Below are 56,887 nucleotides of genomic sequence, written 5' to 3' on the forward strand. Positions count from 1 at the left end.
CCACCCTCGAAGGCCCCGGCAGGACCCGCACCCTGGGTGCCGGTGACACCGTGCACTACACCTTCGACAGCGCGACCCAGCAGTACCTCGCGCGCTGAAAGCACCCGCCACGCGCGGGTTCCCTGTTGACCGACATGTTCTTGACTCACGGATGAGTCCGGTTGGCGATTCGCGGCATGCGCCGCTCCATCAACCCCGAGGAAAAACGTCATGGCACAGCATGACTACAGCAGAAAGGAAGTCCTGGACATCGTCGAGCAGGTCGCCAGGCAGAAGAGCATTCCGGTCGACGACTTCATGCGCTTCGCGTACATCGAGACCGGTGGCACGTTCAACGAGCGCGCCCACAACGCGTCATCCGGCGCCAAGGGCCTGTTCCAGTTCGTGCCCGGGTCCGCACGCCAGTACCACCTGACCGGCCACGAGTTCGACCCCACCCGCAACACCGAAGCGGCCGCGCAGATGTACCAGGACAACCTGGACTCGATGGCACGCCGCAACGAGCGCACCGGCCACCCGTACCTGTCCGGCGGCAGTACGCCGACCGGGCTGGACCTGTACCTGGCCCACCAGCAGGGCAGTGCCGGCTATGGCTCGGTGCAGACCGCCATTGCCACCGGCACCTTCGGCGTGGTCCGCAACAGCCACGGCGACGAGATCAACATGCGCCGCAACGTGCTGAACCAGATCGGGTCGGACGCGAAGGCGCTGACCGGCCACAGCCTGGCCGAAATGCGCGGCATGAACGATGGCGACCTGGCACGGGCCTTCTCCAGCTACTACATCCACAAGTACGCAGCGATCAGCATCCCGGAAAAGAACATCGAACCGCAGGCGGTGGCACAGGGCCAGGGCCAGGGCCAGGCCCCGGCCGCGCCTGCACAGGCCAGCGCAGCCGTGGCGGCCGGTGCTGCCACGCTGGCGGCAACCGCAACAGCCGCTGCCGCGCCGAAACCGGGCATCGAACTGCAGGCCGCCTACGAGGCCGGCGTGAAGTACGACGATGTGAAGTACGCCATCAACATTCCGNGACCTCGTGAGTGGCGTTTCGGATCAGAACCCGAAACGCCACTCACGACCACCTGGACCGAAGCCTCAGTCCGCGCCGACTTCCGATTCGTCACCGGCGCCCGTCACGGCCTGCGAGAGGCCGCTGGAGGCGGCATCCGCCTCGAGGTGCGCGGCGATCAGGTCCAGCAGCTTGTCCGTGTCGACCGGCTTGGTCACGTAGTCGTCCGCGCCCGAAGCGAGCGTCCGCGCCTTGTCCTCCGCGGTCGCCTTCGCCGTGACAGCGATCACGGGCAGGTCTTCGTGCGCGGCCTCGGCGCGGATCGCGGTGATCGTGGCGTTGCCGTCCAGCTCGGGCATCATCACGTCCATCAGGACGAGCGCGGTGTCCTCGTGCCGTTCCAGCGCCCGGATGCCCGCGACGCCGGTCTCGGCGTAGATGACCTCCAGGCCGTTGCGCTCCAGCACGGCGGCCAGCGCGAACACGTTGCGCAGGTCGTCGTCGACGATCAGGATCTTCTCGCCGTGGAACCGCTGTGACGGCGCGGAGGGGGCCACCTGTGGCACGGCCATGATCAGCGGGACACCGTCGGCCGCGGCGGTGGTCGGGACCACCAGGTTCGCCGCGCTCACCGGCAGGTACAGGGTGAACGTGCTGCCCTTGCCGGGTTCGCTGCGGACCCGCAGTTCGCCGCCGAGCAGTTCCGTCAGCTGCTGGCTGATCGACAGCCCCAGCCCGGTGCCGCCGTATTTGCGGCTGGTGGTGCCGTCGGCCTGGCGGAACGCGTCGAAGATGATCGCGAGCTTGTCCGGCGCGATACCGATCCCGGTGTCCTCGACGGCGAACGCGAGGACGCCGGGGGCGTTGCGGAGCGAGTCGGCTTCGACCTCGCCCGGATCGGCCATCCGGATGTGCAGGCGCACCCCGCCCTCGTCGGTGAACTTCGCCGCGTTGGACAGCAGGTTCCGCAGCACCTGCTGCAGGCGGTGTTCGTCGGTGTGGATCGACGACGGCACCGGCGGGTCGATCAGGACGGCGAACTCCAGGCCCTTGTCCGAAGTGAGCGGACGGCAGATCGATTCGACGTACTCGACCAGTTCGGGCAGCGTGACGTCGGACATCTGCAGGTCCAGGTGACCGGCCTCGACCTTGGCCATGTCGAGGATGTCGTTGATCAGCTGTTGCAGGTCGCTGCCCGCCGAGTAGATCGTCCGCGCGAACTGGACCTGCTTTTCCGACAGGTTCCCGTCCGGGTTCTCCGAAAGGAGTTTCGCGAGGATCAGCGCGCTGTTGAGCGGGGTCCGCAGTTCGTGCGACATGTTCGCCATGAACTCGGACTTGTACTGCGACGCCATGGTCAGCTGCCCGGCACGCTCTTCGAGCTCCTGCCGCGCCTGTTCGATCTCGCTGTTCTTGACCTCGATGTCGCGGTTCTGCTGCGCCAGCAGCGCCGCCTTCTCCGCCAGATCCGTGTTGGACCGCCGCAGTTCCCGTTGCTGCGCCTGCAACTGCTCGGACCGGGCGCGCAGTTCCTGTGCCAGGCGCTGGGATTCGGTCAGCAGTGCCTCGGTGCGCGAGTTCGACTGGATGGTGCTGACGTTGACCGCGATGGTCTCCTTCAGCTGCTCCAGCAGGTCGATGTGGACTGTGCTGAAGGCGTTGATGGTCGCCAGTTCCAGCACCCCGAGCACCTCGCCCTGGAACAGCACCGGCAGCACGATCACGTTGACCGGCGCGGCCGAGCCGAGCCCGGAGGAGATGAGCGCGTACTCCGGCGGGGCTTCGTGGACCAGTATCGTGCGCCGGTCGACGGCGGCCTGCCCGATGAGCGATTCGCCGGGGGAGAACCGCAGCCCGTTCTGGGATTTCGCCAGCCCGTAGGTGGCGATGCTCTCCAGGACCACCTCCTCCTGCTCGTCTTCGCGGGCGAGGAAGAACGCGCCCTGCTGCGCGGACACCAGCGGCGTCAGCTCGGACAGGATCAGCGACGCCACGGACGCGAGATCCCGGTGCCCCTGCATGAGCGCGGACAGCCTGGCCAGGTTGGTCTTGAGCCAGTCCTGCTCGCGGTTCGCCCGGGTGGTCTCCTTCAGGTTCGCGATCATCTGGTTGATGTTGTCCTTGAGTTCGGCCACCTCCCCGGACGCGTCGACGGTGATGTGCCGGGTCAGATCGCCGGCGGTCACCGCGGTGGCCACCTGCGCGATCGCCCGCACCTGCGTGGTCAGGTTCCCGGCCAGCTGGTTCACGCTTTCGGTCAGCCGCGACCACGTGCCCGCGACACCGGGCACTTCAGCCTGACCGCCGAGCGTGCCGTCCGTGCCGACCTCGCGGGCGACACGGGTGACTTCGGAGGCGAAGGCCGAGAGCTGGTCGACCATCGTGTTGATGGTGGTCTTGAGTTCGAGGATCTCGCCGCGCGCGTCGATGTCGATCTTCTTCGACAGATCGCCCTGCGCCACCGCGGTGGTCACCGTCGCGATGCTGCGGACCTGGCCGGTCAGGTTGTCGGCCATGACGTTCACGTTGTCCGTCAACGCCTTCCACGTGCCCGCCACGTTCGGCACGCGGGCTTGGCCGCCGAGGATGCCTTCCGTACCCACCTCGCGGGCGACGCGGGTGACCTCGTCGGCGAAGGCGCGCAGCGTCTCGACCATGCTGTTGATCGTCTCGGCGAGGACCGCGACCTCGCCCTGCGCGTCGATCGAGATCTTCTTCGACAGGTCGCCGTTCGCCACCGCCGTCGTCACCGTCGCGATGCTCCGCACCTGGTCGGTGAGGTTGGTGGCCATGACGTTGACGTTGTCGGTGAGGTCCTTCCATGTCCCGGCGACACCGCGCACCTGGGCCTGGCCGCCGAGCTTGCCCTCGGTGCCGACCTCGCGGGACACCCGGGTGACTTCGTCGGCGAACGCCGACAGCTGGTCGACCATGATGTTGACGGTGTTCTTGAGCTCCAGGATCTCGCCGCGCGCGTCGACGATGATCTTCTGCGTCAGGTCGCCCTTCGCGACGGCGGTGGTGACCTGGGCGATGTTCCGGACCTGGTCGGTCAGGTTCTTCGCCATGAAGTTGACGTTGTCGGTGAGGTCCTTCCACGTCCCGGCCACGCCGGGCACCTGTGCCTGACCGCCGAGCCGCCCGTCGCTGCCGACCTCGCGGGCGACCCGGGTGACCTCGTCCGCGAACGCCGACAGCTGATCCACCATGGTGTTCAGCGTGTTCTTGAGTTCGAGGATCTCGCCCTTGGCGTCGACGGCGATCTTCTGCGACAGGTCGCCCTTCGCCACCGCCGTCGCCACCTGGGCGATGTTCCGGACCTGCGCGGTGAGGTTGTTCGCCATGAAGTTGACCGACCCGGTGAGGTCGCGCCAGGTCCCGGCGACCCCGGGCACCTGCGCCTGGCCGCCGAGCTGACCTTCCGTGCCGACCTCGCGGGCGACCCGGGTGACCTCGTCGGCGAACGACGAGAGCTGGTCGACCATCGTGTTGACGGTCGTCTTCAGTTCAAGGATCTCGCCGCGCGCGTCGACCGTGATCTTCTGCGTCAGGTCGCCCTTCGCCACCGCCGTGGTGACCTGGGCGATGTTGCGGACCTGGTCGGTCAGGTTGTCCGCCATCTGGTTCACCGAGTCGGTGAGCCCGCGCCAGGTGCCCGCCACGCCCGGCACGGTCGCCTGGCCGCCGAGACGGCCTTCGCTGCCGACCTCGCGCGCCACCCGCGTGACCTCGTCCGCGAACGAGGACAGCTGGTCGACCATGGTGTTCAGCGTGTTCTTGAGTTCGAGGATCTCGCCCTTGGCGTCGACGTTGATCTTCTGCGAGAGGTCGCCCTGCGCGACCGCGGTGGCCACCTGGGCGATGTTGCGGACCTGGTCGGTCAGGTTGTCCGCCATCAGGTTCACCGAGTCGGTGAGGTCGCGCCACGTGCCCGCGGCGCCGGGGACCTGCGCCTGGCCGCCGAGACGGCCTTCGCTGCCGACCTCGCGGGACACGCGGGTGACTTCGTCGGCGAACGACGAGAGCTGGTCGACCATGATGTTGACGGTGTTCTTGAGCTCCAGGATCTCGCCGCGCGCGTCGACGTTGATCTTCTGGGTCAGGTCGCCGCGCGCCACCGCGGTGGTCACCTGGGCGATGTTGCGGACCTGGTCGGTCAGGTTGCTGGCCATGACGTTGACGTTGTCGGTGAGATCACGCCAGGTGCCCGCCACGCCAGGGACCTCGGCCTGCCCGCCGAGCCGTCCCTCGGTGGCGATCTCGCGGGCCACTCTGGTGACCTCGGTCGCGAACCGCGAAAGCTGCTTGATCAGGCCGTTGACCGTCTTCGCGACTTCGGCGAACTGACCCTGCAGCGGCCGCCCGCCGACTTCCAGCGGCATCGGTTCGGACAGATCGCCCTCGGCGACCGCCCCGAGCACGCGGTTGAGCTCGGCCGTGGGCCTGCTCACGTCCTCGATCAGCCCGTTGACGACGTCGACCGCGGTGGCCCAGCCGCCGGGGCCGATCTCGGCCGCCACCCGCTCGGTCAGCCTGCCTTCCTTGCCGACCGCCTCGCGGACGCGCAGGAGTTCGGTCACCAGTCGCTGGTTCCGTTCGGCGATGTCGTTGAAGGCGCCCGCGAGCTGGGCCGCGAGCCCGTCCCCGTGCGCCACGAGGCGCCGCCGGAAGTTGCCGTCCCCGAGGTCACGAGCCGCCGCGAGCAGGCGTTCCAGGGTCGCTTCGTCCACCTGGCCGCCACCACCTTCCACGGGGATCCGGTCCCTTTGGGAGTGCTGTGTCATCTGTGTCGACCCTCTCCACCACGCATGCCAAGCCATGGTCGTCGCATCAGCGTGCCATGATTCGACCTACACTTCGAGCCAGTCCGCCCGCTCACACTGCGCTACCCGCAAGGCAGGAGGAGGTCCGGGAATGGTGTCACGGCCCGCCCCGGCCTCGACGTCGCTCCCCTCGGAGTCGTCGCCCCCGACGAGTGAGGGAGCCCTGCCCGAATCCGGGCGGTTCTGGCGCGAGCTGCTCGAAGACGTCCGTGACGCGGTGCTCGTGCAGGACGTCGGCGGCGCGCTGCGCTGGTCGAATCCCGCCGCCCGTGAGCTGTTCGGCGGCGGCCGCCCGGTGCTCACCGCCGAAGGCCCCGACGTCGGGCATGTCGAGCACACCGGCCGCCGGTTCCCCGCGCGGATCCGGACGTTGCCCGGCGGCTGGCACGCGTGGACGGTGACCTCCGCGGTCGCGGCCGACGGCCCGCGCGTGGACGGTTTCCTCGCCGCCTCGGCGCCCAGGCTCGCCTCCGCGCGGGGCAGGCACGGGACGGCGAAGGTGATCGCCGAGGTCGCCGCGGCCGAACTCGCCGACTGTGTCTTCGTGCTGCTGCCGACCACTCGCGGCCGGTGGGAGTGGTGGAGCTGCGATCACCGCACCACCCACGGGCACGGCCGGATCAGGCGCGTCCCCGCCCAGCTGGCGCCGGTGCTCGCCGGCACTTTCGCCTCCACGGACGAACTCGAAGCCAAGGCGGTCCCGGAGGAGGAGATCGCGACCTTGCCCGCGGTCGTCGCGGAACGGCTCGCCGTCCATTCGTCGGTGACCGTGGTCTCGCTGGGATTCGACGGCGGATCCGGGGTCACCGGCGCGGTGGTGCTCGGCAGGCGCGGCGCGCCCGCGTTCGGCGAGGACCACCCGCGAGCGGTGACCGAGTTCGCCCGCGCCGCCGGGACGGCGCTGGCGAACGCGCACCGCTACGCCCGCCAGGAAGAGGCCACGCGCGGTCTGGAGACCACGCTGCGCCCGACACCGCCGCCGGATGTGCACGGCGTCAAGTTCGACGTCTGGTACGAGCCGTCGAGCGGGCTGCTCGACGTCGGCGGTGATTTCTACGACGTCCTGCCGCGCGAGGACGGCAGCGCGATGTTCGTCCTCGGCGACGTCTGCGGCAAGGGTGCCGAGGCGGCCGCGCTCACCGGCCGGGTCCGGCAGACCCTCGCCGCGCTCGACCTCGTCGAGCACGACAACACGACGTTGCTGAGCCTGCTGAACTCCCTGCTCATCACCGGCGGCAGCGGCCGGTTCGCCACGTTGGTGCTCGGTTCGGTGCTGGCGGGCGAAGACGGTCTCGGCGTCACCTTGGCCTCCGGCGGGCATCCCGCGCCGCTGGTGGTGCGCCGCCGCGGCGGGGTCGACGAGATCACTCTGCCCGGCACGCTGGTCGGGATCTCGCCGCAGGCCCGGTTCGCCGAGACGGCCATCCGACTGGCCGAGGGCGACGTCTGCCTGCTCTACACCGACGGGATCACCGAAGCGCGGCACCACGAGCGGCCGTCGGACCTGTTCGGGGACGAACGGCTGCGTGACCTGCTGTCCGGGTGCCAGGGGCTGTCCGGCCGCGAGGTCGTCGCCCGGATCCGTTCCGCGGTGCGGGAATGGCTCGGCAGCGGGGCGCACGACGACATCGCCGTCCTCGCCATCGAAGCCTCACGACCCGTTCAGTAGCCGCACCACCGCCCGCTCCACGATGTCGCGGGCTTCGTCGGGACTGGCCGCCTTCGCGGCTCGCCGTACCGCGCGTTCGACGGTCCGATCCCGCCGGTACGCCTCGATCACCCGTGGGTCCACATAGGACCGCCGCGCCACGGCGGGCGTATTCCCGAGCCCTTCGGCGACTTCCGTCATCACGGCCTTCTCGACCCGCTTCAATCCTCGTTCGCTGGAGGGTTTTTCCGTGTCCGCGAAAGCCGACGCGGCCAGGACGGTGGCGTTCCAGGTGCGCAGATCCTTGGCGGTGAAGCCGTCGCCGACGATTTCCCGGAGCCGGTCGTTGATGTCGTCGGCCTTCACCTCGTGCCAGCCGTCACCGTTGCGATAGGCGAGCAGGCGCACGTCGCCGCCCCGCACCCGCCGGAGGGAGCGGACCAGCCGTGCCAGTGCCTCGTCCCGCAGCCGGACCTTCCGCTGGATGCCGTGCTTCGCGGGGTAGTCGCACACCAGGCATTCGCCGCGGAGTTCGACGTGTTCGCACAGCAACGTCGCCACCCCGTGGGTGCCGTGCTCGTCGGCGTAGCTTTCGCCGCCGGTACGGAAGACCCCGAGATCGATCATGCGCAGGGCGCCGGCGAGCACGCGTTCCCGTCTCAGGCCGCGCGAGTCGAGATCCTCCCGGACCACTTCGCGCAGCTTGGGCAGCTTTCGTGCCAGCGCGAGGACGCGCTCGTGTTTCTCCTCGTCCCGGGCCCGTCGCCATTCGGGGTGGTAGAGGTACTGCTTCCGCCCGGCGTCGTCGATGCCGACCGCCTGGATGTGGGCGTTCTCGTGCGGGGAGATCCACACGCGCCGCCACGCGGGCGGGATCGCCAGCCGGTCGATCCGCTCGATCGTTTCCCTGTCCTTCAGCGGCTCGCCGTCCGGGGTCAGGTAGCCGAAACCACGACCTCTGCGCCGCCTCCGGATACCGGGGGACCCCAGGTCCGCTCGCCGAAGTCGCATGGGGGCTGATACCCGCCGCGGCGGGAGTTCATACCCATGGTTCGGCGGTCGCGGTCCGGGGTAGTCCGAGAGCGACGACGACCTCAGGAGGGAACCCGATGGCGACATCGCTGAACGGACGCCGCGTGGCCATCCTCGCCGCGGACGGCGTGGAACAGGTCGAGCTGGTCGAGCCGCGCAAGGCGGTCACCGATGCCGGGGCGACGGCGGAAGTCGTCTCGCTGGAGCCCGGCGAGATCCAGGCCATGAACGGCGACATCGACAAGGCGGACAAGTTCACCGTGGATCGCGTCGTCAAGGACGTCACGGTCGACGACTTCGACGCGCTAGTGCTGCCGGGCGGCACGATGAATCCGGACAATCTGCGCGCGGACGAGAACGCGGTCCGCTTCGTGCGCGAGTTCGTGACCAGCGGCAAACCCGTCGGCGTGATCTGTCACGGGCCGTGGACGCTGGTCGAGGCCGACGTCGTCCGCGGCCGCACGCTCACGTCGTACCCCAGCGTGCGCACCGATATCCGCAACGCCGGCGGCACCGTCGTCGACCAGGAGGTCGTCATCGACGGCAACCTCACGTCGAGCCGCAATCCGGACGACCTGCCCGCGTTCTGCGCCGCGATCGTCACCGCGTTCGCCGGATAAACGAGTGGCGCACGTCACAGATCTGAGGGATCGTGGGTGGTGGAGAAGGAGGTGCCGCGATGACCGTGCATGCCAGACGCTACGGCCGTTGGTGTCGTGAGCATTTCGAGACCGAGCACGAGCCGGAACGCCCGCGGCCCGCGGAGACCACGGCCGCCCCGGAGGTCACCGACGCCCAGGCCGAGCAGGCCCAGGCGGGTGACGCCCCGGAGGGGAAGCCGGGCTCGCTCAACTGAGCGATCGCCGGTACCAGACCCGCTTCGGGCCGGGGAGGCCGATCCGCGAGACGAGGTCGGTCACCACGCCGCCGATGATCAGCCACAGCAACGCGGCGAGACCGTCGTTGAACAGGGTGCGCAGTTTGAGGCCTTCCGGGGTGAACAGGTTCCGCAGGCCGAGCGAGACAGCGCGCGACCACTGATCGATCAGCTGCGCGAACCCGTTCCCCGGGTTGGCTTCGCCGAACACCAGCAGGATGTGCACGATCAGCACCAGCGCGAAGATCCAGCACACCGCGTGGACGACGGCGTTGACGACACGCACGACGCGGATCCTGGCGGGTGTCTGTTCGACGATCTCTTCCTGCGGCTCTCGCGGGTCGTTGATGTAGGTCATCGCCGTCTCCCATCATCGTCCACAGTGGACACTCTGCTGCGCGGTCGCTCAGCCGGGGGGCCCGGGCCTGCTGCTCTTCGTCGGAGGCGCAGGCCGGCTCTTGCTCGGTTTCGTCGACGTGCTGGGCCGGTCGCTCGAAGCGGTCGTGCCGTCCGGTGCCGGGGTGGCGCCGGTGCTTCCGGTGGTGCCGGTCGGCTTCGCGGAAGCCGGGACGGCTTCGGTGACCACGACCGTGCCGTTGCTCGCCTTCGGGCCGCGGGTGGGCACCTCGACGGCCTCCGAGGACTGCGGTCCCCGGCCTGCCGCCGGGCCGGACGATCCGGTCACCGTAGGGGGGACCATTCCGTTCGGCTGGGCAGGCGCGGGCACCCCGGTCTGGTTGAGCGCCAGCATGACGCCGAGGGTGATCGCGGCGGCGGGCGCGCTGACGGCGGCGACCACGGCCGCCCGCTTACGGGTCGCGGGCGCGAGCCGGACCACCTTCGTCCCGGTGGAATCCTCCAGCAGGATCCGCGAGATGGCCGCGGCCGTCGGCCGCTGCGACGGCTTCCGTGCGGTCATTCCGCGCAACAAGGTAGTCATGGTCGCCGACAGTCCGCCGGGGATCCGGGGCGGGCGGTGCAGCCGCCCGACCGCGGCCTCGACCGGCGTCCCGGTGTACTCCCGCTCCCCGGACAGGCATTCGAGCAGGACGAGGCCGAGCGAATAGATGTCGGCGGGCGGGCCGACGTTCTCGCCGCGGACCTGTTCGGGCGCCATGTACGCCGCCGTTCCGACGACGCCGCCGGTCTCGGTCACCCTGGTCGCGTCGAAGGCGTGCGCCACTCCGAAGTCGCCGATCAACGGGCCGTCGTCGGCGATCAGGATGTTCGCCGGTTTCAGATCACGGTGGGTGATGCCGTGCGCGTGGACATGCGCGAGCGCGTCGGTCAGCCGGGCGGCCAGCTCGACGACCTCGTCCTGGGGGAGCGGGCCGGACCGCAGGCGCTGGGCGAGGTTCTGGCCTTCGACCAGGCGCATCGTGAGGTAGGTGTAGCCGTCGTCGGAGCCCGCGTCGTACAGCGGGACGAGCCCCGGGTGCCGGACCGCGCTGAGGGTCTGGATCTCCTGCTCCCGGCGGCGCTCGTCCCTGGCCATAGTGTCCGCGTGGAACAATTTCAGCGCGACTTCGCGCCCTTCGCGCAGGTCCCAGGCGCGGAACACACGCGCGGTCGCGCCGCGGCCGAGCAGCTCCCCGACCTCGTACCGGCCGGCGAGTTTGCGCGGCAAATGGTCCGGGTCGTGGACGTTCAGGCTGAACCGGCGCTGAGTGGTCCCGGGGTCTTCTTCCTCATCACCACCAGCACGCGCACCCGCGTCGTCCATCGGTGCTACCTCCGTCTCACCGGCCGAACGCCGTATACCCGGTCCGGCCCCGGGCGAAACAAGGTTTGCGAGCGTACCGGAGATGATCTGCGGGTTCACCCCGAACGGCGGGCAACCCGGGCGGGTGCCGGACGTCCCGTGGTCATGAAGCCGAACCGGTGGGCCGCGCTCGCCGCCACCGCACTGACCGCCCTGGCCGTCTTCACCCCGCCCGCCGCCGCCGATGCGCTGGTGCCCAAGGGTTTCGCTCCCGCCTCGACGAGCTGGACGGGGCCGCGGCACGGCTTCGTCCTCGGGTTCTCGCCGTGCGGGAAACCCGGATGGTGCGCGTCCCTGCTGTCGACCACCGACGGCGGGAAGCGGTGGCGTCGCGTCGGTGAACCGCCGATCTCCCTGCCGGACAACCACAATCAGGTCAAACTCACGGTGGTCGACGAGCGCGACGCGTTCCTCTCCGACGGCACCCGGCTGCTCGCCAGCCACGATGGTGGCGCCAAATGGTCCGAGGTCCGCCTCGCAGGGGTCGGGGAACCCTTCTATATTTCGAAGATCGCCGAAGCGGGTCCGCGGGTGTTCGCGATGGTCACCGGATTCGGCACCCCGTCGACGACGACGCTGTACGCCGGGATCTCCGGCACGCGGCTGCTCCTGCCGGTCCCGGGATTCACCGTGACCGGTTCCTCGACCTACGGCGACATCGCCACCAGCGGCGGGATCCAGGTTTCGATGGGGGCGGACTACCGTGTCCAGAAGTACTGGACGTCGTCGGACGGCCTGTCCTTCGTGGCCGCGCCGGCGCCTTGCCCGGCGGACAATTCGGCTTCGCTGAGCGGAGTCCGGCGGGGACAGGTGCTGGCGCTGTGCAGCGGGGGGCCGGGGACGCCGCAGCCGGGGGCGACCGTCCGGCGGCTGTGGCGGGCGCCGAAGCTCGGCGGGTACTTCACCGGGACGGGGCAGGCGCCCACCCTCGGGATCAACCAGAGCTTCAGCGCCGCTTCGCCCTCGGCGGCGACCGTCGCGGCGGAAGGCGGCGGCACCGGATTCCTGCACAGCACCGTCGACGGCGGATCGACCTGGACGACGACCGTGCTCAGCGGCCGCGGCGTCTGCCTCAACGACCTGGACTTCCCGGACGAGCGGGTCGGCGTGGTCGTGGACGGCCTTCCCGACGCCGAAGGCGGGTCCGCGGTGTACCGCACCACCGATGGCGGTGTCACGTGGCGTGAGCTCGTCTTCGGGTGATCGCCGCAGGTAGGCAAGGCCCTTGGTGAGGTTCACTTGGATGCACGCCATGTCGTAATCTGTGTACGGTCCGTCGATGTCGAGGGGAGCCGTGGGCGCGTTCGCGTGGCCCGTGCGCGGCTGAAGGGTGGAACGTGTCCATGACTTCGGACGAGGTCCGGTCTGTGCCGAGGCGCCCGCTTCCCCTCGACTACAGCAAGCCCAACCTCGCCCGGATGAAGGACGTCCTTCTCGGCGGGCACGACCACTACGAGGTCGACAGGCGGGCGGTCGAGGACCTGCTCGCCATCGCCCCCGACGCCGCGGCGATGGCCAAGGAGTTCCGCTCCTGGGCGAACCGGGTGGTCCGCTTCCTCGCCGGCGCCCGCGGTATCGACCAGTTCCTCGACCTGGGCTCCGGCCTGCCCACCTCGGAGAACACGCATCAGGCGGCGCAGCGGTACAACCCGGACGCGCTGGTCGTGTACGTCGACCACGACCCGGTCGTCCAGGCGCACGGGCTGGCGCTGCTGGAGGACCTCCTCGTACACGTGAGCGGCGCGGATCTGGCCGATCCGGAGCAGACCCTCGCCGATCCGGTGGTCGCCCAGCACCTCGAGTTCGACCGCCCGATCGCGGTGATCCTGAACTCGGTGCTGCACCACATCGAAGACCTCGGCGAGGCGCGGGCCGTCGTCCGCGCCTACGTCGACGCGATCGCGCCGGGCTCCTACGTGCTGATCACCCACGACTTCACCCCGGGCGAGGGCGCACGCGGCGCGCTCGCCCGGAAGCTCGACGACCTCATGGCGAGCACCGGGCACCGCACCGTGCACCGCGGCCGCGACGAGATCGAGTCACTGTTCGACGGGCTGGAGATCCTCGAGCCGGGCGTCGTCCACCTGCACGAATGGTGGCCGGAGGGCCCGCGGCTCGCCCCGCTGACCGAGCTGAACCACCTGAGCCTCGGCGGTGTGGGGATCAAGCCTTAGGCGATTCGGGACGGCCGGGCCGTCAGGTAACTCATGCGGCGGCTCGGCGCGCCGACTTCGGGTGGTAATGAGGCCTTCGCGGCATGGTCGATGGGAGTCGGCAGCGCCTTGTGTCCATAAAGGACGCTTCGGGGTCACCTGATGTCCGTTTGATGTCTGTATGTGCGGTTCTGCCTGGGGTCGTGAGTGGCGATTCGTGTTCTGACCCGAATCGCCACTCGCGACACATGAGGTTACGCAAAGTGGTCAAATCGGGCGCCGAGATCTCGAATGGTGTCCCTTGTGGACAGTCAAGAACGCGCCAGTCCCAGTGAGCCGAAGAACGCCGTCAGTTCGTCGTGGGCGGTCCCGAAGTCCTCGGTGTTGCCGGTGAAGGCCAGTTCCAGCGTCTCGCCGTCGGACAACTCCAGCGTCAGGTACGCGGTGAGCTTCCGGCGGGGGAAACCGCCCGCGACGATGTCCGGGAACGGGATCCGCCGGGCGCCCGGTTCGGCGCGCAGATCGTCGAGGCCGCGCTCGCGCAGCTTCCGGATCCGCTTGCGGTCCGACACGCCGCGCGCCCCGATCAGGCCGGCGAGGCCGCGGCGGATCAGCACCGAACGGGCCATCGGCAGCAGCACCATTTCGGTGTCGCAGACGATCAGGTCGTAGAGCTTCCGCTTGGCCTTGAGCGCGGTGAACATCCCGAGCATCCGTGCTTCGGCGGGATCCGGCTCGGGCTGGGGTTCGTGCTTGCAGAAGTACCCGGCAGGCACGCTCAGCAGTTGCAGGTTGTGGACCAGTTCGTCGACCGCGCGCGGGCTCCGCACCGCCGGGCCGACCAGTTCGGCGACGTCGAACGGCTCGCCGTCGCCGAGGCACAGTTCCCAGCCGCCGCCCCAGTTCAGGCGGTGCGCGGCGACGCCGTTGTCGATCATCGCGGCGGTGACGGTGTCGGCGAACAGTTCGGTGAGCAGTTCGAGACCCTCCTCGCGGGACGGTGCCCGCAGGGGTTTGGCGAGCGCGTCGGCGTCTCCGTCGCGCAGCACCCGCACGACCTCGCCGATCGTGCCGCGCGGCGCCAGCCTGCTCTCGATCCCGGCCGAGGTCAGCATTCGCGCGCCCTCCGCCACCGACGCGCGGCCCGCGCGTTTGACGACCTCGTCCCAGTCCGCGCGCGGTCCCACGTCGCGGACCAGCACCTCCAGTTCCGCCTCGGGCACGTCGATCTTCGGCGCGCCCAGGAGCGACCAGCCCGGCCGCGCGTCCGGCTTCACCGGGTTGTCCGGCACGCCCGCCAGCGCGGCGATCCGCCGCTTCGTGGGCGGATGGCTGTCGTACTTCGACAGCTCTTCGCCGTCGATGATGTCGTCGGCGTACTCGGTCACCCAGTCCCGCTGGGCGGGGTGGTTGAGGTACGACCGGAACCCCAGCAACACGGCGGGAGTACGCCGCGCCGCCGCGCCGAGCGAGAGATAGCGCTCGGAGTAGTCCTTCCACAGCGGGCTCAGCGTCGCGACCTTCCGCAGCGCCGCGGCCGCCGTCCGGCTGCCCGCCGCGAGCACGGAAGCCTCGTCGGCCTGCAGTTCCTGCCGCCGGTTCGCCGACCGCGCGACCAGGAGGTACAGCTTCGAGTAGGCGGAGAGCAGGGCCCTGGCGGGACCACCGTCCAGCCTGTCGACGGTGAAGGCGAGCGTCTGGGTGCCGCGGTAGGTCAGCGCGAGCAGCCGGGTGTGGCCGCCGCTGTAGTGGCCGAGTTCGTGCGCGAGCACCGCGCGCAGTTCGCTCACGCTCAGCGCGGCCAGCAGCGGCAGTCCGATCAGCATCGTGCGGCGTCCCGGCCGCAGACCGAGGAACCGGGCGTCCTCGCTGACCGCGGCGTTGATCTCGCCGATCAGCACGATCTCGTCCGGCGGACGCGTCTTCACCTGGGCGGCGAGGTCGTCGATCATCTCCCACAGCGCGGGATGCGCGTCGCGGTCCAGCCGCGGCCCCTCGATCGGGGGACGCCGCGCCCGCAGCGCGCTCACCAGCCCGAAGCCGAGCGCGATCATGATCGCGAGCCCGCCGAGCATGACGTAGGTGCCGATCTTGCCCTGGATCCGCAGGCCCGCCAGCACACTGGCGACACCCACCGCGACGACCACCACTGGGAACGCCACGAGCAGAAGTGTCGCGAGGACGGCGCGTCCTCGGGCCTGCATCGTCCGGTTACCTCTTTTCGCACAAGTGCCGTCTGTGCGGCCGAATAGTAACCGGATACACAGCGGCTCCGTGCCGGAACAAAGAGCTACGCCCCCGACCTGGGAAGTCCGTGAAGGCCTCCTTCCCTACCCTGAAGGTAGATCGGAAGAGCGNAAGGCCTCCTTCCCTACCCTGAAGGTAGGGAAGGAGGCCTTCACGGACAGCGGACCGCACTCAGGCGACGTTGAAGGTGTCGGGATCCGGCCCGGTCCGCTCACCGCGGTCCAGTACGGACAGCGAAGCGATGTCCTCCTCCGACAGCGTGAACCCGAAGACGTCGAGGTTCTCCTTGATCCGCGACGGGGTCACGGACTTCGGGATGACGACGTTGCCGAGCTGCAGGTGCCACCGCAGGACGATCTGCGCCGGCGTGCGGCCGTGCTTCGAAGCCAGCGCGGTGATCGCGCCCTCGCCGAGCAGGTCGCCGCCCTTGGCCAGCGGGCTCCACGCCTCGGTCGCGATGCCGTGCCGCGCGTCGAATTCGCGCACCGCGGCCTGCTGCAGGTACGGGTGCACCTCGACCTGGTTGACCGCCGGGGTCACCGAGCCGGCGTCGAGAAGCCGTTCGAGGTGCGCGGGCTGGAAGTTGGACACGCCGATCGCGCGCACCCGGCCGTCGGCGTGGAGCTTCTCGAAGGCCTTCCACGTGTCGCGGTAGAGATCGCGCTCCGGTGTCGGCCAGTGGATGAGGTAGAGGTCCAGCTGTTCGAGGCCCAGCTTGGCCATGCTGGCGTCGAACGCCTTCAGCGTGGCGTCGTAGCCCTGTTCGCTGTTCCACAGTTTGGTGGTGATGAACAGCTCGTCGCGGGCGATCCCGGACTCGGCGAGCGCCTTGCCGACGCCCGCTTCGTTGCCGTAGATGGCGGCGGTGTCGATGCTGCGGTAGCCCGCGTCCAGCGCGGCCTTGACCGCGGCGGTGGTCTCCTCGTCCGGCACCTGGAAGACGCCGAACCCGAGCTGCGGCATCTCCACCCCGTTGTTGAGCTCGACGGTGGGAATGTCGGTCACTTGCGTTCCTTTCGTGGGTGTTTCCGGTTCAGGCGGCGGGGGCCAGTTCGGCGCGACGAGCCTTTCGCCGCCCGTGGTCGAGCATGCCCGAGATGACCGCGACCAGCAGTCCGGCGAGCGCGAGCGCGGCGCCGATCCAGTTGGGCGCGGTGTAGCCGAGACCGGCGTCGATGGCCTTGCCGCCGAGCCACGCGCCTCCGGCGTTGCCGAGGTTGAACGCGGCGATGTTGGCCGCCGAAGCCAGCGCGGGCGCGCCTTCGGCCTTGTTCATGACGCGGGCCTGCAGCGGCGCGACGGTCGCGAAACCGGCGGCGCCGAAGACCGCGATGGTGATCGCGGCGGGGAGCTGGGAGTGCGCGGTGAAGACGAACACGACCAGTACGGCCGCGAGCACGGCGAGGATGACATACAGGCTGGGCATCAGCGACCGGTCGGCCGCCTTGCCGCCGAGCAGGTTGCCGACGAACAGGCCACCGCCGAACAGCACCAGCAGCCAGGTCACCGCGCCGGGGGAGAAGCCGGCGACCTCGGTCATCATCGGGGCGATGTAGGTGAAGGACGCGAACACCCCGGCGAAGCCGAGCGCGGTCATCGCCAGCGCGAGCCACACCTGCGGACGCCGGAACACGGCCAGTTCGCTGCGCAGTCCGGCGCTCTTCGTCGTCGCCTGCACGGGGACCAGCGCGAGGATCCCGATCAGGCCGATCACGCCGAGCGCGCTGACCGCCCAGAACGTCGAACGCCAGCCCAGTGCCTGGCCGAGCGCGGTCCCGGCGGGAACGCCGAGGACATTGGCGACGGTCAGCCCGGTGAACATCATCGCGATGGCGCCGGCCTGCTTGTTCGGCGCGACCAGTGAGGCGGCGACGACGGCGCCGACACCGAAGAACGCGCCGTGCGAAAGCGCGGCGACCACGCGGCCGGTCATCAGCAGGCCGTAGGTGGGGGCCAGCGCGGAAACGACGTTGCCGGCGATGAACAGGACCATCAGGCCGACCAGCACCGTCTTGCGCGGCACCCGCGACGCGAGCGCGGTCAGCAGCGGGGCGCCGACCACGACGCCCAGCGCGTATCCGGAGATCAGCAGCCCGGCGGAGGGGATGGACACGCCGAAGTCGCCCGCGACCTCGGGCAGCAGGCCCATGATCACGAACTCGGTGGTGCCGATACCGAAGGCACTGATCGCCAGTGCGAGCAGAGCGGCAGGCATTGGAGGCTCACTTCTTCCCGTAGAGTGGTGTTGTCTGGCGTTGGCAACTACGGGCGTCCGAAATAGTTGCACGCGCCGTATATTGCACACGCTTGATGATGCATGACGCAACGAAGCTCGGGCAACCGGGGAAGAGGTGAACCGTGTCACTGGCCGACGACGCCGTGGAGGCGCGCGCGCAGGGCTGGCGGACCCTGGCCGCACTGCACGCGCGGATCGAGGACGCGCTGGAGCGCGCGCTGGCGCAGGAGCACTCGCTGTCCGTCAGCGAGTACACCGTGCTGGACGTGCTCGCCCGTCAGGACGGTTTCCACCTGCGGATGAACCAGCTGTCGAACGCCGTCGTGCTCAGCCAGTCGGCGACGACCCGGCTGGTGTCGCGGCTGGAGGGCCGGGGGCTGCTACAGCGGTACCTGTGCCCGGACGACCGGCGGGGGATCTACACGGAGGTCACTCCGGCGGGGCAGGAGCTGCTCGCGGCCGCACGGCCGACGCACGACACCGTCCTCACCGAGGCGCTCGCCGCCGCCGAAGAACTCCCCGAACTCGCGCCTTTGGTCGCCGCGCTCGGAAAGCTCACCTTCGCCCGCTCCTGATCCCTCGCGTTTCGTCCTCTGAATGCGGTAGTTGGCATCGCGAACCACCGCGTTCAGAGGACTAAACGCGGGCGGGCTGGCAAGGTGAGGGCGTGGACGATCTTCTGTTGCGCCGGGTCCGGGTCGGCTTGGCGGGTTCCCTGTCGGACGTGCGGATCGAGGGCGGCCGGATCGCGGCCATCGCGGGCCCGGGGCAGGCGGGTGAGGCGTCGGAGATCCTGGACGGGCACGGCGGCACCCTGCTGCCCGGTCTGGTCGACGCGCATGTGCACACCGCCCAGTGGTCGGCCGCGCGCCGCCGGATCCCGCTGGGGGAGGCGACCTCCGCGGCGCACGCGGTCGATCTCGTGCTCGCCCATCTGCTGGCGCATCCCGCGCCGCCCGGCGAGCTCGTGCTCGGGGCCGGGTTCCGCGACGGTCTCTGGCCAGACGCCCCGCACAAGGATCTGCTGCGGAAGGCCTTGCCAGGGCATCCGGTCGCGCTGTTCAGCGCCGACCTCCACACGTTGTGGCTCAGCCCGGCCGCGCTGAAGCTCATCGGCCGCGAGCATCCGACCGGGGTGCTGCTGGAGAACGATTGCATGAGCGCGACGGCCGAACTCCCGATCGCTCCCGAGGACGTCATCGACGGCTGGGTGGCCGACGCCCTCGACGCGGCGGCCGCCCGCGGTGTCACCAGGATCGTCGACTACGAATACGCCGACACGGTCACCGACTGGCGGCGACGGCTGGCACGGAAACCCCTGCCGGTCCGGGTTTCCTGCGTGATCGCGAAGTACCTGCTCGACACCGCCATCGAACGCGGCCACCGGTCCGGGGACGTCCTGGAGGACAGCGGCGGACTGCTCACGGTCGGCCCGTTCAAGCTGTTCGTCGACGGTTCGCTGAACACGCGCACCGCCTACTGCGTGGGGCACTACGCCGGAACCGAGTCCCACGGACTGCTCGAACTGCCGCCCGAGGAGCTGGAACCGTTGATGCGCAAGGCATCCGAGCACGGCCTTTCACTCGCGGTGCACGCGATCGGCGACCACGCCAACAAGATCGCGCTCGACGCCTTCGCGAAGGTCGGCCGCGCGGGCCGTATCGAGCACGCGCAACTGCTGCGCGCCGAGGACGTCGCGCGTTTCGCCGAGCTGGGAGTGGTGGCGAGTGTGCAGCCCGCCCATCAGCCGGACGACCGCGACGTCGCCGACCGGCACTGGCACGGCTGGACCGATCGGGCCTTCCCCTACGGCGCGTTGCATCGCTCCGGGGTGACGCTGGAGTTCGGCTCGGACGCGCCGGTCGCGCCGCTGGACCCGTGGGACGCGATCGCGTCGGCGGTCAGCCGCACCGACGACGAGCGTCCGCCGTGGCATCCCGAGCAGGCCATGCCGCTGGAGGCCGCGCTCGCGGCGTCGTCAGGTGGCCGGACCGGGGTGGCCGTCGGGGACGTGGCGGACCTGGTCGTCACCGCGGTGGATCCGGCGCGGCTGTCGCCGGCGGGCCTGCGCGACATCCCGATCACCGCCACGGTCATGGACGGCCATGTCACCTACGCCTCCTGAGTCTTTCCTTGCCCGGGCGCAACGCCTCAATGGAAGGGCATGGATCACCGCCTGCTCGACCGGCTCCGGGACCTCCACGGCTCCTTGAGCACCGACATCAGCTTCGTCACCCGGATGGTCGAGGAGGACGTGCCGCGCGCCGACGTCCTCCGTGATCTCGGGGAACGGCTCACCGAACTGGGTACGGCACTGCTCCGCCGCTCGGACGACGTCAACGCCGACGTGCTCGCGATGCTGCCCGAGAACGGCTGGCTGCCCGAAGCGGGCGCGCACCACCGGGCGCTGGTCGTGGCCCACCAGGTCGGCGAGCGGCCGCTGCGCTGCGGGCGGATCTATCTCGCCCTCTGCGGTGCGCCGTGCTTCCCCTTCTACGGCAGGGACCTCTCCGGGCGGACCGCCCGCCACGAGCGGTGCCCGACCTGCCGGGACCGCCTGTTCCGGTGACGGCGGCTGCGCGCGGCGGCGGGGTGCGGCAGGGTGAGGTGGTCGCGGAGGGAGCGCCCATGAGCACCGAGAAGCTGTTCCGGATCGCCATCACCCTGAAGGGGCTCGACGGCGCGTTACAGCTGGTGGGCGGGCTGATCCTGCTGATCGTGCCGGCGTCGGTCATCTCCGGTTTCGCGCACGCCGTCGTCACCCGGGATCTGCTCGGCGACCCCGAAGGGACGCTGGCCCGGCACCTCGAACTCGCCGCCGGTCACTTCGCCGAGGGCCGGACGTTCGCCGTCGCGTACCTCGTGGCGCACGGGCTCATCAAACTCGGCCTGGTCTGGGCGCTGGCGAAGAAGGTGATGCGGGCGTACCCCGTCGCCGCCGTGGTGCTCTCGGCGTTCGTGGTCTACGAGATCTTCCGCGCGATCCACACGCACTCACTCGCGCTTCCGTTCTTCGCCGCCCTCGACGTGGTGATCGTCGTGCTGGTCCTGCGCGAGTACCGGCAGCTCAAACGGGATCGCGTCGCCCTGCCCGCCGACACACCGGTCCGCCGGGCGGCGCAAGCGATGCGNTGACCGCCCGGTTCAGGCCGCGACGCGAAACTTTTCCGTGGTGACCTCCGCGCCGGGCGGATCCACCACGAGCGCGGTGGCGTTGTCGGAACCACCGAGCGAGATCGCCGTCCGCACCAGCTCGGTGGCCGCCCTGTCCGGCATCCCGAGGATGTCGAGCATGGTCGGGCCGCTGAGCGTCTTGTGCACACCGTCGCTGGTGAGCAGAAGCCCGCCGGTCGTGACGGTGGCCGTGCCGATCTCGTGCGCACCGGCCGTGCGGACGCTGGTGGTGACGACGTGTTCCATCCGCGGTGTCACGGGTTGTCCGTGGTCGCGGAAGTACTGCGCGAGCGTATGGTCCTTCGTCACCTGCCGCACGGTGTAACCGTCCCAAGCGTACGCCCGTGCGTCCCCGACCCACGCGATGCCATACCCCTCGGCGGTCCGCACGGCCACGACGAGGACGCAGTCACCGGTGTCGCCGAGGGCGAGCACGGCTCGCTGAGCTGCGAGAACGGCCCCGGCCGCCCCCTGATCGACCGGTGTCCTTGCCGCCGCTGAGGCCGCCGTCCGGGCCGCGCGTGCCGCGTTCGGGTGATCTCCGACTCCATCGGCCAGCGCGAACACCATCCCCCTGCCGCCAGGGGCCGCGTACGCCGCGACGGCGTCCGCGTTGTGCTCGCGCGGCCCCTGCGCGCTCGCCGTGTGCCAGTGTGGAAGCTCCCTCATGGTCTTCTCCTCACCCCAGGGTGATTCCCTGCCCACTTCCAGGATCCGCCTGTTTCCTGTGGACGACCTGAGGGTTCGGTGTCGGGCGGCTGTCGGCCGCGGTCAGCGCAGGCGGGTGACCAGCGTCCGCAGCCAGCTCTCCGCCATCGCCGGTTCCTTCCGCAGATGCCGCACCAGCAGGTCCCGCCCCGCCTTCGAGCGCCCCGCCTCGACGATCGCGACCGCCTCGGCCAGCCCCCGCAGCCGCTTTTCCGAATGCTCCGGCGCGCGGCCGTTCTCGTCCGACCAGCGCGGCCGCGGGAACGACGCGGTGAGCTTGGGCTGGGTGTTCCCGAAGTAGAGCCAGACCGGCTCGTCGAGCGAGATGTTCCGCACGGCGTGCGCGGGCAGGTCGGCGGGCCAGGTGAACTGCTGCTGCCAGCGGAAGGCCGACGGGCTCGTGTCCTCGCGGATGGTGATCCCGAGGAACCGGAGCCGTCCGCGGATGATGCTCCAGGCCTCGCGTTCGTCGTCGATCCACTTTCGCAGCAGTCCGTAGAGCCCGGTGAACGTCTGTCCTGTGTAGACGAGATCGACGAACACCTTCGGCCGTCCGCGCGCCAGGTCGTGCGGACTCAGGCCCGCCGAGGCGAGATATCCGCGAAGAGTGTCCACATCAGACTCCGACAGGCCGTCCCAGGTGCCCGCGAACGACAGCGGCAACTGGTGGATCCTTTCCCGCCAAGGGGTTCCGCTCAGCAGGTCGTGCACGCTGTCCGCGGAGCGCCCGACGAAGTACAGATCCGCGTCACCGGCGCGGGCGATCACCTTCGCGGCGCATTCGATCAGCTCGTCCAGAAACCACAGCGTCGGCTTTCCGGCGCGCTCCAGTAGCGTCCCGAGCTGGTCGGGGCGCACGAGATCCCAGCGGTACGGCCGATTCACGCCGTCCAGGATTCCCGTGCGCCCCAACCTTTGTCGACGCATTTTCAGGAAAGCAGGTGGTACACCGTCTGCTCGCCGATCGTGGTGGCGGTGAAGTTCTCGGCGACCCATGCGGAGATCTCGTTCGAGCCGCCACCGGGGCCACCGCCCCGGCCGCCTTCGACGTAGTAGGTGATGTCACCGTTCGCCACGTACTGCTGGAATTCCGCCAGTGTCGGAGCCGGATCCCCGCCGCTCCAGCCGCCGATGCCGATCACCGACTTCCCGCTCGCGAGTTCGAGGTTCGCCGCGGATTGCGAACTCGACGTCGCGGCCGCCCATTTCGTCGTGGTGGCGGCGAGAACGGCCCCGATCTCCGCCGAGGACCCCTCTTCCATGCCCATGCCCATTCCGCGCTCGCCACCGGTGACCGGGCCGGAGATCGGGATCGAGCCGGAGTGCGCCTGCGAAGCGGTTTCGACGCCGAACGCGGTGGTGCCGAGGCCGACGGTCAGCACGGCGGCCGTCGCGACGACGGCGACGAGCCGGCGCGCGGGCGGGAGACCCACCAGCACGATGGTCGCGGTCAGCAGGCCGAACCCGGCGATGATCCAGCGCAGCGCGGGCAGCCAGTCGGCGTTGCGGTCCAGGAGGATGTACGCCCAGACGGCGCTGGCCGCGATCATCAGCGACAGGAACACCCGCGGCGCGAGATACGCCCGGCCGCGCCACAGGGAGGCCCCGGAGATCGCCGCCACGGCGGCGATCGACGGCGCCAGCGCGACGGCGTAGTACGGGTGCACGATGCCGCTCATGAAGCTGAACACCAGCGAGGTGACGAGCATCCAGCCGCCCCACAGGATCAGCGCGGCCCTCGTCCGGTCGGCGACGGCGGCCCGCCGGGTGAACCACAGCCCCGCGACCAGCCCGATGAGCGCGGCGGGCAGCAGCCACGACACCTCGCCGCCGAAGCTCGCGCCGAACATCCGGGTCAGGCCGCTCTCTCCGCCGAAGCCGACGTTCCCGCCGCCTGCGCCCCCGCTCGGGCCGCCGACCATCACGCCGCCGCCCATGCCGAAGATCCGGCCGAGACCGTTGTAGCCCAAGGCCAGTTCGAGCAGGCTGTCGCCGTCCGAACCCCCGATGTACGGCCGGGACTCGGTCGGCCACAGATCGACCAGCGCGATGAACCACCCGGCGGAGACGACCACCGCGATCACCGCGCCGAGCAGGTGCAGCAGGCGTTTGCCCAGCGTGGTCGGCGCCGCGATGAGGTAGGCGAGGCCGAACGCGGGCAGCACCAGGAACGCCTGCATCATCTTGGTCAGGAAGCCGAACCCGATGGCGACGCCGGCGAAGGCCAGCCAGCGCGGGCTCGCCTTTTCGGTCGCGCGGATCGTGCAGTACCCGCCGGCGATCAGCAGCAGCGTCAGCAGCGCGTCGGGGTTGTTGAACTTGAACATGAGCGCGGCGACCGGAGTGACGGCGAACGCCGCCCCGGCGAACAGGCCGGCGACGGGTCCGGAGGTCCGCTTCACCGTCAGGTACAGCAGGCCGACGGAGGCGACTCCCATCAGCGCTTGCGGGGCCAGCACGGTGAAACTGGAGAAACCGAAGAGCCGGGCGAACGCCGTCGTCACCCAGAGCGCGGCCGGCGGCTTGTCGACGGTGAGCACGTTCCCGGCGTCGAGTGAGCCGAACAGCCAGGCTTTCCAGTCCTGCGTGCCGGACTGCACCGCCGCGGCGTAGAACGAGTTGCCGTAGCCGGAGGCGGTCAGGTTCCAGAAGTACAGCAGTGCGGTGGCGGCGAGCAGCCCGAAGACGGCGGGCCGGACCCATCGTTCAGGCGGCTTCGTGGCGTTTTCCCCGGCGTGGCCGGGTTCCACCCGGGAAGCGAGTGCGGTGGTCATGGGGTCAGCTCTCCATCTCGGTGGCGGGGCGGCGGCGGAACACCCAGCCGCGCAGCAGCAGGAAGCGCAGGACGGTGGCCGCGAGGTTCGCGAGCACGAGCGCGGTGATCTCGAGCGGCAGGCCGGGAGCCGTCATCGTGTGCAGCAGCGCCAGCGCACCACTGGTGAGCGCGAGCCCGAGGCCGAACACGATGAGGCCCTGGAACTGGTGCAGCCCGGCGCCTTCCCGGCCGCGGATGCCGAAGGTCAGGCGCCGGTTGAGCGCTGTGTTGCCGATCGCCGTCACCAGCAGCGCGACGAGGTTCGCGGCCTGCGCGCCGGTGAACGTCCGCAGCAGCAGGAACAGCACGAGATAGGCGATGGTGCTGGCGACGCCGACGGCGGCGAACCGCACCAGTTGCCGCACCAGGCTGGGTGCCACGCCCGGCGCCCGCACCTGGATCGGCGCGCGGCCCAGCTGCTCGCGAAGGCCGCTGATCGGGATCTGCCCGGTCATCGTCGCCTTGGTCAGCCGTGCGATCCCTTTGAGATCGGCGGTCGCGGTGGCGATGATGTTCACCGACGAGTCCGGATTGTCCACCCAGTCGACCGGGACCTCGTGGATCCGCAGCCCGGCCTTCTGCGCCAGTACGAGCAGTTCGGTGTCGAAGAACCAGCCGGTGTCCTGGATGTGGGGGAGGAGCCGCTCGGCGACGTCGGCGCGGATGGCCTTGAAACCGCACTGCGCGTCGCTGAACCTCGCCGCCAGTGTGCCGCGCAGGATCAGGTTGTAGCAGCGGGAAATGAACTCCCGCTTCGGCCCGCGCACCACCCGCGCGCCGCGGGCGAGCCTGCTGCCGATGGCGAGGTCGGAGTGGCCGGACAGCAGCGGCGCGACGAGCGGTCCGAGTGCGGCCAGATCGGTCGAGAGGTCGACGTCCATGTAGGCGAGTACCGGAGCGTCCGAAGTGGACCAGACCGAGCGCAGCGCGCGGCCGCGGCCTTTTTCTTCCAGGTGACGGACTTCGACGTCGTCGAATTCGCGGCTCAGCCGTTCGGCGGCCCGCAGGGTGCCGTCGGTGCTGGCGTTGTCCGCGACGGTGATCCGGAACGGGTACGGGAACTGTTCCACGAGATGCGCGCGCAGCCGCCGGACACACGGTTCGAGGTCGCTCTCCTCGTTGTAGACGGGGATGACGACGTCGAGGACGGGGGAGCCGTCCGGGGCGATGGCGGGGCGGCGGCCGGAGTCGGCGCCGGAGAGGATCGCGGTTGTCATGGTGTCAATCTCGGTCATCGCGCTGAGGTCGCCTTGTGCCCGAGCTGTGCGGTCGCTGTGTCCTGTCAAGGGATTCACCGGCTCAGGTCGTAGACGGTGACACCGTCCACAGTGGTCGGTGGGTAGGTGTCCGCGACCCAGGCGGCGATCCGCTCGGCGGCGTCGCTGCCGGTCTCCCCGCGCATCATCATGCCTTCGCCGAGGAAGTAGTGGATCCGTCCACTTCGGACGTATTGCTGGAACTGTTCCAGTGTCGGAGCCGGATCCGTGCCGTTGAACCCGCCGACGGCCATCACCGGCGCGCCGCTGCCGAGCTGATAGCCCGCCGCGTTGTTGGAGCCCACGGTCGCCACCGCCCAGGTGTACTTCGCACTGTCTTGCCGGATCAGGGCGGCGAGGTCGTCTCCGGGCAGGCTCGTCCCGAGCAGTCCGCCGGCGCCGCCCATCCGCATACCCCCGCCCGTGTCCGGCCCTGCGGAGGGAAGAGCGCCGGAGTGCGGGATGGCGGCCGTCGCGACGGTGTACGCGCCGGTGCCCGCGAGAACGGTGACCAGAGCGCCGACGGCGACCAGTCGCCTTGCCACGTCGGGCAATCGCGAGGCGAAGAACACCAGAAGAGCGCACAGGAGACCGGACACGAGAATCGCGATCGACAGCCCGGGAAGCCACTCGGATCGCCGTGACAGCAGGAGGTACGCCGTCAACGCGGTCAAGCCGATCCCGGCGCTCAGGGTGCCCGCGGCGGCCGGATTCCCTCGCGCGCGCCACAACTGGGTGCTCGCGATCCCGACGAGAGCGGCGACGGCAGGCGCGAGCGCGATCGTGTAGTACGCGTGGATGATTCCGCCCATGTAGCTGAACACCACGGCGGTCACCAGGAACCAGCCACCCCAGACGATCAGCGCCGCACGCCCGCGATCGGTGCGTGGCGCGCGGCGGGTGAACCACAGCCCGGCGGCCAGCGCGACGACGGCGGCCGGAAGCAGCCACGCGATCCCGCCCGCCATCTCGCTGCCGAACAACCGGTCCCAGCCCGTGCCGCCCCAGCCGCCGTTGGGGTTTCCGCCGACACTGCCGACCTCGTCGCCGGTGATGCGACCGAGCCCGTTGTAGCCGAAAGCCAGTTCCCACAGGCTGTTCTCCTGCGAGCCGCCGATGTACGGCCGGTCGGCGGCGGGCCACAGCGCGACGACGGCGAGGTACCAGCCGGTTGACAAGAGGGTTGAACTCAAAGCGCCGAGCAGGTGCAGCAGGCGGCGGCCCACCGGCGCCGGCGCGGCGATCAGGTAGGCGAGCGCGAACGCGGGCAGCACCAGGAACGCCTGCAGCATCTTGGCGAGGAAGCCGAAACCGACGGCGACCCCGGCCAGCGCCAGCCAGCGCGGGCTCGCCTTCTCCAGCGCGCGGACGACGCAGTAGGCGCCCGCGGTCAAGAGCAGCACGAGCAGCGCGTCGGGATTGTTGAACCGGAACATCAGCGCGGCGGCCGGGGTGAGCGCGAGGACGGTACCCGCCAGCAGACCCGCCGCGGGACCGGAAGTCCGGCGCACCGCGGCGAACAGCAACGCCACCGAACCGACGCCCATCAACGCCTGCGGCACCAGGACGCTCCAGGAATCGACGCCGAACAGGCGCGCGGAAAGGCTCATCACCCACAACGCGGCCGGTGTTTTGTCGACCGTGATCGCGTTCGCGGCGTCGCTGGAACCGAAGAACAACGCCTTCCAGTTCGCCGACCCGGCCTGCGCGGCCGCGGAATAGAAGGCGTTGGCCCAGCCGGATTCCCCGAGGTTCCAGAGATACAGGACGGCGGTCGCGAGCAGAAGCGCGGCCACGGAAGGGCGGACCCAGCGCGGATCTGCCGGTTTGTCCCGGGCGGGGTGAGCGGTTCGATCGGCTTCGTCGCGGGAGGCGAGGAGGGTCATGGCGTCAGCGTCGGGGGCCGACCTGGGGCGTGGTTGTGCCGAAGCTGTGCACCCGCTGTGAGGAGCCGATCACCGGCAGCCGGACGGCGAACTCGGTGCGTCCCGGACGGCTGTGCACCTCGATCGTGCCGTGATGGGCCACGACGATGGCCGACGCGATCGCCATCCCGAGCCCGGTGCTGCCCGCGGCCCGGGACCGGGAGGAGTCGCCGCGGGCGAACCGCTCGAACACGCTCGGCAGGAGTTCGGGCGCGATACCGGGGCCGTCGTCGGTGACGGTCAGCACCGCGGCCCCGCCGGGCGAGCGGGTCAGCGCGGTGATCACCGTGGTGCCCGGCGGAGTGTGCGTGCGCGCGTTGGACAACAGGTTCGCCAGTACCTGATGCAGACGCTGGACGTCACCGCGGACGAGCACCGGGCCCGGCGGGAGCCGCAGTTCCCAGCGGTGCTCCGGGCCCGCGACATACGCGTCGCCGACCGCGTCCGCGGCCAGCCGGGTCAGGTCGACTTCGCCCGCTTCGAGTGGCCGTCCCGCGTCGAGTCTCGCCAGGAGCAGGAGATCCTCGACCAGGGTCGTCATCCGCGCGGCCTCGGACTGGATCCGGGACATCGAGTGAGCGACCTCCGGCGGCGCCAGCGCGCTGCCGCGGCCGGCGAGTTCGGCGTACCCGCGGATCGCCGCGAGCGGGGTGCGGAGCTCGTGGCTCGCGTCGGCGACGAACCGGCGGACCCGGGTCTCGCTGGCGTGCCGTGCTTCCAGCGCCCGCGCGATATGCCCGAGCATGAGGTTCAGCGCCGAACCGACCTGGCCCACCTCGGTCCGCGGATCGGTGTCGATCTCGGGCACCCGCACGGAAAGCGCGACCTGTCCACGGTCGAGCCGCATGGCCGACACCCGGCCCGCGGTCGCCGCGACCCGGTCGAGCGGCCGCAGCGTGCGCCGGACCGCGAACGCGCCGAGGAACCCGGCGCCGGCGACCCCCGCCGCCGCGACCCCGAACAGGATCCACCGGACGGTGGCCAAGGTGTCCTGCATCGGCGCGAGCGGGAGCCCGGTGACGACCACGCCACCCGGGATCGAGACGGCTTGCACGCGATAGTCGCCCAGGCCGCCGAGCGTCAGTGTCAGCGGCGGCCGGTCCGCCGGGATCATGAACAGGCCGGACTCCTGCTCGGCCGAGAGGCCCTGGGGAAGTCCTTGCACGGTAAGGACTCCCGCGTACAACACCCGGTCACCGGACAAGCGCACGCTGAGCGTCCCGGAGGCCTGGCCCGGCGCGTTGAGCGGATCGGGACCGAGGCCGTCCTCCGGTGGACGGCTCGCGAAGTCGTGGGCGCGGGCCGACGCGGCCGAGAGCTGATCGTCGATCTGGCGGGTGAGGAACGACCGCAAGGCGATCTCGCTGGCGACGCCGATCACCAGGCAGACGAAGGTGAGCAGCAGCACCATCGAGCCGGTCAGCTTGGCGCGCAGGGAAAGCCGCCCGGGCCGGGGCCACCGGCGCGGGCCGGTGGACGGGGCCGAGCCGGTTGCCATGACCCGAGCGTGCGCCGCGGTCGTATGCGCGCGTTGTGTCCCGCCTGTGAGCCCGCTGTGTGCCGCTTGGGGCACGGTGCCCCAAGCAGGTGACAACGCCAGTCCGTGAAGGCCTCCTTGCCTACCCTGAGGGTNCGTCGGTGACCGCCACCCCGCAGTGCACGAAGTTGCGCACCATCGGCCTGGTCGCGGACAGATCCCCATCAGACGTCCCGAAAGTGGCTTTCGCGACACACCTTTGTCTGCCGGAGGTCCGTGAAGGACCCCTTCAGGCGCAGCCGTCGTGTCCAGTGGGCGCACGGTGGCAGGAGGCCGCACCGGGCAAACGCGAAGGTCGCGTCAGCGGTCGTAGTCCACGTCCAGCTCGGGAGAGGTGGCCACCGCCCGGCAGGTCAGGATCCGCCCCGCCGCGACCTCGTCGTCCCCGAGCGCGTAGTGCACGTCCATCCGCGCGCTGCCCCGCACCACCGTCGCCCGGCAGGTGCCGCAGGCCCCGCCGATGCACGCGTACGGCGCGTCGACGCCGTGCCGGAGCGCGGCGCTGAGCACGGTTTCGCCCACCGTGGCGGGGATTTCGGCGGTCTTCCCGCCCGCGGTCACCGTCAGCGTCGGGCCCGGCCGCCGTGAGGGGCGGACGGGAAGCGCGCCCTGGAACAGCTCGAAATGGACGTTCTCCTCGGGTACGTCCCGGTCCGCGAGGGTCCGGCGGGCCATGTCGACGAGGTCGCGCGGGCCGCACAGGAACCACTCGTCCACCTTCGCCGGGTGCAGCCGCGCCTGCAGCAGCGCGCGGAGACGGGTGCCGTCCAGGCGGCCGCGCTGGTAGCGCTCGTGCGAGATGGCGAGCGCCTCGCCCACGATGTCGAACGGCCTTTCGAGTCGTTGCGCGCGCAGATCCGGGTCGCGTTCGTCGGTGCGGTAGTGCACGACGTGCAGCCGCCCGCCCAGCCGCGCGGCGAGGGCACCGAGTTCGTCGGCGAACATCGTGCTGGCGCCGGAGGTGTTGATGTAGAGCAGGGTCGCCTTGCTGTTCGGCTCGTCCTGCAAGGTCGCGGTCAGGATCGACAGGATCGGCGTGATCCCGCTGCCCGCGGCGAGCGCGACGTACCGGCCCGCGCGGCTCCGCGCCGGGGTCAGCGTGAACTCGCCGTCCGGGGGAAGGACGTCCAGCGCGTCGCCCGCCGCGAGCTCCGTGTTGGCGAACGTCGAGAACGCGCCGCCGAGCTGATGCTTGATCGCGATCCGCAGCACACCGGAGTCCGGCGTCGAGCAGATCGAGTAGGCGCGCCGCACCTCTTCGCCGTCGACCTCCGCGCGGATGACGAGGTGCTGGCCGGGGGTGAACCGGAAGGTCTCCCGCAGCCGTTCCGGGACGTCGAACGTCACGGTGACGGCGCCCTCGCACAACGGCCGGACCTCGGCGACCCGCAGCGAATGGAACCGGCTCGGCTGCCGGGGCTGCGGTGCGGGCGGTTCCTCGTCGAACGAGCCGGTGAGCTGACGCCATTCGCGATACTCCGACGACGTCAGCTCGCGGCCCCACGGGGTCGCGATCGGTACGTCCCTGGCGAGGTACGCGTCGCGGTTGTCCCGCCACGTGCGCAGGTATCGGTAGAACGGGATCGCCGGGTGGAGATGGTGCACCAGGTGGTAGTTCTGGCACAGCATGATCGGCGTCATCAGCCATTCGAGCCCGACGCGGACGCGCGTGGCGCCGAATCGGTTCTGCCGCCGCGCGCCGAGGTCGTGATGCGGCAGCCAGTCGAACCACCAGGCCAGCACGGCCAGTCCGACGCGTTGCGGGATCAGGTAGACCATCAGCAGTTCCCAGCCGTGACCGCTCACGGTCAGCCAGGCGAACGCGGCGAGGCTCAGCGTGACGACGGCCGCGGTCTCGGCCCGCTCCGACGGCGGCCGCGTGCGCTGCCGCGCCACGTAGAAGCGGGCGTACCAGAAGTCGATGGTCAGCCAGCGCAGCGGCAACTGCCACCAGGGGCCGTGCGCGGTCCAGGCGTCGGGATCGGTGTGGGCGTCCTCGTTGGTGTTGCGGTGGTGCTCCAGATGGATGTACCGCACCAGGGGGAAGGAGCCGTAGGCCGCCACGAACGGCATCGCGAGCCTGCCGAGCAGTTCGTTGACCCAGGTGAGCTGCCCGGCCGCGTGGTGCGTCGACTCGTGCAGCACGGTGAACATGGTGAAGGTGACGAGCGCGTGCAGGGGAATGGTCACCCAGAGCGGCCCGGCCTCGTTGACGACCAGCCAAGTGGCGCCCGTCCAGACCATGGCGCCGCCGATGAACAACAACACCGTCGGCACCGAGACCACCGGCAGCGGAAGACGCGGGTTGGGCACGCCGCGTCTCGGTCTTCTCTCGGGTGATTCCCCCGTGTCCGCGGACCGGGTTACGGCGACGGTCATCGATCGTTCCCCTCGGTCGATGCTACCGGGACAAGCTGTCACACCGTAGACAATCAGTATTGGTTTGTAAACTTCATCCGATCGCCGAAACGCCTCGTCATGGCGCCCGATGGTGAAGCGTGGCACGCATCCGTGTCCAGGAAAGGGCCGGTTCGTAACAGAGAAGAACCGAAAACTGGTCCGATCGGGTGGTCGGCGGGTGGTTCGCCGGACACGTCCCGAAAGCTCTGCCGGGGCATGGTGACCGAGCACGAGGCGGTGGTGATGGCCCCGGGACCGGACCGGTGAGCGACACGGCACGGGCGGACGCGGCCGAGTACGACCCGGTTACGAGGCCGATCCGCCCGCACCGCCGGGAACCACCTGGATCACGAACCCCATCGAACAGACCCACAGGACACGGCCTAGACTCGGACGGCCCGGTCTGCAAGGTGACCAGGGCACATCCGCCGTCGACGACATGCGGATGCTCAAACACATCGTTTACCGCTCGAGGAGAATACGTTGAAGAGCACCGTCGAGCAGCTCAGCCCGACGCGAGTCAAGATCAATGTCGAGGTGCCGTTCGACGAGCTCAAGCCGAACTTCGACCGCGCCTACCGCAAGATCGCCCAGCAGGTGCGCATCCCCGGCTTCCGTCCGGGCAAGGCGCCGGCTCGCGTGCTGGAAAGCCGGATCGGGCGAGCCCCGGTGCTCGACGAGGTCGTCAACGAGGTCATTCCGGCCAAGTACATGGAAGCCGTGCGCGCGGGCGAGGTCCGCACGCTGGGCCAGCCCGAGTTCGAGGTGACCAAGCTGGAGGACCGTGAGGTCCTCGAGTTCACCGCCGAAGTCGACATCCGCCCGGAGATCTCGCTGCCCGACCTCGAGGGCTTCTCGGTCAGCGTCGACGACGTCGAACTGACCGACGCCGAGGTCGACGAGCAGCTCGACGAGCTGCGCGCCCGGTTCGGCACGCTCACCGGTGTCGACCGCCCGGCCGAGAACGGCGACTTCGTCTCGATCGACCTCGCGGCCACCGTCGACGGTCAGGAGGTCGAGGAGGCCTCGACCACCGGCCTGTCCTACGAGATCGGCTCCGGCCAGCTCGTCGACGGCATCGACGAGGCGATCATCGGCGCGAACGCCGGCGAGACCAAGACCTTCACCACGAAGCTGGTCGCCGGCGAGCACACCGGCAAGGACGCCGACGTCACCGTCACCGTGCAGACCATCAAGCAGCGCGAGCTGCCCGAGGCGGACGACGAGTTCGCCCAGATGGCGAGCGAGTTCGACACGATCGACGAGCTGAAGGCCGACCTTCGCGAGCGGCTCGGCCGCGTCAAGAAGATGCAGCAGGGCGTCCAGGCCCGCGACAAGGTCCTCGAGGAGCTGCTCGAGCGCACCGAGGTCGCGATCCCGGAGAAGGTCCTCGAGGCCGAGATCGAGAACCGCAAGCACGACGCGATCCACCCCTTCGACCACGACGAGGCGCAGTTCGCGAAGGCGCTCGAGGCCGAAGGCCGCACGATCGAGGAGTTCGACACCGAGGTCCGCGAGGAGTCGGAGAAGGCGGTCCGCACGCAGCTGCTGCTGGACAGCATCGCCGACGCCGAGCAGACGTCGGTCAACGACGGCGAGCTCACCGAACGGATCATCTACCAGGCGCAGCGCTTCGGCGTCAGCCCGGACGAGTACGTCCAGCGGGCGCAGCAGTCCGGTCAGCTGACCGCGATCTACGCCGACGTCCGTCGCGGCAAGGCGCTGGCCTCGGTGGTCCGCAAGACCACCGTGACCGACGCTTCCGGCGCCACGGTCGACCTCGAAGAGCTCTTCGGTCCCGCAACCGAGGAGACGCAGGTCACCGAGGAACCCGCGAAGACTGCGGCCGAGTAGGGAATATCCGGTCCGTCCGAAACGGACCGTAAAGCTGTAAGCGAACTTGGGCGGTGTCAGGCATTCTGCACCGCCCAAGTTCGTTAGGGTCGGTTGCAAGATCTCAAGCATCTGGACATACGCGGCGGCGAAGGTTCCACCCGCCGCCGTCGGCGAAAAGGCAGGCATGACGTGACGCAGCACACGCCCCAGGCGCGGACCGGTACCGCAGGGCTCAACCTCACCGACTCGGTCTTCGAGCGGTTGCTCCAGGAGCGCATCGTCGTCCTCGGCTCCGAGGTCAACGACGAGGTCGCCAACCGGATCACCGCCCAGTTGTTGCTGCTCGACGCAGACGACTCCGAGTCGGACATCCGCTTCTACATCAACTCGCCCGGTGGCTCGGTCACCGCGGGTTTCGCGATCTACGACACCATGCAGCTGATCCGCCCGGACGTCGCGACCTACGCGATGGGCCTGGCCGCGTCGATGGGGCAGTTCCTGCTCTCCTCCGGCACGCCCGGCAAGCGGTACGCGCTGCAGCACGCGCGCATCCTCATGCACCAGCCCTCCGCGGGGGTCGGCGGTACGGCCTCCGACATCGCCATCCAGGCCGAGGTGTTCGGCAAGTGGAAGCAGGAGCTGGCCCGGATCACCGCCGAGCAGACCGGCCAGACGGTCGAGCAGATCGTCAAGGACGGTGACCGCGACCGCTGGTTCACCGCGCAGGAGGCGAAGGACTACGGCTTCGTGGACCAGGTCCTCACCCGTGAGAACCCGCTTCCCAACAGCTGATCCGCGCCCGGCACACAGGAGAATTTCAATGAACGACTTCCAGCTTCCGAACGGGTCGCAGGTGCCCGGGATGCAGTCGCGGCTCCAGCTGCCGCAGTCGCGGTACGTCCTGCCCTCGTACGTCGAGCGCACGAGCTACGGCATCAAGGAATCGAACCCGTACAACAAGCTGTACGAAGAGCGCCAGATCATGCTCGGCGTGCAGATCGACGACGCGTCGGCGAACGACGTCATGGTCCAGCTGCTGCACCTCGAGCACGAGGACCCGGACCGCGACATCATGATCCTGATCAACTCGCCCGGTGGCTCCTTCACCGCGCTGATGGCGATCTACGACACGATGCAGTACGTCCGCCCCGACATCGTCACCATGTGCATCGGCCAGGCCGCTTCGGCCGCCGCGGTGCTGCTGGCCGCCGGTACCCCCGGCAAGCGGTTCACCCTGCCGAACTCGCGTGTGCTGATCCACCAGCCCGCCACCGAGGGCACGTACGGCCAGGTGTCGGACCTGGAGATCCAGGCCAACGAGATCCAGCGGGTGCGGCGCCAGATGGAGGTCATCCTGGCGAAGCACACGAACAAGGACGCCGACGAGGTCAAGAAGGACATCGAGCGCGACAAGATCCTGACGGCCGACGAGGCCAAGGCGTACGGGATCGTCGACGAGGTGCTCGAGTACCGCAAGGCTTCGAGCAGCTGATCGCGGGAGGGGACCGGTGCGTGTCGGGAGACGACACGCACCGGATCCCTGGTCTATGGTCAGCTTCTGGCGTGCTCAGATGTGGCGTTGGTTCTCCCGCCGACGGCATCGGGCGGGTACCGTCAGTGGCAGTGTGTGAGGCTCCGAGCGGTCATCCGTGACCGGGGCGGTAAGACAGTCAGGCGCATATCGCGCCGGAGGGGACGAGGTCAACGGCCATGGCACGGATCGGTGACGGCGGCGACCTGCTGAAATGTTCTTTCTGCGGCAAGAGCCAAAAGCAGGTGAAGAAGCTCATTGCCGGCCCCGGGGTCTACATCTGCGATGAGTGCATCGATCTCTGCAACGAGATCATCGAAGAGGAACTGGCCGAGGCCGGTGAGGTCAAGCTCGACGAGCTGCCCAAACCCGCCGAGATCCACGAGTTCCTCGAGCAGTACATCATCGGCCAGGACGACGCGAAGCGATCGCTGGCCGTGGCGGTGTACAACCACTACAAGCGTGTGCAGTCCGACGACAAGGCCGGGCCCAAGGATTCCAAGGACGAGACCGTCGAACTGGCGAAGTCCAACATCCTGATGCTGGGCCCGACGGGCTGCGGCAAGACCTACCTGGCCCAGACCCTCGCGAAGATGCTGAACGTCCCGTTCGCGATCGCGGACGCCACGGCGCTCACCGAAGCCGGGTACGTGGGCGAGGACGTCGAGAACATCCTGCTCAAGCTGATCCAGGCGGCGGATTACGACGTCAAGCGCGCCGAGACGGGCATCATCTACATCGACGAGGTCGACAAGATCGCCCGGAAGTCGGAGAACCCGTCGATCACCCGTGACGTGTCCGGCGAGGGTGTGCAGCAGGCGCTGCTGAAGATCCTCGAGGGCACCACCGCGTCGGTGCCGCCGCAGGGCGGCCGCAAGCACCCGCACCAGGAGTTCATCCAGATCGACACGACGAACGTGCTGTTCATCGTGGCAGGCGCGTTCGCCGGGCTGGAGAAGATCATCAACGAGCGGGTCGGCAAGCGCGGCCTCGGTTTCGGCGCGGAGATCCGCACCAAGGCCGAGATCGACGAGAGCGACATCTTCTCCGACACCATGCCGGAGGACCTGATCAAGTTCGGGTTGATCCCGGAGTTCATCGGCCGCCTCCCGGTCGTCGCGACGGTGACCCACCTCGACAAGGACTCGCTGGTCAGCATCCTGACCACACCGCGCAACGCGCTGGTGAAGCAGTACAAGAAGCTCTTCGAGATGGACAACGTCGAGCTGGAGTTCACCAAGACCGCGCTCGAGGCCATCGCCGACCAGGCCGTGCTCCGCGGCACCGGCGCCCGTGGCCTGCGCGCGATCATGGAAGAGGTCCTGCAGCCGGTCATGTACGACATCCCCAGCCGCGACGACGTCGCGAAGGTCGTCATCACCGAGCAGACCGTCCGCGAGAACGTGAACCCGACGATCGTGGCGCGTCAGCCGTCACGCCGTCGCAGCAGCGAGCGCGGCGAGAAGTCCGCCTAGAGTACGCTGTCGTCACCGACGCCCCGGCCGGATCCTTCCGGCCGGGGCGTCGGTTTCTCCGGCCCGGTCCGGCCGGTGACCGGACCGGGATAGGATGCGAAGGTGCCGCTGACTCCCACGAAGGACGAGAACGAGGCTCCTGAGCTGGCAGCCGCGAGTCCGCGCGAGGTCAGGGGACTCGTCGAGCTCACCGAACGCATCGTCGTCGGGGCCTACCGCGGGCATCCGTGGATCCCGCGCGCGCTGACGATCGCGCTGGGCGTGCTGGTGGCGACCTGCGTGGTGGCCGGTGTCGTGCGCCTCTCGCCGCTGCCGCTGATCCCGCTGCCGTTCTTCGCCGTTTCGGCGTACGCGCTGATCCGCGTCAAGGCGGCGCGGAGCGCGGAGGCGAACCAGTCGCTTGTCGCCTGGACCGGCCTGTTCACCGGTGCGACGCTCGCCGGATTCTGGTTGATCTCGATGGCCGGACGCTGGCTCGGCTGATCGGGCCTGGCACTCTTTTCCGATTTCCCTCCGTTAGCAGGGTTTCAGAATTCCCCGAATGGGGTAAGACGACTCCGTGACAGTCACCGGGGGTCCCTTCTCTCATGTGGGCCTGCTCTACTCCGGTGACTCCGAGTACCTGGACGGTACGATTCCGTACATCCTGGACGGCTTGAAGCACGACGAGCCCGTTGCGGTGGCCGTGCCGGGACGGAACCTGGCCCTGATCGAAAGGGCGTTGGGGGATTCCGCCGCCGAGGTCGAACTCATCGACATGAGCGAAGCGGGCCGGAATCCGGGCCGCATCCTTCCCGGTGTGCTGCTCGCGTTCGCGGACAACCGGCCGGGGCCGGTCCGGATCGTCGGCGAGCCGATCTGGGCGGGCCGCTCGGCCGTCGAGTACCCGGCGTGCGCGCAGCACGAAGCGCTGATCAACTTCGCCTTCGGTGACCGCGACCTCAGCATCCTGTGCCCCTACGACCGGACGCGGCTCGAAGACGACGTCCTCGCCGACGCCGAGCGGACCCATCCGACCCTGTCCGGTGCGGGCGGCGATCGCCCGAGCGCGGGCTACGCGCCCGACGCGGTCGTCGAGAAGTACAACCTGCCGCTGCCCGAGCCGCGGTCGGCCGACGCGTTCCGCTTCGACCTCGGCAGGCTCGCCGCGGTGCGCAGGTTCACGCAGACCCGGGCCGAAGAGAGCGGGCTCGCCCAGGACCGGGTGGAGGATCTCGTGCTCGCCGTGGCGGAACTGTCCGCCAACAGCGTGCTGCACGGTTCGGGCCACGGTGTCGTCCGCGTCTGGCGGGACGAGGGCCACGTACTCTGCGAGGTCATCGACGAAGGCACCTTGAGCGATCCGCTGGCGGGCCGCCGTCCCGCTTCGCCGGGGCAGCTCGGCGGACGTGGCCTGGTGCTGGTGAACCAGGTCGCCGACCTGGTCCGGCAGTACCTCAGACCGGGCTCGACCGTGACCAGGATCTACTTCCGCGTCTGAATTCAGGCGTGCTTCGGGACGTGCTTGCCGAGGAACGCGATCAGGCTCGGCACGACCGTGCGGTTGAAGGTGTCGCCGTGCTTGCCGCGCGCGGTGTGCGCGACCATGGGACGCGCTTCGGAGATGAACTTCCGCACCCCGCCGATGAACGGGTCTTCGGTCCCGCACCAGATCCCGGTCGGCACGCTCTTGGTGACGTCGATGTGGCGCAACGGATCCAGCGAGCCCCAGTCGGCGGCGTCGCGGAACGCGCGCCGTTTGCTCATCTCGGCCCACGACGTGATCAGCGCGGGCGCGAGCGCCGCGACCGCGGCGGGCGGACGACGGCGTTCCAGGCGGCGCCGGGTGTACAGCAGCGCGCCGAAGCCGCCCATCGAAAGCCCGGTGGCGGCGAACGGCTGCCCGTCCCGGCCGCCGAGGCCGCGTGCGGCCAGCCAGCGGGGGACCTCTTCGAGCAGCATCGCCATCGGGTTGTCACCGGGCTGGTTCTCGTGCCAGTAGTGGTCACCGCCGTCGACGGCGACGAACCCGAACGGGGACACCGCCTTGCGGGCGACCTCGCTGCTGAGCTGCTTGAGCAGCCCGGTGGGGGCCGCGTGACGTGCGGTGCCGTGGAGGCCGTGCAGCATCAGCGACATCGGCAGGCCCTTGGGCGGGGCCTTGGTCGGCAGCATGAGCACGAGATCGACCTCGCGGCCGCGGGCTTCGGAGTAGACGCGTTCGACGCGGGGGCTGCCCAGCTGGGTGGCCGGCGTCGGCGACGCGACGCCGAGCGCCCGCTGGAGCGCTTCGCTGAACGGCAGGGCTCCGGTGGCCGTTCCGGCGGCGAGCCCGGCGACTCCGAGACCGGAGGCGCCGGCGATCAGCACGGAACGACGGCTCAGCCACCGGCGGGCGCCGTCCACCCCCGGCAGCGTCGTATGCCCCTGGTCGTCCTCGTTCACCGATCCCCCGTTCCCCCGTGAGCTTCCACCAGGTCAGACGTGCGTTTCCGCTCGAAGGTTGCACGATTCACCGACCTGTGACCGGGGTATCGCCGGATCAGGTGCCGATGTTTCCCTCTTTCGCGCGCCAGGCCTCGATCGAGATCCGCGCGGACCGCGTCGCGGCCTCGTAAGTGTCGCCGAGACCCACGCCGAGGGCGGTGGCCAGGGGAATCAGGATGTGGTCCACACCATTGTCGCCGTCGCCGAAGTGGCCGGCGACCTCCAGTGTGATGTAGCCGTGCACGGCGCTCCAGAGCTGGGCGGCGACCGCGAACTCCGGGGCCGGGCGGAACCGGCCCGTGTCGATCACCCGCTTCGCCGCGCGGACGAGGAAGCCGAACGCCTCGATGCCCTCTTCGCTGGCGTTCTGGCGGGTCTCCTCTTTGGTCATGTCGCCCAGCGCCGCCTTTTGCCCGCTGGGCTGGCTCTGGCCGAAGGCCACCGCGTAGAGCTGCGGGTTGTCCACCACGGTCCGCCGGTACGCCAGCGCCAGGGTGAGGATGTCGGCCACCGGGTCGTCGGTTTCCTCGACTTCGCCCAGATTCGCCGACAGCCGCCGGAACCCCTCGCGCGCGACCTCGTCCACCAGCGCGCCCATCCCGCCGAAATGGGTGTACACGGCCATGGTCGACGCACCGATCTCGGCCGCCAGCTTGCGGGCCTGGAGCGCCTCGGGGCCGCCGTCCGAGAGCAGCCGGATCGCCGCCTCGATCAGCTTGGCCTTGACCTCGGCGGCGGAGGGTTTCGGTGCCATGCTTGCCAGTGTCTCATAACCCTGTTATAACTGAGTGCATAACATCGTTATTCCAGCGCTAGGGGGCCAGTGATGGGCAACAAGTTCCTCGAAGGCAACTTTGCCCCGGTCAGCCGTGAGCACACGATCACCGAACTGCGCGTCACCGGGCATGTCCCGGAGTACCTGGACGGGCGCTATCTGCGGAACGGGCCGAACCCGCTGTCCGAAGTGGACCCGGCGACCTACCACTGGTTCATGGGCGACGGTATGGTGCACGGCGTCCGGCTGCGGGACGGCCGCGCCGAGTGGTACCGCAACCGCTGGGTGCGCAACCCGCGGCTGTCCGGGGAACTGGGCGAGAGCTGGGAAGGCGGGGCGACCGCCGCCATGGGGGCCAACACGAATGTGATCGGCCACGCGGGCAAGACCCTCGCGCTGATCGAGGGCGGCGCCACCAGCTTCGAGCTGACCGACGAGCTCGACACCGTCGGTGCCTGCGACTTCGACGGCACCCTGCCCGGTGGCTACACCGCCCACCCGAAGCGTGATCCGGAGACCGGCGAACTGCACGCCGTGTCGTACTTCTTCGGCTCGGGCAACAAGGTCCAGTACTCGGTGATCGACGCGCAAGGCCGTGCGCGCCGCACGGTCGACATCGAGGTCGCCGGCTCGCCGATGATGCACGACTTCTCCCTGACCGAGAAGCACGTCGTGTTCTACGACCTCCCGGTCACCTTCGACAGCGACCAGGCCGTCGCCGCGTCCGTGCCGTCGGTCCTGCGCACGCCCGCGCGGCTCGTGATGTCCGCGCTGGTGGGCAAGGTGAAGGTGCCGGATCCGCTCAGCGCGCGGCTGCGCCGGCGGATCTCGGGCAACGCCGGCCTGCCGTACCGCTGGAACCCGAAGTACCCGGCGCGGATCGGGGTCATGCCGCGCGACGGCGGCAACGGCGACGTCCGCTGGTTCGAGATCGAGCCGTGCTACGTCTTCCACCCGATGAACGCCTACGACGACGGCGACGACGTCGTGCTGGACGTCGTCCGGCACCCGAAGATGTTCGACACGGAACTGCTCGGACCCGCCGAGGGCCCGCCGACCCTGGACCGCTGGACCATCGACCTGACCGTCGGCAAGGTCGTCGAAGAACGCCTCGACGACCAGGGGCAGGAGTTCCCGCGTGTCGACGAGCGTTTGGTGGGACGGCGGCACCGCTACGGCTACTCGGTGTCCACAAGGGACGGATCGGCGTCCTCCGGTGCCCTGCTCAAGCACGATTTGTGGAACCGTTCGGTCGCTTCGAGGGAATTCGGTGCGGGCAGCCAGGTGGGGGAGTTCGTCTTCGTTCCGTCTTCTGTGGACGCAGGGGAGGACGAGGGCGTGCTGATGGGCTTCGTCTACGACGCCGCGACGCAGAAGAGCGATCTGACCATTTTGGACGCGGGGACCCTGGAGACCGTCGGTGCCGTGCACCTGCCGGACCGGGTGCCCAACGGCTTCCACGGCAACTGGGTCACCTCCGAGTAAAGGTCCTCGTGAGTGGTAAGGACGGTTCTAACCGTCCTCACCACTCACGAGACCCAGGGCTACTCCGCCAGCTTGATCGCGATGCCCACGGTCCGGTCCTTCGGCCCCCGCAGCCTGCTGAAGAACATCGTGACCCGCCCGGTGATCCCGTACTTCCGCGCGATCACCTTGCGCACCCGTTCGGTCTCGTCGAGGTCCAGCAGCCGAGCCTCACCCGCGACGACGTCGCCATGGGTCTTGGCACCGCGGAAGTCGCAGGCCTGGACCTCGACCCGGCCGCTGTTGCGGATGCGCTTGACCTTGCCCGCCTTCCGCTCGGACCAGAGCACCAGCTCGCCGCCGTCGCCCGCCGCCCAGACCGGGGTCGGTACCGGGGTGCCGTTCTTGCGGAAGGTGGTCAGGACGACGTACTTCTCGGCGGCGATCCGCTCGAACTCCGATCCCATGTGGAGAGTCTAGGGCGTCCGCCTGCGCAAGGTCGCCGCGCCGAGCACCAGCGCGGCCAGTGCGCACGCCCCGACGATGATCAGGTTCCAGAGGAGTGTCGCGTCCACGGTGCCCGACGTGGTGACCCGCGTGAGCGCTTCGACGGCGTACGAAAGCGGCATCACGTTCGAAAGCCGGTTCAGGAGCCAGCCCATTTCCCCGCGCGGCACGAACAGCCCGCACAGCAGGATCTGCGGCAGCACGAACAGCGGCATGAACTGCACCGCCTGGAACTCCGTCCGCGCGAACGCGCTCACGAACAGGCCGAGCGCCATCCCGAGGAGGGCGTCGAGGACGGCGATGAGCAGCAGCATCCCGATCGAGCCCGCGATGTCGAGGCCCAGCCAGGCGAGCGAGATCCCGGCGGCGACGCCGACCTGCACGATCGCGATCGAACCGAACGCGATCGCGTAGCCGAAGAGCAGGTCCATCCTGCCGATCGGCAGGGTCATCAGTCGTTCCAGTGTCGCCGTGGTGCGCTCGCGCAGCGTGGTGATCGAGGTGATCAGGAACATGATCAGGAACGGGAAGACGCCGAGCAGCGCCGGAGCGACCCGGCTGAACACCGCTTCGGAGTTGAAGACGAAGCGCAGCAGCACCATCAGCAGCGACGGGACGACGATCAGCATCGCGACGGTGCGCGGATCGTGCCGTAGCTGAAGGAGGATGCGGCGGGCCGTGGCGAGTGTCAGCGTGGGGTTCACGAGGTCATCTCCGTCTCCCGGACGAGCCGCAGGAACGCCTGTTCCAGATCGGTCGTGCCGGTGCGTTCGCGCAGCCCGGCCGGGGTGTCGTCGGCGAGGACGCGGCCTTCGCGCATGAGCAGCAGCCGGTCGCATCGCGCTGCCTCGTCCATGACATGGCTGGACACGAGCAGCGTCGTTCCGCCCTCGGCGAGGCGGCGGAACAGCGCCCAGAGTTCGTCGCGGAGTACGGGATCGAGGCCGACGGTCGGTTCGTCGAGGACGAGCAGTTCGGGTTTTCCGAGCAGTGCGACGGCGAGGTTGGCGCGGCTGTGCTGTCCGCCCGACAAGGAGCCGACCAGCTTGCCCGCGTGGTCGGTCAGCCCGACTTCGGCGATCACCCTGTCCACATCGGACATCGGCACGCGGAGGACGGAGGCGAAGTAGCGCAACGCTTCCGTGATGGTGAGGTCGGCGTAGATGGCCGGGTTCTGGGTGGCGTAGCCGATCAGGCGCCGCAGCGGCGGGCTGCCCGCGGGATGGCCGAGCACGGTGACCTCGCCCGCGGCGACGATCTGCACGCCGACGATCGAACGCATCAGCGTCGTCTTGCCGCAGCCGCTCGGCCCGAGCAGGCCGGTGACGCGCCCGCGCGGCGTCCGGAACGCGATGTCCTTGACGACCTCGCGACCGCCGCGGACGACCCTCAGGCCCGTCACGGAGATCGCTGAATTAGTCATGCGTTTAATTCTGCGCCCGTTGAGAAGCGTGAGTCAAGGGGTGCTTCAGGACAGCCGGACGGCGATGCCCGGGTAGTCGTGCACCAGCAGGTGCCGGTCGTAGCGCAGTACGCAGGAGAAGTCGAAGACCGGTGCAGCGTAGGCGAAATCGCGGTCACCGATCCGCTCGTAGCGTTGCTCGAGCCGCTCCACGGCGAGGTCGCCCGCACGGACGTACACGGCGGGTGCCTCGGCGGCGGCGCCCGGCGCCAGGCCGAGCCGGTGCACTGGCAGCGTGTTCGTCATCGACGAAGACTCGAGGTCCACGTCGAAACAGCCGTCGAGCCGCGGATCCGTGACCCCGTCCACCCGCCATCGTCCGTCACCGCCGGATTCGAGCACCGTGCGCCGGGCGCCGCTCGCCGACCGGCCGGAGATCTCCGCCGACCTCGTATGCCAGGCGGTGTCGACGGTGATCGCGTACTCGACGAACCAGGATTCGCCGTCCTCGACCGCTGTCGTTGCCCCGCTGATCCTCCAGCCGCCTTCGTGTTCTTGGAAGAACGCGACCTCGAGGCCGGTCCTCGCGTTCCGATGCAGCCAGCTCGCCGTCGTGGGAAGGCTCACGGGACCAGGACGAGCTTGCCCCGGACGTGGCCGCCTTCGCTTTCGTCCTGGGCCGCGGCCGCTTCGGCGAGCGGGTACACGCGGGCGATCGGCAGGTCGAGCTTGCCTTCGGCGGCGAGCGCGGCGCCTTCGGCCAGCGAGCCGGGGACCTGCTCGGCCGGAGAACCCGACGTGAAGCGCACGCCGTGGTCGGCCGCGTCCGGCGCGGCGATGGTGATGACCCGCTTCGGGCCACCGGTCAGCTCGACGAGGGTGGCGAGCGAGCCGCGTCCGGAGGCGTCGAAGGACGCGTCGACGCCCTGCGGCGCGACGTCGCGTACGCGCTCGGCGAGGCCTTCGCCGTACTGCACCGGGACGGCACCCAGCGAGCGCAGGTAATCGTGGTTCGCTTCGCTCGCGGTGCCCAGGACAGTGAGCCCGCGTGCGACGGCGAGCTGGACGGCGATGGTGCCGACGCCGCCCGCCGCGCCGTCGATGAGCAGCGTCTCGCCCTTCTGGAGATCCAGAAGGTTGAGGGCGCGGTAGGCGGTGTTGACGACCGCCGGCAGCGCCGCGGCCAGCTCCCAGGAGAGTGCCCCGGGCTTGCGGATCAGGTTCGCCGGATCCGCGAGGACGTATTCCGCGTACCCGCCGGCGCCGGACCCCATGACCTCGTCACCGGCCGCGAAATCGGATACCCCCTCGCCGACCGCGTCGATCACGCCCGAGATGTCCCCACCGGGCACGGCGGGGAACTTCGCGGGGTACACCTCCGCCATCAGCCCGGACCGGATCTTCCAGTCGATCGGGTTCACGCCCGCGGCCCGGACGGCGACCCGGACCTGGCCGGGCCCCGGCGCGGGAAGCTCGCGTTCGAGGACGCGCAGGACCCCGGAGTCGCCGTACTCGGTGAACGCGATGGAGCGGTAGGTGTCCGTCATGCCGTCGACAACCGCCGCCCGCCCGTCACTATTCCGGCGGCTTCCCGAACCAGCTGTAGTCACCGGGGATGATCTGCAGGCCCTCGGCGATTTCGGCCAGTGTGGCCCGGTCCCGTTTGCCCGACACGGTGAGCCAGCGCCCGCCTTCGACCTGGACGGCGACCGTTTCGTCCAGCTGCCCTCCCCGCCCGTTCCGCGCGGGGAGGGCGAAACCGTCGAGGCCCCGGATCTTGAGCGGCACGGGCGCGGCATCGCCCGCGTCCGGCGGTTGGCCGCCGAGCCTCGCCGTGGCCACCGCCGCCGCGCTGGGCTGCCCGGCACGGGTGGCTTCGAGCTCGGTCGTGCCCCCGTCGACCGTCATGGCCAGGTTCACCCCGGACAGCTCCAGGCCGGCGGGCAACCTGCCGAACCGCAGTTCGCCCGACACCCGGGCACGGCCGTCCCCGACCATCTCGTCCGCGATCCGCTGACCCACGCCGCGCGCGTCCCGCACACCGTGCAGGGTCAAGTTCAGCACGTACGCGTCGTCGGGTGACCAGGTCAGCATCGTCGCGTCGCCGTAGACCTCCGAGACCATGCCGACCCTGCCGTGCACGATGATCTGGTTCGGGGCGGGCGCGATCGTCCACGGCCCGCGCCGCTCGTCCAGCGGAGTGGTGGTCAGCTGGACCTGGCCCGCCTCGCCGCCACTCCACGTCCTGGTCTGAGGCGCCGGATAAGGCTTCGCGGAGCGGCTCATCTCCTTGAAGCCGTCGGGAAGCCAGCCCGGTTTGTACGGCAGCACCGCCCAGTCCGCGTCGCGCGGCGAGGCGGGCGTGACCGTTGTGTAGGCCCGCAGGCCGAGTGGCACGCCGAGCGCGATGATCGCGACCGCCGCCGCGACCAGCGCCAAAGCCATCTTGGGACGGCTGCGCGACCGTTGGGCCAGCGCGTCGCGGATCTCGGCCCCGTCGGGCGCCCGCGTCGCCAGGTGTTCGAGGCTCTCCCGGATCAGGTCCTCGGTGTGCTCGTCACTCAGTCGGGTCATTTGCGGGCTCCCGTGGGCTGCACGGACGGGGACGGCCCGGTTTCCCGCAGCGTCGCGAGCGCGCGCGAAATCTGGCTGCGCACGGTCGACGTCGCGCAGCGGAGTACCGCGCCGATCTCCTCGTCGGAGTAGTTCTCGTAGTAACGGAGCACGATCGCGGCGCGTTGTTTGCGCGGGAGCTTCGCGAGCCGGTCCAGCATCGCGTCGCGTTCGTCGTACTCGATGGCGTGATCGGAGACCGGCGGGCTCATCAGGTCGAGCGCTTCCGGTGACGACGGCGTCACCCGGCGGACCGCCAGCCGCCTCCGCCACGAGAGGTACTCGTTGGTCACCATCCGGCGGACGTACGTCGGCGGCGAGTCGATCTTCGGCCAGCGTTCCTGAGCACGCAGCAGCACCTCCTGGACGATGTCCTGCGCCAGGTACGGATCGTCGGTCAGGACGGTCGCGTAGCGCAGGAGCCCGTCCAGGCGATCCGCGACGAACTCGTCGAAGGTCGCAGGCACGTGTCCCCCTCAGCCGGTGGTCTCGCTCTAGTGACGCGCGAGACCGCCCTGGTGATGCATCGGGAGCCGAACTTTCTCGGCGCCGGGGGTCAGGTAGTACTGCGCGACCGGGGCCAGCATCGCGACGATCTCCTCCTCCGAGGCGTTGACCAGCGGCGGGAGCCCGATGACGTAACGCAGCAGCGCGAACCCGATCATCTGCGCGGCGACCCCGGCCACCCGCACCTTCGGCACGCCGCGCGCCTCGGCGACCCGCGCCAGTACCGCCCGCTCCAGGAACTGCCGCATCATGGTCGCGACCTGCTCGTTGGTGGTCGCGGACCGGATCATCGCCAGGAACGGCGCGCGGCCGTCCGGGGCCTGCCAGAGGCCGAGGAACGCGCGGACGAGGCGCTCGCCGATCTCTTCTTCGGGGCCTTCGAGGATCCGGGGGACCAGCTCGCCAGGGTCCACCGGCAGATTCATCGACGCGGCGAAGAGCCGTTGCTTGGTGCCGAAGAAATGGTGGAGCAGGGCCGCGTTGACCCCGGCGTCGGCCGCGATGGCGCGGACGGTCGCCCCGTCGTAGCCCTGTTCGGCGAACCTGCGCCTCGCCGCGTCGAGGATCTCCTCCCGCGTCTCGGTCTGCCCCGGCCGCCGCCCCGCCTGTGCCATCCCGCGAGCTTAGAACGGGTCTTGACTACGCTTGTCCCCATGTCAGTCGCAGTCAGGGTCATCCCGTGTCTCGACGTCGACGCGGGCCGTGTGGTGAAGGGCGTCAACTTCGCCGACCTGCGCGACGCCGGCGACCCCGTCGAACTCGCCAGGCTGTACGACGCCGAGGGCGCGGACGAGCTCACGTTCCTCGACGTCACGGCGTCCTCCGGGGACCGTGAGACCACCTTCGACGTCGTCCGCCGGACCGCGGAACAGGTGTTCATCCCGCTCACCGTCGGCGGTGGCGTGCGCACGAACGACGACGTCAACCGGTTGCTGCGCACCGGCGCGGACAAGGTGAGCATCAACACCGCCGCCATCGCGCGGCCGGAGTTCCTGCGCGAGGCGTCCCGCCGGTTCGGCGCGCAGTGCGTCGTCCTGTCGGTGGACGCGCGCCGGGTCCCCGAGGGGACCGAACCGACTCCGTCCGGTTTCGAGGTGACCACGCACGGCGGGCGCCGCGGCACCGGGATCGACGCCGTCGAGTGGGCCGCGCGCGGCGAGGAACTGGGCGTCGGCGAGATCCTGCTCAACTCGATGGACGCAGACGGCACCAAGAACGGCTTCGACCTCGAACTCCTGAGCCAGGTGCGGGCGGCGGTCCGGGTCCCGGTGATCGCCAGCGGTGGCGCCGGCGCGCTCGAGCACTTCCTGCCCGCCGTCGAGGCAGGCGCGGACGCGGTGCTCGCGGCCAGCGTGTTCCACTTCGGACAGTTGAAGATCGGCGAGGTCAAGAGCGCGCTGCGCGCCGGGGGAGTCGTGGTCCGGTGATCCTGGCCAAATGGAAGGCCTCCACCGAGGTCAAGGTCGTCTGCGCGCTGCTGCTCGGGCTCGCCCTCGCCTACATCGCGATGGCCGCGATCCTCATGTTCGCGCCGTACTCCACCGCGCGGACGTTCCTCCTGCCGGGTACGTCGCTGGTCCTCGGCGGTCTCGTCGTGGCGGGACTGGTGCTGAAGATGTCTTCGGCGCGGTTCGCCGGTTTCGGCGTCAGCTTCCTGTTCGGGTTGCTGCACGCGTTGTCCATGCTGGCGGCGGAACTCTTCTGGGTGAAGATCGTCTCCGGGCTGCTGTTCGCCGGGTACATCTACACGGCGGTCCTGCTCAACTCGATGCCGGTGAAACGGCACCTTCTCGGAGCCACGAATGACGCTTGACCCCGCCCTCTCGGATCGCTTGAAGCGCAACGCCGACGGGCTGATCGCCGCCGTCGTCGTCGAACACTCCACATCGGACGTCCTGATGATGGCGTGGATGGACGACGAGGCGCTCGAACGCACCCTCACGACGCGGCGCGGCACTTATTATTCGCGCAGCCGCAAGGAACTGTGGGTCAAGGGCGAGACATCCGGCCATGTCCAGCACGTGCGCGAGGTGCGGATCGACTGCGACGGCGATACCGTTCTCCTGCGCGTCGACCAGACCGGCCCGGCCTGTCACACCGGCACGCACACCTGTTTCGACACCGACGAACGGCTGCTGCTGGCCGACGAGAGCGAGAACCCGTGAATGTCGTCGCCAACGTGCTGGTCGGCATCGTCGCCCTGATCCACCTGTACATCGTCGTGCTGGAGATGTTCCTGTGGACCACGCCGCGCGCCCGCGCCTCCTTCGGCACCACCGAGGAATTCGCGAAGGAGACCGCGACGCTGGCGGCCAATCAGGGGCTGTACAACGGTTTCCTGGCCGCCGCGCTGATCTGGGGCCTGATCGCGACCGGCAGCACCGCCTGGCAGTTCAAGATCTACGGCCTCGCCTGCGTGATCGTGGCCGGGCTCTACGGGACGGCGACGGCGAGCAAGAAGATCTTCTTCGTGCAGGTGGTCCCCGGCACGCTGGCGCTGATCGCGGTGCTGGCCACTGGCTGATCTCGCGGTTCCGCCGACGTGCCTGCTCACTTGTACGCTCGGTGCGCTTCTCCGGTTGCCCTAGCGCGAGACGCGACTCGTTATCCGGAAAACCCGCTCTTCTCGTTTAACCTCAGTGCATGAAACTGGGGCGAGGGAAAAGAAAGATCGATCGTCCGAGACGACGTCCAAGGGTCGCCGGGCGACCTCCCTCCGCCGCGGACCACGACTTCACCGAAAGCTTCGAGCCGCCGACGGTCCACGAAGAAGTGGCCAACCCCTTGATCGAGAAACTGTCCCTTCTCGAACAACGGGCGACGGCTTGGGCGGTGTTCTGGATCGCTTACTTCGTCGTGTGCCAGATAGTTTCGGAAGATCGCCGATTCGAGGTGCTCGCCCCGCTGTCTTTGGCGGCCTTCTACGGTATTCCTGCGTGTCTGTACGCCGCCTGGCTCTGGAAGAGTCGCCGCCGCTCCGCTGAGAAGACCGGCTTGCGCGAGGCCACGGCGACGGTCCGGCCGGGCTGGTTGTATCCCAGGATCGACGTCTATCTCGAGCGCGACTACAAACTGCTCCAGACGAGGCGGTCACTGAGGATCGCTCCACGTTTCGAGGGACTCGAGAAGGTTCCCGTCTTCATCGGCGGCGAGGAAACGGACATGATCGTGATCTTCCCGCGCGGACGGTTCTCGAAGGACACGCTCTACACGGTCCCTGTCAAGGAGATCGAGCCGGACACGGCGTGAGCCGCCCACCTCTCGACGCCGGTTCCGGATGCCATGAAAGGTCCTTTCCTTTCAAAATGTGCAAGGAAAGGACCTTTCATAGCGCGGGCCTGGGTTGTCGAGTGGCGTTTCGGGGTGCTGAGACGTAAGGCGAAGGCCCACCCCCAACGTGAGCGAAGGCGTAACTCGCGTGATCGAAGCCGGAACTCGCGTGCTTGAAAGCCGAACTCCGAGATCCGCCTCCAAGCACGCGAGTCAAGGCTCCAAGTACGCGTGATCGCCCGAAAGGTCAGTCGATGTCGCCGGTGAGGTAGCGCTGCACAGTCGGTGCGATCGCGGTGACGAGCGGCTCGATCTCGCTCGAAGCCATCGGCTCAAACTTCGCGACGTAGCGCACCAGCCCCATCCCGACGAGCTGGGAGGCGCAGAGCGTGGTCCGCAGTTCGACGCGGTCCGAGCCCAGCCCGCCGATGACCTTCGTGAAGAAGTTCTGGAAGAAGCCGCGCAGCACGGCCGCGGCCTGCTCGTGCCCGGCGACGCTGCGGACGAGCGCCTGGAACACGTCGCCGCCCGCGCCGTCCCATCGGGTGAGGAAGGTCCGCACGATCCGCTGCCCGAACTCGTCGTCGGGACCGTCGGTCAGCTCGGCGACGAGTTCGCGCGGGTCGAAAGGGAGCTTCAGGATGGCTTGCCCGAAAAGGCCCTCCTTGCTGCCGAACCAGTGGTTCACCATCGCCGCGTCGACCCCGGCGCGCGTCGCGATCGCGCGCACCGTCGCGCCGTCGAAGCCGCTCTCGCCGAACACCGCGCGGGCCGCCTCGAGCAGCGCGGTGCGGGTGTCCTGTCCGCCGGGCCGCCGTCCCCGGCGCCGAGCGGTAGTGTCTTCACCAGCCATGGCGTCATCATGAACGGACCGGGCCAGAAATTCAACAATCTTTGAATTCATCCCCCCGTCCCGGCCCGCACGGCCGTTGCAGCACAATGAGCGACATGGTCAGCGCCGCAAACGCCAGCCCGTCGGGGCTCGGCTCGGTCAGCCCTTCGCGCGACGAGTTCCGTGCGCTCGCCGAGGGCCGTCGCGTCATCCCCGTTGTCCGCCGCGTGCTCGCCGACGGTGAGACCCCCATCGGGGTCTACCGCAAGCTCGCCGCCGACCGGCCGGGGACGTTCCTCTTCGAATCGGCGGAGAACGGCGCGTCGTGGAGCCGATGGTCGTTCATCGGTGTCGACAGTCCCGCCGCGCTGACCGTGCGTGACGGCAAGGCCGTGTGGACCGGCACCCCGCCGGTCGGCCTGCCGACCGAAGGCGACCCGCTCACCGTGCTGCGTGAGACCGTCGCCGCGCTCCACACCGAGCAGCTGCCCGGGATGCCGCCGCTCACCGGCGGCATGGTCGGCTACATCGGCTACGACGCCGTCCGCTGGCTCGAACGGCTCCCCGAACTCGCCGAACGCGACCTCGACATCCCCGAGCTCACCATGCTCCTGGCGACCGACCTGGCCGCCTTCGACCACCACGAGGGCACCGTCACGTTGATCGCCAACGCGGTCAACTGGGACGACTCGGCCGAGCGCGTCGACGCGGCGTACGACGACGCCGTCGCGCGTTTGAACGCGATGACCAAGCAGCTGCACGTCGCGGCCCCGGCCACGGCCGCCGTCTTCGACCGTCCCGCGCCCGAATTCACCCGCCGCCGCTCCAAGCCGGACTTCCACGCGGCCGTCGAGAAGGCGGTCGAGGCGATCAAGGCGGGCGAAGCGTTCCAAATCGTGCCGTCGCAACGATTCGAGATCGAGACCCAGGCCGACGCGCTGGACGTCTACCGTGTCCTGCGCACGTCCAATCCGAGCCCGTACATGTACCTGCTGCGCCTGGACGGCTTCGACATCGTCGGGTCCAGCCCGGAGTCGCTGGTCACCGTGCGGGACGGCCGCGCGACCACGCATCCGATCGCGGGCACCCGCTGGCGCGGCGCCGACCCGGAGGAGGACGCGCAGCTGGCCAAGGACCTGCTGGCGGACGAGAAGGAACGCGCCGAGCACCTGATGCTCGTCGACCTCGGCCGCAACGACCTCGGCAAGGTCTGCAAGCCCGGCACCGTGCGCGTCGTCGACTTCTTCGACGTCGAGCGCTACAGCCACGTCATGCACATCGTCTCCACGGTCACCGGCGAACTCCTCGACGACAAGACGGCTTTCGACGCCGTCGCCGCCTGCTTCCCGGCGGGGACGCTCTCCGGCGCGCCGAAGGTCCGCGCGATGCAGCTGATCGAGGAACTGGAGCCGACCCGCAGGGCGCTCTACGGCGGCGTCGTCGGGTATCTCGACTTCGCCGGGGACGCCGACACCGCGATCGCGATCCGCACCGCGCTGATGAAGGACGGCACCGCGTACGTCCAGGCCGGCGGGGGAGTCGTCGCGGATTCGGTGGCCGACTACGAGGACAACGAGTCGCTCAACAAGGCCCGCACCGTGCTGTCCGCCGTCGCGGCGGCGCAGACGATGATCGCGGCGGACGAACTCGACCCGGCGGGTGACAGCACTCGTGTCTGAGGCCCCGGCGAAGAAGGCCAAGCGTCCACTGTGGATCGCCGTGGTGGGCCTGCTGCTGGGCGCGGTCGCGCTGTGGGGTTCTTCGCAGCTCGTGTGGTTCGCGGAGTTCCGCGACGGAGGCGTGCGCGGCACCGTGCTGTACACGGAAACCGGTTCACAGCGTGCGGTCGCGCTGATTCCGCTCGCGTTGCTGGCGCTTGCCGGCACGGCGGGGCTGATCGCCACCGGCGGCTGGCCACGCCGGGTGCTCGGCGTGGTACTCGCCGTGGCCGGTGTCGCCGCGGTGTGGATCGGCGTGGCGGGCGGCTCGTTCAGTGGCTTCGCCGACGGTCTGCCCGTCGCTCAGCTGGTGGGAGCCCGCGGTCTCGCGATCCTCGGGGGAATTCTCGTGACGGCGGGCGGGTTGGCAGCCATCAAGGGCGCGGGCCGGATGCCTCGTCTCGGCGCGAAGTACTCGGCGCCGGGAGCGAAGAAGAAGGCCGCCAAGGATCCGGAAACCGAGCTGTGGGAGGCGCTGTCCGAAGGCGAAGATCCCACCGCGAGCCGGTGATGGCCGCGGAAAACGCGCGTTTTCGAGATCTACGCCGCGAAAGATGACACGGTTGGCATTCGGAGTAACGGACATACCCGGAACCAGGCCGTATCCGTGCGGGGGTTAGCATCGTTTCGGCGGGAAGGGGAAGGTTTTTGTGAGCGACCTTGCGAAGGAATCCGTGAGTACGACGGCCGGTGAGGAACTCCGGTGAGCGTGCTCGATGACATCGTCGCCGGCGTCCGTGCCGATCTCGCCGAGCGCGAGGCGGTTCTGCCGTTCGACGAACTGAAGAAGCGCGCGACCCAGGTCGCGCCCCCACGTGACGTGCTCGCGGCCCTGCGTGAGTCCGGTATCGGCGTCATCGCCGAGGTGAAGCGGCGCAGCCCCTCCAAGGGTGACCTGGCCGAGATCCCCGATCCGGCCGCGCTGGCGAAGGACTACGCCGACGGCGGCGCCAGGGTGATCAGCGTGCTGACCGAGCAGCGCCGGTTCGGCGGTTCGCTCGCCGACCTCGACGCGGTCCGCGCGGCTGTCGACATCCCGGTGCTGCGCAAGGACTTCATCGTCAGCCCGTACCAGGTCCACGAGGCGCGGCTGCACGGCGCGGACATGGTCCTGCTGATCGTGGCGGCCCTGGAGCAGAACGCCCTGATCGCGTTGCTGGACCGGGTCGAATCCCTCGGGATGACCGCGCTGGTCGAGATCCACAACGCCGAAGAGGCCGACAAGGCCCTCGAAGCCGGCGCGAAGGTGATCGGCGTCAACGCCCGCAACCTGCACACCCTCGAGGTCGACCGGGACGTCTTCTCGCGGCTGGCCCCCGGTCTGCCGATGGACGTCTTCAAGATCGCCGAGTCCGGTGTGCGCGGCCCCGGCGACCTGATGTCTTACGCGGGTCACGGTGCCGACGCCGTCCTGGTGGGCGAAGGGCTCGTAGCTTCGGGCGACCCCAAGGGTGCGCTGGTCAAGCTCGTCACCGCCGGATCGCACCCTGCCTGCCCGAGGCCTTCCCGATGACCATTGAGTACCACGAAGAACCCCACGGCAGGCACGATCCGGACGACCGGGGCTACTACGGCCCGTACGGCGGCCGGTTCATGCCGGAGGCCCTGATCGGCGTCGTCGACGAGGTCGCGGCCGAGTACGACAAGGCGCGGAACGACCCGGACTTCGTCAACGAGTTCCGGCGTCTGCTGCGTGACTACGCCGGCCGTCCGTCGCTGCTCACCGAGGCCAAGCGCTTCGGTGAGCACGCCGGCGGCGCCCGGATCTTCCTCAAGCGCGAGGATCTGAATCACACCGGTTCGCACAAGATCAACAACGTGCTTGGCCAGGCGTTGCTCACCAAGCGGATGGGCAAGAAGCGGGTCATCGCCGAGACCGGGGCCGGGCAGCACGGCGTGGCCACCGCCACCGCCTGCGCGCTGCTGGACCTGGAATGCATCGTCTACATGGGCGAGGTCGACACCGAGCGGCAGGCGCTGAACGTGGCGCGCATGAAGCTGCTCGGCGCCGAGGTCGTCCCGGTGAAGACCGGTTCGCGCACGCTCAAGGACGCGATCAACGAGGCCCTGCGCGACTGGGTCACCAACGCCGACACCACGCACTACCTGTTCGGTACGGCGGCGGGCCCGTACCCGTTCCCGATGATGGTGCGGAACTTCCACAAGATCATCGGCGAGGAGGCCCGCGTCCAGATCCTGGAGCAGGCCGGGCGCCTGCCGGACGCCGTCGCGGCCTGCGTCGGTGGCGGATCGAACGCGATCGGCATCTTCCACGGCTTCATCGACGACCCGGAAGTCCGTCTCGTCGGTCTCGAGCCGGGCGGCGAGGGCATCGAGGGCAACCGCCACGGCGCCACGCTGACCAAGGGCACACCGGGCAACCTGCACGGCGCGATGACGTACCTGCTGCAGGACGAGGACGGCCAGACCGTCGAGTCGCACTCGATCTCCGCGGGCCTCGACTACCCGGGTGTCGGCCCGGAGCACTCGTGGCTCAAGGACAGCGGCCGCGCCGAGTACCGGCCGGTGACCGACGCCGAGGCGATGGACGCGTTCAAGCTGCTTTCGCGCACCGAGGGCATCATCCCGGCGATCGAGTCGGCGCACGCGCTGGCGGGCGCGCTGGTGCTCGGCCGCGAACTCGGTCCCGAGGGGCTGATCATCGTGAACCTGTCCGGTCGTGGCGACAAGGACATGGACACGGCCGCGAAGTACTTCGGCCTGGTGGAGAACGCATGAGCGCGCTGGACGACCTCTTCGCGAAGACCCGGGCGGAGGGACGCGGAGCGCTGATCGGGTACCTCCCGGCCGGTTTCCCGACGGTCGACGGGTCGAAGGACCTGCTGGCCGCGGTGGTCGACGGCGGCGCCGACCTGGTCGAGGTGGGCGTGCCCTACTCGGACCCGGTCATGGACGGCCCGACCATCCAGGCCGCGTCGGTCAGCGCGCTTTCCGGCGGCTTCAAGCTCAAGCACCTGTTCGAGGTCGTCGAGTCGGTGTCGTCGCGCGGCGGCAAGGCCGTCGTGATGACCTACTGGAACCCGGTGCACCGCTACGGCGTCGATCGCTTCGCGCGGGACCTCGCCGCCGCGGGCGGGCTCGGCATGATCACCCCGGACCTGATCCCGGACGAGGCCGACGAGTGGATGGCCGCCTCCGAGCAGCATGGTCTGGACCGGATCTTCCTGGTCGCGCCGTCCTCCTCGGAGGAGCGGATCGCGAAGACCGTCGCGGCCGCTTCGGGCTTCGTGTACGCCACCGCGGTGATGGGCGTGACGGGTGCTCGTGACCAGGTCGGCGTGCACGCCGAGGAGCTGGTCGAGCGCACCCGCGCGCATACGGAGCTGCCGATCGGCGTCGGGATCGGCGTCCGGTCCGGCGAGCAGGCGGCGCAGGTCGCCGGTTTCGCGGACGGTGTCATCGTCGGCTCCGCGCTGGTGACCGCCGCCGCGAGCGGACTGGACGCGGTTCGGGAGCTTTCGGCCGAGCTGGCCGCGGGTGTGCGGAAGACCGTCGCCCCCGCTTGATCTGACGTGGGCTGAAGGGGCCCTTCACCGCATGCGACGCGGTGAAGGGCCCTTTCGCTGCGTCGCATGCGGCGAAAGGGCCCTTCAGCCCACGGTGAGTTCAGCTCAGTGTCGCCAGCGCTGCGCTTCGGTGATCTCCTCCGGGGTCGCGAGCGCGAACCGCTCGATCTCCGCCCGCCGCAGGTCCACGATCGTCGTCGCCAGCGGAGCGCCGAACGCGGCAGTGAGGGCCTTGTCCGCCTCGAACGCCGCGACGGCGTCCTCCAACCGCAGCGGCAGCCGCTCGATCCCGCGGGCGGCGCGCGCCTCGTCGGTCAAGATCCCGGGGTCGACGTCGAGCGGCTCCGGCAGCACCGCCTCCTCGTCGGCTCCGGCCATCCCGGCGAACAGCAGGGCGGCCGCCAGCAGATACGGATTCGCGGTCAGGTCGAAGCATTTGACCTCGAGGTTCGCCGCCGAGTCACGGTTCCCGGCGACGCCGCGTACCAGCCGCAGCGGCGTCTCCCGGTTCTCCAGCCCCCACGCGGCGTACACGCCCGCCCAGTGGTGCGGCTCCAGCCGCAGATAGCTGACCACCGACGGTGCCCCGATCGCGAGCAGCGCGGGCAGCCGTCGCAGGATGCCCGCGCTGAACGACTCCGCGACCGGCGTCAGCCCGAAAGCCCTTTCCCCGCCGGAGAAAAGGTTCCGCGCGCCGTCACAGACGCTCAGATGCACATGCCCGCCGTTGCCGACGCCGGCGGGCGCGAACTTCGGGGTGAAGGACGCCTTCAGCCCGTGCCGGTGGCTGAGCGCGCGGATCGTCTCCTTCGTCAGGACGGCGATGTCGGCCGCGCGCACCGGGTCCGCCGCCGCGACCGACAGCTCGAACTGGCCGTCGGCGTACTCGGGGTGGATCTGTTCCACGCCGGCCCCCTGTTGGTCCAAAGTGGACACCAGGGCGCGGAGATAGTCCGCGTGCTCGGAAAGTCTCGCGTAGCCGTACGCCGGGCCCGCGGTGGCCGAGGTCGGATCGTCCGGGGCGTCGGCGCCGGTGATCACCCATTCGATTTCGAAGCTCATCCGCGCCCGGTGACCGCGCGCGGCGAGCCGGTCCACCGCCGTCGCCAGCAGGGCCCGCGCATCCTGCGGGTGCGGCTCGCCCTCCTGGTCGAGTTTCGTCACCGGCGCCCAGGCCCAGCCAGGCTGCCCGGCGAGCACGGTCAACGCGTCGAGGTCCGGATGCAGCCGCAGGTCACCGACCGGGCCGAGGGAATACTCGCCGCCGCTGATGACGTCGTCCGAGCCGAAGAAGTCGAAGGACTTCGAAGCGCCGACACCCCAAGCGGCCGCGGACGGCAACTTCCGCAGCGGTACCGCCTT

53 protein-coding genes and 1 pseudogene (2 of these 54 only partly in view) are annotated in these 56,887 nt (G+C 69.6%); 28 read left to right on the top strand and 26 right to left on the bottom strand.

The window, feature by feature from the left end; all coding sequences use genetic code 11:
* Positions 1-98, top strand: partial view of a hypothetical protein gene (locus LCL61_RS16620; protein ID WP_340687641.1) — the 3' end only. It extends 853 nt beyond the left edge of the window; the window shows 98 of its 951 coding nt (coding positions 854-951); its start codon lies off the left edge, out of view; it ends in the stop codon at positions 96-98.
* Between the two features lie 199 nt (positions 99-297).
* Positions 298-435 (top strand): annotated as a pseudogene (locus tag LCL61_RS16625) (hypothetical protein); the annotation flags it as partial.
* A 660-nt stretch (positions 436-1,095) separates the two neighbouring features.
* On the opposite strand, the gene LCL61_RS16630 reads toward LCL61_RS16625, so the two are convergent.
* Positions 1,096-5,793, bottom strand: a complete 4,698-nt coding sequence (locus tag LCL61_RS16630) for a HAMP domain-containing protein (RefSeq protein ID WP_425342010.1) — start codon at positions 5,791-5,793, stop codon at positions 1,096-1,098.
* Between the two features lie 130 nt (positions 5,794-5,923).
* Here LCL61_RS16630 and LCL61_RS16635 point away from each other — a divergent pair, with 130 nt between their 5' ends.
* Positions 5,924-7,501, top strand: coding sequence for a SpoIIE family protein phosphatase (locus tag LCL61_RS16635; protein ID WP_340687643.1), 1,578 nt, complete (start codon positions 5,924-5,926; stop codon positions 7,499-7,501).
* Here the strand turns inward: LCL61_RS16635 and LCL61_RS16640 are convergent.
* A complete protein-coding gene (locus LCL61_RS16640) occupies positions 7,484-8,491 on the bottom strand; it encodes a DNA topoisomerase IB (RefSeq protein ID WP_340687644.1) in 1,008 nt (335 codons plus the stop codon). The genes LCL61_RS16635 and LCL61_RS16640 overlap by 18 nt on opposite strands.
* A 98-nt stretch (positions 8,492-8,589) precedes the next feature.
* Between LCL61_RS16640 and LCL61_RS16645 the strand changes: the two genes are divergently transcribed.
* Complete coding sequence (locus tag LCL61_RS16645; protein ID WP_340687645.1) at positions 8,590-9,132, top strand: type 1 glutamine amidotransferase domain-containing protein; 543 nt, start codon at positions 8,590-8,592, stop codon at positions 9,130-9,132.
* A 59-nt stretch (positions 9,133-9,191) separates the two neighbouring features.
* Entirely contained in the window at positions 9,192-9,368 is a 177-nt protein-coding gene (locus tag LCL61_RS16650; RefSeq protein ID WP_340687646.1) for a hypothetical protein, read from the top strand.
* Here LCL61_RS16650 and LCL61_RS16655 read toward each other — a convergent pair.
* Positions 9,361-9,747 carry a hypothetical protein gene (locus LCL61_RS16655; protein WP_340687647.1) on the bottom strand — a complete coding sequence of 129 codons (387 nt, stop codon included), beginning with the start codon at positions 9,745-9,747 and terminating at the stop codon, positions 9,361-9,363. The genes LCL61_RS16650 and LCL61_RS16655 overlap by 8 nt on opposite strands.
* 48 nt (positions 9,748-9,795) lie before the next feature.
* Positions 9,796-11,112, bottom strand: coding sequence for a serine/threonine-protein kinase (locus LCL61_RS16660; RefSeq protein WP_340687648.1), 1,317 nt, complete (start codon positions 11,110-11,112; stop codon positions 9,796-9,798).
* Between the two features lie 144 nt (positions 11,113-11,256).
* On the opposite strand from LCL61_RS16660, the gene LCL61_RS16665 reads away from it, so the two are divergent.
* Entirely contained in the window at positions 11,257-12,354 is a 1,098-nt protein-coding gene (locus tag LCL61_RS16665; protein ID WP_340687649.1) for a hypothetical protein, read from the top strand.
* A gap of 140 nt (positions 12,355-12,494) precedes the next feature.
* Complete coding sequence (locus LCL61_RS16670; RefSeq protein WP_340687650.1) at positions 12,495-13,325, top strand: SAM-dependent methyltransferase; 831 nt, start codon at positions 12,495-12,497, stop codon at positions 13,323-13,325.
* Between the two features lie 290 nt (positions 13,326-13,615).
* On the opposite strand, the gene LCL61_RS16675 is transcribed toward LCL61_RS16670, so the two are convergent.
* From LCL61_RS16675 to LCL61_RS16685, 3 genes are all read right to left on the bottom strand, one after another.
* Positions 13,616-15,466, bottom strand: a complete 1,851-nt coding sequence (locus tag LCL61_RS16675) for a M48 family metalloprotease (RefSeq protein WP_340687651.1) — start codon at positions 15,464-15,466, stop codon at positions 13,616-13,618.
* Positions 15,467-15,722: 256 nt separating this feature from the next.
* On the bottom strand, positions 15,723-16,556 hold the full coding sequence (locus LCL61_RS16680; RefSeq protein ID WP_340687652.1) for an aldo/keto reductase: 834 nt from the start codon (positions 16,554-16,556) through the stop codon (positions 15,723-15,725).
* A gap of 28 nt (positions 16,557-16,584) precedes the next feature.
* Positions 16,585-17,766: an MFS transporter gene (locus LCL61_RS16685; RefSeq protein WP_340687653.1), complete on the bottom strand. Its 1,182-nt coding sequence runs from the start codon at positions 17,764-17,766 to the stop codon at positions 16,585-16,587.
* Positions 17,767-17,909: 143 nt separating this feature from the next.
* On the opposite strand from LCL61_RS16685, the gene LCL61_RS16690 reads away from it, so the two are divergent.
* From LCL61_RS16690 to LCL61_RS16705, 4 genes are all read left to right on the top strand, one after another.
* Positions 17,910-18,362: a MarR family winged helix-turn-helix transcriptional regulator gene (locus LCL61_RS16690; protein ID WP_340687654.1), complete on the top strand. Its 453-nt coding sequence runs from the start codon at positions 17,910-17,912 to the stop codon at positions 18,360-18,362.
* Positions 18,363-18,454: 92 nt separating this feature from the next.
* Positions 18,455-19,912 (top strand): amidohydrolase, encoded by a 1,458-nt coding sequence (locus LCL61_RS16695; RefSeq protein ID WP_340687655.1) that lies wholly within the window; start codon positions 18,455-18,457, stop codon positions 19,910-19,912.
* Positions 19,913-19,951: 39 nt separating this feature from the next.
* Positions 19,952-20,356, top strand: a complete 405-nt coding sequence (locus tag LCL61_RS16700) for a hypothetical protein (protein ID WP_340687656.1) — start codon at positions 19,952-19,954, stop codon at positions 20,354-20,356.
* Between the two features lie 59 nt (positions 20,357-20,415).
* The gene (locus LCL61_RS16705; protein ID WP_340687657.1) at positions 20,416-20,922 is read left to right on the top strand and encodes a DUF2127 domain-containing protein; all 507 of its coding nucleotides are present in this window, start codon (positions 20,416-20,418) and stop codon (positions 20,920-20,922) included.
* A gap of 9 nt (positions 20,923-20,931) precedes the next feature.
* Here the strand turns inward: LCL61_RS16705 and LCL61_RS16710 are convergent, their stop codons facing one another.
* From LCL61_RS16710 to LCL61_RS16740, 7 genes are all read right to left on the bottom strand, one after another.
* Positions 20,932-21,630: a serine/threonine protein phosphatase gene (locus LCL61_RS16710; protein WP_340687658.1), complete on the bottom strand. Its 699-nt coding sequence runs from the start codon at positions 21,628-21,630 to the stop codon at positions 20,932-20,934.
* A 102-nt stretch (positions 21,631-21,732) separates the two neighbouring features.
* Positions 21,733-22,554, bottom strand: coding sequence for a hypothetical protein (locus LCL61_RS16715; RefSeq protein ID WP_340687659.1), 822 nt, complete (start codon positions 22,552-22,554; stop codon positions 21,733-21,735).
* A gap of 44 nt (positions 22,555-22,598) precedes the next feature.
* Positions 22,599-24,443 carry a glycosyltransferase family 39 protein gene (locus tag LCL61_RS16720; RefSeq protein ID WP_340687660.1) on the bottom strand — a complete coding sequence of 615 codons (1,845 nt, stop codon included), beginning with the start codon at positions 24,441-24,443 and terminating at the stop codon, positions 22,599-22,601.
* A 4-nt stretch (positions 24,444-24,447) separates the two neighbouring features.
* Positions 24,448-25,701 carry a bifunctional glycosyltransferase family 2/GtrA family protein gene (locus tag LCL61_RS16725; protein ID WP_340687661.1) on the bottom strand — a complete coding sequence of 418 codons (1,254 nt, stop codon included), beginning with the start codon at positions 25,699-25,701 and terminating at the stop codon, positions 24,448-24,450.
* A gap of 74 nt (positions 25,702-25,775) precedes the next feature.
* Positions 25,776-27,626 (bottom strand): ArnT family glycosyltransferase, encoded by a 1,851-nt coding sequence (locus LCL61_RS16730; RefSeq protein ID WP_340687662.1) that lies wholly within the window; start codon positions 27,624-27,626, stop codon positions 25,776-25,778.
* 4 nt (positions 27,627-27,630) lie between these two features.
* The gene (locus LCL61_RS16735; protein WP_340687663.1) at positions 27,631-29,163 is read right to left on the bottom strand and encodes a HAMP domain-containing sensor histidine kinase; all 1,533 of its coding nucleotides are present in this window, start codon (positions 29,161-29,163) and stop codon (positions 27,631-27,633) included.
* A gap of 339 nt (positions 29,164-29,502) precedes the next feature.
* Positions 29,503-31,581, bottom strand: a complete 2,079-nt coding sequence (locus LCL61_RS16740; RefSeq protein ID WP_425342011.1) for a fatty acid desaturase — start codon at positions 31,579-31,581, stop codon at positions 29,503-29,505.
* Positions 31,582-32,085: 504 nt separating this feature from the next.
* Here LCL61_RS16740 and tig point away from each other — a divergent pair.
* From tig to LCL61_RS16770, 6 genes are all read left to right on the top strand, one after another.
* Positions 32,086-33,456, top strand: a complete 1,371-nt coding sequence (tig, locus tag LCL61_RS16745) for a trigger factor (RefSeq protein ID WP_340687664.1) — start codon at positions 32,086-32,088, stop codon at positions 33,454-33,456.
* A 171-nt stretch (positions 33,457-33,627) separates the two neighbouring features.
* A complete protein-coding gene (locus LCL61_RS16750) occupies positions 33,628-34,230 on the top strand; it encodes a ClpP family protease (protein WP_016332353.1) in 603 nt (200 codons plus the stop codon).
* Between the two features lie 28 nt (positions 34,231-34,258).
* Positions 34,259-34,930 (top strand): ATP-dependent Clp protease proteolytic subunit, encoded by a 672-nt coding sequence (locus tag LCL61_RS16755; protein WP_340687665.1) that lies wholly within the window; start codon positions 34,259-34,261, stop codon positions 34,928-34,930.
* A gap of 218 nt (positions 34,931-35,148) precedes the next feature.
* Positions 35,149-36,444, top strand: a complete 1,296-nt coding sequence (gene clpX / locus LCL61_RS16760; RefSeq protein WP_016332355.1) for an ATP-dependent Clp protease ATP-binding subunit ClpX — start codon at positions 35,149-35,151, stop codon at positions 36,442-36,444.
* A gap of 102 nt (positions 36,445-36,546) precedes the next feature.
* Positions 36,547-36,927, top strand: coding sequence for a hypothetical protein (locus LCL61_RS16765; RefSeq protein WP_340687666.1), 381 nt, complete (start codon positions 36,547-36,549; stop codon positions 36,925-36,927).
* Between the two features lie 76 nt (positions 36,928-37,003).
* On the top strand, positions 37,004-37,924 hold the full coding sequence (locus LCL61_RS16770; RefSeq protein WP_340687667.1) for a sensor histidine kinase: 921 nt from the start codon (positions 37,004-37,006) through the stop codon (positions 37,922-37,924).
* A 2-nt stretch (positions 37,925-37,926) separates the two neighbouring features.
* Here the strand turns inward: LCL61_RS16770 and LCL61_RS16775 are convergent, their stop codons facing one another.
* Both LCL61_RS16775 and LCL61_RS16780 read right to left on the bottom strand, forming a co-directional pair.
* The gene (locus LCL61_RS16775) at positions 37,927-38,868 is read right to left on the bottom strand and encodes an alpha/beta hydrolase (protein ID WP_340687668.1); all 942 of its coding nucleotides are present in this window, start codon (positions 38,866-38,868) and stop codon (positions 37,927-37,929) included.
* A gap of 97 nt (positions 38,869-38,965) precedes the next feature.
* The gene (locus LCL61_RS16780) at positions 38,966-39,664 is read right to left on the bottom strand and encodes a TetR/AcrR family transcriptional regulator (RefSeq protein WP_340687669.1); all 699 of its coding nucleotides are present in this window, start codon (positions 39,662-39,664) and stop codon (positions 38,966-38,968) included.
* Between the two features lie 72 nt (positions 39,665-39,736).
* Here LCL61_RS16780 and LCL61_RS16785 point away from each other — a divergent pair, with 72 nt between their 5' ends.
* Entirely contained in the window at positions 39,737-41,170 is a 1,434-nt protein-coding gene (locus LCL61_RS16785) for a carotenoid oxygenase family protein (protein ID WP_340687670.1), read from the top strand.
* Between the two features lie 59 nt (positions 41,171-41,229).
* On the opposite strand, the gene LCL61_RS16790 is transcribed toward LCL61_RS16785, so the two are convergent.
* Genes LCL61_RS16790 through LCL61_RS16825 form a run of 8 tightly spaced genes read right to left on the bottom strand, consistent with a single transcriptional unit; the run spans position 41,230 to position 46,792 of the window.
* Positions 41,230-41,616, bottom strand: a complete 387-nt coding sequence (locus tag LCL61_RS16790; RefSeq protein ID WP_340687671.1) for a PPOX class F420-dependent oxidoreductase — start codon at positions 41,614-41,616, stop codon at positions 41,230-41,232.
* Between the two features lie 9 nt (positions 41,617-41,625).
* Complete coding sequence (locus tag LCL61_RS16795; RefSeq protein ID WP_340687672.1) at positions 41,626-42,360, bottom strand: ABC transporter permease; 735 nt, start codon at positions 42,358-42,360, stop codon at positions 41,626-41,628.
* Positions 42,357-43,079 (bottom strand): ABC transporter ATP-binding protein, encoded by a 723-nt coding sequence (locus LCL61_RS16800; RefSeq protein WP_340687673.1) that lies wholly within the window; start codon positions 43,077-43,079, stop codon positions 42,357-42,359. The genes LCL61_RS16795 and LCL61_RS16800 overlap by 4 nt, the downstream gene beginning before the upstream one ends.
* Before the next feature lie 45 nt (positions 43,080-43,124).
* Positions 43,125-43,685 carry a putative glycolipid-binding domain-containing protein gene (locus tag LCL61_RS16805; RefSeq protein ID WP_340687674.1) on the bottom strand — a complete coding sequence of 187 codons (561 nt, stop codon included), beginning with the start codon at positions 43,683-43,685 and terminating at the stop codon, positions 43,125-43,127.
* The gene (locus LCL61_RS16810) at positions 43,682-44,605 is read right to left on the bottom strand and encodes an NADP-dependent oxidoreductase (RefSeq protein WP_340687675.1); all 924 of its coding nucleotides are present in this window, start codon (positions 44,603-44,605) and stop codon (positions 43,682-43,684) included. The genes LCL61_RS16805 and LCL61_RS16810 overlap by 4 nt, the downstream gene beginning before the upstream one ends.
* A 28-nt stretch (positions 44,606-44,633) precedes the next feature.
* A complete protein-coding gene (locus LCL61_RS16815) occupies positions 44,634-45,632 on the bottom strand; it encodes a hypothetical protein (protein WP_340687676.1) in 999 nt (332 codons plus the stop codon).
* A complete protein-coding gene (locus LCL61_RS16820) occupies positions 45,629-46,138 on the bottom strand; it encodes a SigE family RNA polymerase sigma factor (RefSeq protein WP_340687677.1) in 510 nt (169 codons plus the stop codon). Before LCL61_RS16820 ends, LCL61_RS16815 begins: the two co-directional genes overlap by 4 nt.
* A 27-nt stretch (positions 46,139-46,165) precedes the next feature.
* Entirely contained in the window at positions 46,166-46,792 is a 627-nt protein-coding gene (locus LCL61_RS16825) for a TetR family transcriptional regulator (RefSeq protein WP_340687678.1), read from the bottom strand.
* A 39-nt stretch (positions 46,793-46,831) separates the two neighbouring features.
* Here LCL61_RS16825 and hisF point away from each other — a divergent pair, with 39 nt between their 5' ends.
* The 5 genes from hisF to LCL61_RS16850 all read left to right on the top strand — a co-directional run bounded on the left by hisF (position 46,832) and on the right by LCL61_RS16850 (position 49,427).
* Positions 46,832-47,605 (top strand): imidazole glycerol phosphate synthase subunit HisF, encoded by a 774-nt coding sequence (gene hisF / locus LCL61_RS16830; protein ID WP_340687679.1) that lies wholly within the window; start codon positions 46,832-46,834, stop codon positions 47,603-47,605.
* Positions 47,602-47,991, top strand: coding sequence for a hypothetical protein (locus LCL61_RS16835; protein WP_340687680.1), 390 nt, complete (start codon positions 47,602-47,604; stop codon positions 47,989-47,991). Before hisF ends, LCL61_RS16835 begins: the two co-directional genes overlap by 4 nt.
* The gene (gene hisI, locus LCL61_RS16840) at positions 47,981-48,343 is read left to right on the top strand and encodes a phosphoribosyl-AMP cyclohydrolase (RefSeq protein ID WP_340687681.1); all 363 of its coding nucleotides are present in this window, start codon (positions 47,981-47,983) and stop codon (positions 48,341-48,343) included. Before LCL61_RS16835 ends, hisI begins: the two co-directional genes overlap by 11 nt.
* The gene (locus LCL61_RS16845; protein WP_340687682.1) at positions 48,340-48,702 is read left to right on the top strand and encodes a DUF1304 domain-containing protein; all 363 of its coding nucleotides are present in this window, start codon (positions 48,340-48,342) and stop codon (positions 48,700-48,702) included. The genes hisI and LCL61_RS16845 overlap by 4 nt, the downstream gene beginning before the upstream one ends.
* Before the next feature lie 248 nt (positions 48,703-48,950).
* Positions 48,951-49,427 (top strand): hypothetical protein, encoded by a 477-nt coding sequence (locus tag LCL61_RS16850; protein ID WP_340687683.1) that lies wholly within the window; start codon positions 48,951-48,953, stop codon positions 49,425-49,427.
* A 268-nt stretch (positions 49,428-49,695) separates the two neighbouring features.
* Here LCL61_RS16850 and LCL61_RS16855 read toward each other — a convergent pair whose 3' ends face one another.
* Complete coding sequence (locus LCL61_RS16855) at positions 49,696-50,301, bottom strand: TetR family transcriptional regulator (protein WP_340687684.1); 606 nt, start codon at positions 50,299-50,301, stop codon at positions 49,696-49,698.
* A gap of 95 nt (positions 50,302-50,396) precedes the next feature.
* Between LCL61_RS16855 and LCL61_RS16860 the strand changes: the two genes are divergently transcribed.
* From LCL61_RS16860 to trpA, 5 genes are all read left to right on the top strand, one after another.
* On the top strand, positions 50,397-51,959 hold the full coding sequence (locus LCL61_RS16860) for an anthranilate synthase component I (protein ID WP_340687685.1): 1,563 nt from the start codon (positions 50,397-50,399) through the stop codon (positions 51,957-51,959).
* The gene (locus LCL61_RS16865) at positions 51,952-52,509 is read left to right on the top strand and encodes a Trp biosynthesis-associated membrane protein (RefSeq protein ID WP_340687686.1); all 558 of its coding nucleotides are present in this window, start codon (positions 51,952-51,954) and stop codon (positions 52,507-52,509) included. Before LCL61_RS16860 ends, LCL61_RS16865 begins: the two co-directional genes overlap by 8 nt.
* Before the next feature lie 192 nt (positions 52,510-52,701).
* Positions 52,702-53,511, top strand: a complete 810-nt coding sequence (trpC, locus tag LCL61_RS16870; protein ID WP_340687687.1) for an indole-3-glycerol phosphate synthase TrpC — start codon at positions 52,702-52,704, stop codon at positions 53,509-53,511.
* A complete protein-coding gene (trpB, locus tag LCL61_RS16875; protein WP_425342048.1) occupies positions 53,490-54,737 on the top strand; it encodes a tryptophan synthase subunit beta in 1,248 nt (415 codons plus the stop codon). The genes trpC and trpB overlap by 22 nt, the downstream gene beginning before the upstream one ends.
* Positions 54,734-55,525 (top strand): tryptophan synthase subunit alpha, encoded by a 792-nt coding sequence (trpA, locus tag LCL61_RS16880; protein WP_340687689.1) that lies wholly within the window; start codon positions 54,734-54,736, stop codon positions 55,523-55,525. Before trpB ends, trpA begins: the two co-directional genes overlap by 4 nt.
* A 105-nt stretch (positions 55,526-55,630) precedes the next feature.
* Here the strand turns inward: trpA and LCL61_RS16885 are convergent, their stop codons facing one another.
* Positions 55,631-56,887: the 3' portion of a glutamine synthetase family protein gene (locus LCL61_RS16885; RefSeq protein ID WP_340687690.1), read on the bottom strand. It continues 117 nt past the right edge of the window; the window shows 1,257 of its 1,374 coding nt (coding positions 118-1,374); its start codon lies beyond the right edge, outside the window; the stop codon is at positions 55,631-55,633.

This window comes from Amycolatopsis coloradensis, from assembly GCF_037997115.1.
Taxonomy (GTDB): domain Bacteria; phylum Actinomycetota; class Actinomycetes; order Mycobacteriales; family Pseudonocardiaceae; genus Amycolatopsis; species Amycolatopsis coloradensis_A.

What these genes read in the sequence shown, in the direction of transcription:
- LCL61_RS16665 (WP_340687649.1), top strand. Translation starts at nt 11,257, where the DNA reads ATGAAGCCGAACCGGTGGGCCGCGCTCGCCGCCACCGCACTGACCGCC.
- LCL61_RS16825 (WP_340687678.1), bottom strand. Translation starts at nt 46,792, where the DNA reads ATGGCACAGGCGGGGCGGCGGCCGGGGCAGACCGAGACGCGGGAGGAG.
- LCL61_RS16815 (WP_340687676.1), bottom strand. Translation starts at nt 45,632, where the DNA reads ATGACCCGACTGAGTGACGAGCACACCGAGGACCTGATCCGGGAGAGC.
- LCL61_RS16810 (WP_340687675.1), bottom strand. Translation starts at nt 44,605, where the DNA reads ATGACGGACACCTACCGCTCCATCGCGTTCACCGAGTACGGCGACTCC.
- trpA (WP_340687689.1), top strand. Translation starts at nt 54,734, where the DNA reads ATGAGCGCGCTGGACGACCTCTTCGCGAAGACCCGGGCGGAGGGACGC.
- LCL61_RS16645 (WP_340687645.1), top strand. Translation starts at nt 8,590, where the DNA reads ATGGCGACATCGCTGAACGGACGCCGCGTGGCCATCCTCGCCGCGGAC.
- LCL61_RS16630 (WP_425342010.1), bottom strand. Translation starts at nt 5,793, where the DNA reads ATGACACAGCACTCCCAAAGGGACCGGATCCCCGTGGAAGGTGGTGGC.
- LCL61_RS16855 (WP_340687684.1), bottom strand. Translation starts at nt 50,301, where the DNA reads ATGGCTGGTGAAGACACTACCGCTCGGCGCCGGGGACGGCGGCCCGGC.
- LCL61_RS16780 (WP_340687669.1), bottom strand. Translation starts at nt 39,664, where the DNA reads ATGGCACCGAAACCCTCCGCCGCCGAGGTCAAGGCCAAGCTGATCGAG.
- LCL61_RS16755 (WP_340687665.1), top strand. Translation starts at nt 34,259, where the DNA reads ATGAACGACTTCCAGCTTCCGAACGGGTCGCAGGTGCCCGGGATGCAG.
- LCL61_RS16685 (WP_340687653.1), bottom strand. Translation starts at nt 17,766, where the DNA reads ATGCCTGCCGCTCTGCTCGCACTGGCGATCAGTGCCTTCGGTATCGGC.
- LCL61_RS16720 (WP_340687660.1), bottom strand. Translation starts at nt 24,443, where the DNA reads ATGACCACCGCACTCGCTTCCCGGGTGGAACCCGGCCACGCCGGGGAA.
- LCL61_RS16790 (WP_340687671.1), bottom strand. Translation starts at nt 41,616, where the DNA reads ATGGGATCGGAGTTCGAGCGGATCGCCGCCGAGAAGTACGTCGTCCTG.
- LCL61_RS16740 (WP_425342011.1), bottom strand. Translation starts at nt 31,581, where the DNA reads ATGACCGTCGCCGTAACCCGGTCCGCGGACACGGGGGAATCACCCGAG.
- LCL61_RS16725 (WP_340687661.1), bottom strand. Translation starts at nt 25,701, where the DNA reads ATGACAACCGCGATCCTCTCCGGCGCCGACTCCGGCCGCCGCCCCGCC.
- LCL61_RS16860 (WP_340687685.1), top strand. Translation starts at nt 50,397, where the DNA reads ATGGTCAGCGCCGCAAACGCCAGCCCGTCGGGGCTCGGCTCGGTCAGC.
- LCL61_RS16800 (WP_340687673.1), bottom strand. Translation starts at nt 43,079, where the DNA reads ATGACTAATTCAGCGATCTCCGTGACGGGCCTGAGGGTCGTCCGCGGC.
- LCL61_RS16730 (WP_340687662.1), bottom strand. Translation starts at nt 27,626, where the DNA reads ATGACCCTCCTCGCCTCCCGCGACGAAGCCGATCGAACCGCTCACCCC.
- LCL61_RS16785 (WP_340687670.1), top strand. Translation starts at nt 39,737, where the DNA reads ATGGGCAACAAGTTCCTCGAAGGCAACTTTGCCCCGGTCAGCCGTGAG.
- LCL61_RS16640 (WP_340687644.1), bottom strand. Translation starts at nt 8,491, where the DNA reads ATGCGACTTCGGCGAGCGGACCTGGGGTCCCCCGGTATCCGGAGGCGG.
- LCL61_RS16710 (WP_340687658.1), bottom strand. Translation starts at nt 21,630, where the DNA reads ATGAGGGAGCTTCCACACTGGCACACGGCGAGCGCGCAGGGGCCGCGC.
- hisF (WP_340687679.1), top strand. Translation starts at nt 46,832, where the DNA reads ATGTCAGTCGCAGTCAGGGTCATCCCGTGTCTCGACGTCGACGCGGGC.
- hisI (WP_340687681.1), top strand. Translation starts at nt 47,981, where the DNA reads ATGACGCTTGACCCCGCCCTCTCGGATCGCTTGAAGCGCAACGCCGAC.
- LCL61_RS16670 (WP_340687650.1), top strand. Translation starts at nt 12,495, where the DNA reads ATGACTTCGGACGAGGTCCGGTCTGTGCCGAGGCGCCCGCTTCCCCTC.
- LCL61_RS16700 (WP_340687656.1), top strand. Translation starts at nt 19,952, where the DNA reads ATGGATCACCGCCTGCTCGACCGGCTCCGGGACCTCCACGGCTCCTTG.
- LCL61_RS16650 (WP_340687646.1), top strand. Translation starts at nt 9,192, where the DNA reads ATGACCGTGCATGCCAGACGCTACGGCCGTTGGTGTCGTGAGCATTTC.
- LCL61_RS16635 (WP_340687643.1), top strand. Translation starts at nt 5,924, where the DNA reads ATGGTGTCACGGCCCGCCCCGGCCTCGACGTCGCTCCCCTCGGAGTCG.
- LCL61_RS16655 (WP_340687647.1), bottom strand. Translation starts at nt 9,747, where the DNA reads ATGACCTACATCAACGACCCGCGAGAGCCGCAGGAAGAGATCGTCGAA.
- LCL61_RS16660 (WP_340687648.1), bottom strand. Translation starts at nt 11,112, where the DNA reads ATGGACGACGCGGGTGCGCGTGCTGGTGGTGATGAGGAAGAAGACCCC.
- LCL61_RS16735 (WP_340687663.1), bottom strand. Translation starts at nt 29,163, where the DNA reads ATGGCAACCGGCTCGGCCCCGTCCACCGGCCCGCGCCGGTGGCCCCGG.
- clpX (WP_016332355.1), top strand. Translation starts at nt 35,149, where the DNA reads ATGGCACGGATCGGTGACGGCGGCGACCTGCTGAAATGTTCTTTCTGC.